This window comes from Spirillospora sp. NPDC000708 (genome assembly GCF_040299565.1).
Lineage (GTDB): Bacteria > Actinomycetota > Actinomycetes > Streptosporangiales > Streptosporangiaceae > Spirillospora.
Genome location: NZ_JBEPCJ010000008.1, coordinates 56,637 through 113,252 on the forward strand (window position 1 = coordinate 56,637; position 56,616 = coordinate 113,252).

47 protein-coding genes and 1 pseudogene (2 of these 48 running past the window's edge) are annotated in these 56,616 nt (G+C 73.8%); 21 read left to right on the forward strand and 27 right to left on the reverse strand.

Annotation, left to right across the window (positions count from 1 at the left end; all coding sequences use genetic code 11):
• Nucleotides 1-148, forward strand: partial view of a DUF6114 domain-containing protein gene (locus ABT299_RS08690; RefSeq protein WP_500250243.1) — the end only. The gene continues 1,103 nt to the left of window position 1, outside the view; only the last 148 of its 1,251 coding nucleotides appear in the window; its start codon lies beyond the left edge, outside the window; it ends in the stop codon at nt 146-148.
• A gap of 42 nt (nt 149-190) precedes the next feature.
• On the opposite strand, the gene ABT299_RS08695 is transcribed toward ABT299_RS08690, so the two are convergent.
• From ABT299_RS08695 to ABT299_RS08705, 3 genes are read right to left on the reverse strand one after another with little or no spacing between them, the layout of a single operon-like run.
• Nucleotides 191-1,564: a serine/threonine-protein kinase gene (locus tag ABT299_RS08695; protein WP_500250244.1), complete on the reverse strand. Its 1,374-nt coding sequence runs from the start codon at nt 1,562-1,564 to the stop codon at nt 191-193.
• A 22-nt stretch (nt 1,565-1,586) separates the two neighbouring features.
• Nucleotides 1,587-3,299 carry a serine/threonine-protein kinase gene (locus ABT299_RS08700; protein ID WP_500250245.1) on the reverse strand — a complete coding sequence of 571 codons (1,713 nt, stop codon included), beginning with the start codon at nt 3,297-3,299 and terminating at the stop codon, nt 1,587-1,589.
• Nucleotides 3,299-5,263 (reverse strand): serine/threonine-protein kinase, encoded by a 1,965-nt coding sequence (locus ABT299_RS08705; protein WP_500250246.1) that lies wholly within the window; start codon nt 5,261-5,263, stop codon nt 3,299-3,301. Before ABT299_RS08705 ends, ABT299_RS08700 begins: the two co-directional genes overlap by 1 nt.
• Nucleotides 5,264-5,460: 197 nt before the next feature.
• Here ABT299_RS08705 and lysX point away from each other — a divergent pair, with 197 nt between their 5' ends.
• Nucleotides 5,461-8,748, forward strand: a complete 3,288-nt coding sequence (gene lysX / locus ABT299_RS08710; RefSeq protein WP_500250247.1) for a bifunctional lysylphosphatidylglycerol synthetase/lysine--tRNA ligase LysX — start codon at nt 5,461-5,463, stop codon at nt 8,746-8,748.
• Nucleotides 8,749-8,784: 36 nt separating this feature from the next.
• Here the strand turns inward: lysX and ABT299_RS08715 are convergent, their stop codons facing one another.
• Nucleotides 8,785-9,333: a hypothetical protein gene (locus ABT299_RS08715; protein ID WP_500250248.1), complete on the reverse strand. Its 549-nt coding sequence runs from the start codon at nt 9,331-9,333 to the stop codon at nt 8,785-8,787.
• Between the two features lie 58 nt (nt 9,334-9,391).
• Nucleotides 9,392-9,955, reverse strand: coding sequence for a TetR/AcrR family transcriptional regulator (locus tag ABT299_RS08720; protein ID WP_241756337.1), 564 nt, complete (start codon nt 9,953-9,955; stop codon nt 9,392-9,394).
• Nucleotides 9,956-10,039: 84 nt separating this feature from the next.
• Between ABT299_RS08720 and ABT299_RS08725 the strand changes: the two genes are divergently transcribed.
• Nucleotides 10,040-11,011, forward strand: coding sequence for an NADP-dependent oxidoreductase (locus tag ABT299_RS08725; RefSeq protein WP_500250249.1), 972 nt, complete (start codon nt 10,040-10,042; stop codon nt 11,009-11,011).
• Between the two features lie 21 nt (nt 11,012-11,032).
• Nucleotides 11,033-11,356 (forward strand): cupin domain-containing protein, encoded by a 324-nt coding sequence (locus ABT299_RS08730; RefSeq protein WP_500250250.1) that lies wholly within the window; start codon nt 11,033-11,035, stop codon nt 11,354-11,356.
• 61 nt (nt 11,357-11,417) lie between these two features.
• Here the strand turns inward: ABT299_RS08730 and ABT299_RS08735 are convergent, their stop codons facing one another.
• The 4 genes from ABT299_RS08735 to ABT299_RS08750 form a co-directional block, all read right to left on the reverse strand.
• Nucleotides 11,418-15,101, reverse strand: a complete 3,684-nt coding sequence (locus ABT299_RS08735) for a hypothetical protein (RefSeq protein ID WP_500250251.1) — start codon at nt 15,099-15,101, stop codon at nt 11,418-11,420.
• A 132-nt stretch (nt 15,102-15,233) separates the two neighbouring features.
• Nucleotides 15,234-15,437, reverse strand: coding sequence for a PspC domain-containing protein (locus tag ABT299_RS08740; RefSeq protein ID WP_190865817.1), 204 nt, complete (start codon nt 15,435-15,437; stop codon nt 15,234-15,236).
• Between the two features lie 154 nt (nt 15,438-15,591).
• Nucleotides 15,592-16,272: an HAD family hydrolase gene (locus ABT299_RS08745; RefSeq protein ID WP_500250252.1), complete on the reverse strand. Its 681-nt coding sequence runs from the start codon at nt 16,270-16,272 to the stop codon at nt 15,592-15,594.
• On the reverse strand, nt 16,269-16,919 hold the full coding sequence (locus ABT299_RS08750) for an MBL fold metallo-hydrolase (protein WP_500250253.1): 651 nt from the start codon (nt 16,917-16,919) through the stop codon (nt 16,269-16,271). Before ABT299_RS08750 ends, ABT299_RS08745 begins: the two co-directional genes overlap by 4 nt.
• 185 nt (nt 16,920-17,104) lie before the next feature.
• Between ABT299_RS08750 and ABT299_RS08755 the strand changes: the two genes are divergently transcribed.
• From ABT299_RS08755 to ABT299_RS08765, 3 genes are read left to right on the forward strand one after another with little or no spacing between them, the layout of a single operon-like run.
• The gene (locus tag ABT299_RS08755) at nt 17,105-18,169 is read left to right on the forward strand and encodes a phosphotransferase family protein (RefSeq protein WP_500250254.1); all 1,065 of its coding nucleotides are present in this window, start codon (nt 17,105-17,107) and stop codon (nt 18,167-18,169) included.
• Nucleotides 18,166-19,275 (forward strand): Rv3169 family protein, encoded by a 1,110-nt coding sequence (locus tag ABT299_RS08760; protein ID WP_433240135.1) that lies wholly within the window; start codon nt 18,166-18,168, stop codon nt 19,273-19,275. Before ABT299_RS08755 ends, ABT299_RS08760 begins: the two co-directional genes overlap by 4 nt.
• Before the next feature lie 43 nt (nt 19,276-19,318).
• Nucleotides 19,319-19,522: a hypothetical protein gene (locus ABT299_RS08765; RefSeq protein ID WP_190865825.1), complete on the forward strand. Its 204-nt coding sequence runs from the start codon at nt 19,319-19,321 to the stop codon at nt 19,520-19,522.
• Between the two features lie 81 nt (nt 19,523-19,603).
• Here ABT299_RS08765 and ABT299_RS08770 read toward each other — a convergent pair whose 3' ends face one another.
• From ABT299_RS08770 to ABT299_RS08785, 4 genes are all read right to left on the reverse strand, one after another.
• Nucleotides 19,604-19,915, reverse strand: coding sequence for a Fe-S cluster assembly protein HesB (locus ABT299_RS08770; protein ID WP_194737570.1), 312 nt, complete (start codon nt 19,913-19,915; stop codon nt 19,604-19,606).
• Between the two features lie 127 nt (nt 19,916-20,042).
• Entirely contained in the window at nt 20,043-21,002 is a 960-nt protein-coding gene (locus tag ABT299_RS08775; protein ID WP_500250255.1) for an LLM class F420-dependent oxidoreductase, read from the reverse strand.
• Nucleotides 21,003-21,013: 11 nt separating this feature from the next.
• Entirely contained in the window at nt 21,014-21,781 is a 768-nt protein-coding gene (locus ABT299_RS08780) for an SDR family oxidoreductase (protein ID WP_190865829.1), read from the reverse strand.
• A 91-nt stretch (nt 21,782-21,872) separates the two neighbouring features.
• On the reverse strand, nt 21,873-22,772 hold the full coding sequence (locus ABT299_RS08785) for a LysR family transcriptional regulator (protein WP_387021149.1): 900 nt from the start codon (nt 22,770-22,772) through the stop codon (nt 21,873-21,875).
• Nucleotides 22,773-22,851: 79 nt separating this feature from the next.
• Here ABT299_RS08785 and ABT299_RS08790 point away from each other — a divergent pair, with 79 nt between their 5' ends.
• The 7 genes from ABT299_RS08790 to ABT299_RS08820 all read left to right on the forward strand — a co-directional run bounded on the left by ABT299_RS08790 (nt 22,852) and on the right by ABT299_RS08820 (nt 29,593).
• Nucleotides 22,852-24,066, forward strand: a complete 1,215-nt coding sequence (locus tag ABT299_RS08790) for an MFS transporter (protein WP_190865834.1) — start codon at nt 22,852-22,854, stop codon at nt 24,064-24,066.
• Between the two features lie 28 nt (nt 24,067-24,094).
• On the forward strand, nt 24,095-24,547 hold the full coding sequence (locus tag ABT299_RS08795) for an OB-fold domain-containing protein (protein WP_190865836.1): 453 nt from the start codon (nt 24,095-24,097) through the stop codon (nt 24,545-24,547).
• A gap of 35 nt (nt 24,548-24,582) precedes the next feature.
• On the forward strand, nt 24,583-25,740 hold the full coding sequence (locus tag ABT299_RS08800) for a lipid-transfer protein (protein WP_190865884.1): 1,158 nt from the start codon (nt 24,583-24,585) through the stop codon (nt 25,738-25,740).
• Nucleotides 25,741-25,874: 134 nt separating this feature from the next.
• Nucleotides 25,875-26,588: a TetR/AcrR family transcriptional regulator gene (locus ABT299_RS08805; RefSeq protein WP_190865838.1), complete on the forward strand. Its 714-nt coding sequence runs from the start codon at nt 25,875-25,877 to the stop codon at nt 26,586-26,588.
• Nucleotides 26,589-27,121: 533 nt separating this feature from the next.
• Complete coding sequence (locus tag ABT299_RS08810) at nt 27,122-27,805, forward strand: hypothetical protein (protein ID WP_190865840.1); 684 nt, start codon at nt 27,122-27,124, stop codon at nt 27,803-27,805.
• Nucleotides 27,806-27,886: 81 nt separating this feature from the next.
• Nucleotides 27,887-28,663, forward strand: coding sequence for a hypothetical protein (locus ABT299_RS08815; protein WP_387021157.1), 777 nt, complete (start codon nt 27,887-27,889; stop codon nt 28,661-28,663).
• A gap of 108 nt (nt 28,664-28,771) precedes the next feature.
• Nucleotides 28,772-29,593: a hypothetical protein gene (locus ABT299_RS08820; protein WP_190865844.1), complete on the forward strand. Its 822-nt coding sequence runs from the start codon at nt 28,772-28,774 to the stop codon at nt 29,591-29,593.
• Between the two features lie 72 nt (nt 29,594-29,665).
• On the opposite strand, the gene ABT299_RS08825 is transcribed toward ABT299_RS08820, so the two are convergent.
• Nucleotides 29,666-31,303 (reverse strand): serine/threonine protein kinase, encoded by a 1,638-nt coding sequence (locus ABT299_RS08825; RefSeq protein WP_500250256.1) that lies wholly within the window; start codon nt 31,301-31,303, stop codon nt 29,666-29,668.
• A gap of 176 nt (nt 31,304-31,479) precedes the next feature.
• Nucleotides 31,480-31,878, reverse strand: a complete 399-nt coding sequence (locus tag ABT299_RS08830) for a DoxX family protein (RefSeq protein ID WP_387021163.1) — start codon at nt 31,876-31,878, stop codon at nt 31,480-31,482.
• A 206-nt stretch (nt 31,879-32,084) separates the two neighbouring features.
• Between ABT299_RS08830 and ABT299_RS08835 the strand changes: the two genes are divergently transcribed.
• From ABT299_RS08835 to ABT299_RS08845, 3 genes are read left to right on the forward strand one after another with little or no spacing between them, the layout of a single operon-like run.
• Nucleotides 32,085-32,852, forward strand: coding sequence for an ABC transporter ATP-binding protein (locus ABT299_RS08835; RefSeq protein ID WP_500250257.1), 768 nt, complete (start codon nt 32,085-32,087; stop codon nt 32,850-32,852).
• Between the two features lie 34 nt (nt 32,853-32,886).
• Nucleotides 32,887-35,004, forward strand: a complete 2,118-nt coding sequence (locus tag ABT299_RS08840) for a YhgE/Pip family protein (protein WP_500250258.1) — start codon at nt 32,887-32,889, stop codon at nt 35,002-35,004.
• 11 nt (nt 35,005-35,015) lie between these two features.
• Nucleotides 35,016-35,609, forward strand: coding sequence for a TetR family transcriptional regulator (locus ABT299_RS08845; RefSeq protein WP_190865891.1), 594 nt, complete (start codon nt 35,016-35,018; stop codon nt 35,607-35,609).
• A 21-nt stretch (nt 35,610-35,630) separates the two neighbouring features.
• On the opposite strand, the gene ABT299_RS08850 is transcribed toward ABT299_RS08845, so the two are convergent.
• The 6 genes from ABT299_RS08850 to ABT299_RS08875 form a co-directional block, all read right to left on the reverse strand.
• Entirely contained in the window at nt 35,631-36,101 is a 471-nt protein-coding gene (locus tag ABT299_RS08850) for a MarR family winged helix-turn-helix transcriptional regulator (RefSeq protein WP_387021174.1), read from the reverse strand.
• A 355-nt stretch (nt 36,102-36,456) separates the two neighbouring features.
• Nucleotides 36,457-38,031 carry an acyl-CoA synthetase gene (locus ABT299_RS08855; RefSeq protein WP_500250259.1) on the reverse strand — a complete coding sequence of 525 codons (1,575 nt, stop codon included), beginning with the start codon at nt 38,029-38,031 and terminating at the stop codon, nt 36,457-36,459.
• A gap of 93 nt (nt 38,032-38,124) precedes the next feature.
• Nucleotides 38,125-39,282, reverse strand: coding sequence for a thiolase family protein (locus ABT299_RS08860; RefSeq protein WP_500250260.1), 1,158 nt, complete (start codon nt 39,280-39,282; stop codon nt 38,125-38,127).
• A complete protein-coding gene (locus tag ABT299_RS08865) occupies nt 39,275-40,327 on the reverse strand; it encodes a thiolase family protein (RefSeq protein ID WP_190865858.1) in 1,053 nt (350 codons plus the stop codon). The genes ABT299_RS08860 and ABT299_RS08865 overlap by 8 nt, the downstream gene beginning before the upstream one ends.
• Nucleotides 40,327-41,280 (reverse strand): Zn-ribbon domain-containing OB-fold protein, encoded by a 954-nt coding sequence (locus ABT299_RS08870; RefSeq protein WP_500250261.1) that lies wholly within the window; start codon nt 41,278-41,280, stop codon nt 40,327-40,329. The genes ABT299_RS08865 and ABT299_RS08870 overlap by 1 nt, the downstream gene beginning before the upstream one ends.
• Entirely contained in the window at nt 41,270-42,835 is a 1,566-nt protein-coding gene (locus tag ABT299_RS08875) for an acyl-CoA synthetase (protein ID WP_500250262.1), read from the reverse strand. Before ABT299_RS08875 ends, ABT299_RS08870 begins: the two co-directional genes overlap by 11 nt.
• 155 nt (nt 42,836-42,990) lie before the next feature.
• Between ABT299_RS08875 and ABT299_RS08880 the strand changes: the two genes are divergently transcribed.
• A complete protein-coding gene (locus ABT299_RS08880; protein ID WP_500250263.1) occupies nt 42,991-43,803 on the forward strand; it encodes a crotonase/enoyl-CoA hydratase family protein in 813 nt (270 codons plus the stop codon).
• Between the two features lie 80 nt (nt 43,804-43,883).
• Here ABT299_RS08880 and ABT299_RS08885 read toward each other — a convergent pair whose 3' ends face one another.
• Nucleotides 43,884-44,516: a flavin reductase family protein gene (locus tag ABT299_RS08885; protein ID WP_500250264.1), complete on the reverse strand. Its 633-nt coding sequence runs from the start codon at nt 44,514-44,516 to the stop codon at nt 43,884-43,886.
• Nucleotides 44,517-44,664: 148 nt separating this feature from the next.
• Here ABT299_RS08885 and ABT299_RS08890 point away from each other — a divergent pair, with 148 nt between their 5' ends.
• Nucleotides 44,665-45,108 carry a hypothetical protein gene (locus ABT299_RS08890; protein WP_190865866.1) on the forward strand — a complete coding sequence of 148 codons (444 nt, stop codon included), beginning with the start codon at nt 44,665-44,667 and terminating at the stop codon, nt 45,106-45,108.
• A gap of 176 nt (nt 45,109-45,284) precedes the next feature.
• Here ABT299_RS08890 and ABT299_RS08895 read toward each other — a convergent pair whose 3' ends face one another.
• Together ABT299_RS08895 and pgfA are read right to left on the reverse strand one after the other, a co-directional pair.
• Nucleotides 45,285-46,394 (reverse strand): NAD(P)H-dependent flavin oxidoreductase, encoded by a 1,110-nt coding sequence (locus tag ABT299_RS08895; protein ID WP_208268209.1) that lies wholly within the window; start codon nt 46,392-46,394, stop codon nt 45,285-45,287.
• Nucleotides 46,395-46,580: 186 nt separating this feature from the next.
• Nucleotides 46,581-47,819 (reverse strand): cell envelope lipid trafficking protein PgfA, encoded by a 1,239-nt coding sequence (gene pgfA / locus ABT299_RS08900; protein WP_500250265.1) that lies wholly within the window; start codon nt 47,817-47,819, stop codon nt 46,581-46,583.
• A 258-nt stretch (nt 47,820-48,077) separates the two neighbouring features.
• On the opposite strand from pgfA, the gene ABT299_RS08905 reads away from it, so the two are divergent.
• A complete protein-coding gene (locus ABT299_RS08905) occupies nt 48,078-48,860 on the forward strand; it encodes a class I SAM-dependent methyltransferase (protein WP_190865873.1) in 783 nt (260 codons plus the stop codon).
• Nucleotides 48,857-50,167 carry an acyltransferase family protein gene (locus tag ABT299_RS08910; protein ID WP_500250266.1) on the forward strand — a complete coding sequence of 437 codons (1,311 nt, stop codon included), beginning with the start codon at nt 48,857-48,859 and terminating at the stop codon, nt 50,165-50,167. The genes ABT299_RS08905 and ABT299_RS08910 overlap by 4 nt, the downstream gene beginning before the upstream one ends.
• Nucleotides 50,168-51,269: 1,102 nt before the next feature.
• Here ABT299_RS08910 and ABT299_RS08915 read toward each other — a convergent pair.
• From ABT299_RS08915 to ABT299_RS08925, 3 genes and pseudogenes are all read right to left on the reverse strand, one after another.
• A pseudogene (locus ABT299_RS08915) lies at nt 51,270-54,449 on the reverse strand (alpha-(1->3)-arabinofuranosyltransferase domain-containing protein); the annotation flags it as partial.
• A gap of 50 nt (nt 54,450-54,499) precedes the next feature.
• A complete protein-coding gene (locus ABT299_RS08920) occupies nt 54,500-55,834 on the reverse strand; it encodes a glycosyltransferase family 4 protein (protein WP_500250267.1) in 1,335 nt (444 codons plus the stop codon).
• Nucleotides 55,831-56,616: the 3' portion of a glycosyltransferase gene (locus ABT299_RS08925; protein WP_500250268.1), read on the reverse strand. Its footprint extends 39 nt past the window's final position; the window shows 786 of its 825 coding nt (coding positions 40-825); its start codon lies off the right edge, out of view; its stop codon occupies nt 55,831-55,833. The genes ABT299_RS08920 and ABT299_RS08925 overlap by 4 nt, the downstream gene beginning before the upstream one ends.

Genomic DNA, 56,616 nt, shown 5'->3' on the forward strand with positions numbered 1-56,616 from the left:
GAAGCTGCTCGGCATCCCGCTGACGTTCACCCCGGAGCAGCCGCCGCCGCTCACCCTGCCGTACATGGTCATGACGGACGTGGTGTCCGAGCAGCCCTCGGTCACGGCGAACGGCGCGCGGATCGGCGGCCTCGGCATCACGGCCTGACGCGGGCGGCCGCGCCGGCGCGGCCAGGGCCGAGGCCGGGCGTCAGGGCAGGACCAGGCTGATGACGGCCATGGTGGCCGTGTGGCCGGGACTCGCGAAGCCGATCGCGTCGACGTGCAGCTTGCGGCGCAGGATGAAGGCGCCGAGCAGCACCGCCGCCACGACCAGGACCACCGCGACCACGATGATCATGATCGTCTTGCGGCGCTCCGCCTGCCGGACGCCGTGCACGGACGGCGGCGGAGGGGGCTGCTGCCAGTTCGCGAAGTGCGACGGCTGCTCCCACGGCGGCGGCGTCCGCGGTACGCGCTGCGGAGAGTGCGAGGTCGGCGGGCGCTGCTGCGGCGGCGGCACCCACTCGGTCTCCAGGAGCGTCCGCTCTTCCGGCTCGGGACCCGGGCCGGGACCGGGACCGGGACCGGGACCGGGACCGCGCTGCGACGGATAGAGGTCGCGCCCGTTGCCCTGGCCGGGACCCGGATCGCGGCGGGTCACCGGGTCCAGCTCGTCCGGGTCGAGGACGGTCTCCGACGCGGCGTCGGCGCCGTAGTAGCGCGACGGCCCGTCCATCACCGTGTCGTCGGCGCTCGTGACCGGCGGCGGAGGCGCCGTCGCGACCTGCGTGAGCAGGGGTTGCGCCTGCGACGCCGTCATCCGGTTCATCGGCTCGCGCGCCAGCAGCCCGTCCAGGACGCGGGCGAGCGGCCCCGCGTTGCGCGCCGGAGGGACCGGCTCGGACAGCGCGGCCTCCAGCGACGCCATCGCGTCCGAGCGCTCGTACGGGGAGCGGCCCTCGACCGCCGCGTACATCGTCGCGCCCAGCGCCCACAGGTCGGACGCCGGGACCGCGCGCTCGCCCTGCGCGCGCTCGGGCGGGATGTACGCGGGCGACCCCATGACCAGGCCCGTCTGGGTCAGGGTCGCGTCGCCCTCGACCTGCGCGATGCCGAAGTCGGTGAGCACGACCCGCCCCGAGTCGGTGATCAGCACGTTGCTCGGCTTGACGTCGCGGTGCAGGATGCCCTTCTCGTGCGCGTGCCGCAGCGCGCCCAGCATCTGCAGCCCGATCTCGGCGACCCGGCGGTGCTCCAGCGGCCCGCGGTCCAGCAGGTCCTGCAGGGACGGGGCGAGGACCAGTTCCATCACGATCCACGGCCGGTCCGACTCCTCGACCACGTCGTGGACGGTCACCACGCCCGGATGGTTCAGCCGCGCCGACGCCCGCGCCTCGCGGAACGTCCGCTCGTACAGGACGGCGCGCTCGGCGTCGTTCAGCCCGGGCGGGAGGACGACCTCCTTGACCGCGACCTCGCGGTCGAGCATGACGTCGAAGGCGCGCCACACGGTGCCCATCCCGCCGCGGCCGACCACCGAGTCCAGCCGGTAGCGGTTGCCGAGCAGACGTGCCTGTGCCATCGGTTTACGGTCCCCCCAGTGTTCATCCCACCCCTGAGGGAGAGAACGTGCTGAGCACATTCTTCACGAGATGTGCCTTCTCGCTCCACTGGGACGAGGGTAGCGCCACCACGACCGCGTATGCCTGGCCGTTCACGATCACGCCCCGGTCGACGGCGCGGGTACCGCCGAGGCGCGACCAGGTGAACTCGATGTCGGCGGCCGGGACGCCGTTCACGCTGGACTGCTTGATCTCCCCGACCTGCTGGAAGTTCTTCAGGAAGCCGTCCTTGATCGCCTGGTCTTTCCAGGTGACCCAGTGCTGGAACGGGTCGCCGGTCCACGGGGTCTTGTCGACCTGGACGTAGGCCTTGGTGACGGGGTCGGACCACACGACGCCGCGGCTCGTCGTCGACCGCTGCCAGCCGGGCGGCACGCCGATCGAGTAGCCGGGGCCTTGCACCTTGTTGAGGCCCGCGGGCCAGGTGGGCGCGGACGACGTCGGCGGCTGCGACGCCGGCGACTGCGTGGCGGGATCGCTCGCGCCCCCCGCGACGGGCTGCCCCGACGTCGGGGTGGGATCGGGGTGGTCCCCGCCGCTGTGCGGCAAGAAGACCAGCACGGCCGCCGCGACCGCGGCCGCCAGGACGACCGACCCCGCGAGGATCGGCAGCACAGGCGACCTGCGCTTCGGCTGGACGCCCACCGTGCCGGGCCCGCCGTGCGTCGGCGTCCAGTGCTGCCCGTCCGTCCCGGGCGGGTAGTGCGCCGTCATGTCCGGCACCGGGACGTGCTGGTTCGGCACCGGAGGGGGAGGCGGCGCGGACTGCGTCGGCCCCGTCCCGAGGCCGGCGCCCCCGGCGCCCCCTGAGGCGGCTCCGGCGCCGTCGGCGACCGTGACGTGGCTCCAGGCGAGCTGCGCGGCGGCCTGGTCCAGGGCGTGCCCGGACGCGACCGCGGCGAGCGCCTCCTCGGCGCTCTCCGCGCTCATCCGCCGGACCGGGTCGCGCTCCAGCAGCCCGAGCAGCACCGGCGCCAGCGGCCCCGCGTTCTTCGGCGGCGGCACGTCCTGCGTCATCACCGCCGCCAGCACCGCCATCGCGTCGCTGCGGTGGTGCGGCGCCTTGCCCTCGCACGCGGCGTACAGCGTCGCGCCGAGCGCCCACAGGTCCGACGCCGGGATCGCCCGGTCGCCGTTGACCCGCTCCGGCGACATGTACGCCGGCGACCCCATGATCAGCCCGGTGCCGGTCAGCGTCGCGTCGCCCGCCATCTGCGCGATGCCGAAGTCGGTGAGCACCGCCCGGTCGTCGTCGGCGACCAGCACGTTCGCGGGCTTGACGTCGCGGTGCAGGATGCCGATCGCGTGCGCGGCGCGCAGCGCCCCGACGATCTGCCGGCCGACCGCCGCGACCCGTCCCGGCGGCAGCGGGCCGTCCTCGTCCACGACGTCCTGGAGCGAGCGCGCCTGGACCAGCTCCATGACGATCCAGGGCCGGTCGTCCTCGTCCACGACGTCGTGTACGGTCACGACGCCCGGATGGTTCAGCCGCGCCGAGGCGCGCGCCTCGCGCAGCGTCCGCTGGTGCCGGGTGTGGCGCTCCTCGTCGCTCAGCCCGGACGGCAGCAGCACCTCCTTGACCGCGACCTCCCGGTCCAGGGTCTCGTCGAGGGCCCGCCAGACCGTGCCCATGCCGCCGCGTCCCACCACCGACAGCAACCGGTAGCGCCCCGCGAGCAGGCGACCTTCCACCATCACCCCTCCGCCGGCTTGAAGAACTGGTACACCGGCTGCAACTCGGAGAACGTCCGGTCCCAAGCGTCCTGAGGAGCGCGCAGCAGGATCGCGTAGCCGTGCCCGTTCGTGACGAACCCCCGGTTCAGGACGTGGATCCGGCCGCCGTCGCCGTCGAAGGTGAACTCCCAGTCCGCCGACCGGTCGCCGTTCCCGGTGTCGGGGACGGGCGGGTGGTCGCCGGTCGGCGTGATCTTGATCTTCTGGTAGCCGGGGAAGCCGGTGCCGCTCCCCATCCGCCGCCAGTCGCCGATGGCGCTCTTGCCGGGGCTGTCGGTCTGGTCGATCTGCACGTAGGTCCGCCTGCCCGGGGCGTAGAAGAAGTCGCTGGTGCCCTTGTGCTCGGGTCCGGTCCAGCCGTCGGGGACCGCCACCGAGTAGCCCGAGCCGTCCTTGTGGGTGCGGAAGCCGGCCGGCGGCGCCGTGCTCGACGGGGTGGCGCTCGACGAGGCCGACGCGCTCGCCGACGTCGCCCGCGCGGACGGGTGCCCGCCCGCCGGCGGCGCCCCGGCGCCCTTCTTCGGCTTGTCGTCGCCGGAGCTCGCCCACGCGATCCCGGCGATCACCACGATCACCAGGAGCACGAGCCCCGCGATGATCAGCACGTTGCGGTTGGAGGCCAGCGCGGGCCGCCCCGAGGGGACCGCGGGGCCGCCGGGCGGCGGGCTCTCGACGGGCCGGGTCGCGGGCCCGGCGGACCACGCCGTGGCGCCGTCCAGTTCGGTGCGGTTCGGGTCGGCCCGGGTCAGGTCGGGCCGGTTCGGGTCGGCCCTGTTCAGGTCGGCGCGGCTCGGATCGGCCCTGTTCAGAGGGGCGCGGTTCGGGTCGGGACGGTTCGGGTCGGCGCGCGCGGTGGCGCCCGACGGGACGTCGAACCGGGTCAGCTGGTCGGGACGCGCCTCCGGGGACTCCGCGTGCGGCGCGGCCACGCCCTGGCCGCCCGCCCACGGCGCCGCCCGCGTCGCGCCCGCGGGCGGCTCGGGCTCCGGCTCCTCGTACGGGTCGGGCATCGTGCTGCCGGGGGCGCCGCCCGGCGCCTCCTCGAGCGGGTACTCGACGGCCATCGTCCGCTGGGTGTCGATGGTCTCCTGGCGGACGATGTCGTCCAGCAGCGCGCCGGCCTCGATGGCCTCCATCCGCTGGTCGGGGTTCTTGCGCAGCAGGCCCTCGATCACCGGGGTCAGCCGGCCGCCCTTCTCCGGCGGGTCCGGCTCGTCGGAGATCACCGCGACCAGCGCGGCCATCGGCTCGGAGCGCTCGAACGGCGACTTGCCGTGCAGCATCGCGTACAGGGTGACGCCCAGCGACCACAGGTCGGAGGCGGGGCCCGCGGTGCGGCCGCGGGCCCGTTCGGGAGCGATGTAGGCGGGCGAGCCCATGACCAGGCCCGTCTGGGTGAGGGTCGCGTCGCCGGACGCGGTGGCGATGCCGAAGTCGGTGAGCACGGCGCGCTCGCCCATCCGGCCGGTACCGGTGATCAGCACGTTGCTCGGCTTGACGTCGCGGTGCAGCACCCCGGCCTGGTGCGCGGCGTGCAGCGCGGCCAGCATCTGGCGGCCGATCTCCGCGGCGCGGTGCGGCTCCAGCGGCCCCTCCTGCTTGATCACCTGGTCCAGAGAGCGGGCCTTGATCAGCTCCATGATGATCCAGGGCCGGCCGTCCTCCTCCACGACGTCGTACACGGTGACGACGCCGGGATGGCCGAGCCGTGCCGCGGTGCGCGCCTCACGGAACGTACGCTTATGGTGGACAGCGCGTTCCTCATCGGTGAGACCATGCGGCAGGATGACCTCCTTCACCGCGACGTCTCTGCCGAGGACCTCATCGTGTGCCTGCCAGACCGTCCCCATGCCGCCTCGGCCGACCTGGGTCACCAGGCGGTAGCGGCGGGCGAGCAACCGCTCACCGGTGGTCTCATTTGGCATATCCGCGACCATATCGACTTTTGCTGACAACCTTGGATCGAGCTTGCAAGCGACATCCCCCCACCCGTACGACGTCCGGCGCCGCGCCGAGGTTCGCCACCGGGCGGGCGGGCCCGGACGGGAGCGTGGTGCGTGTGACACCCGGTATGAATAAGCCCGGTACGACCAACAGGGCCACGCACGGCGACGGGGGGACCATGGCGGAGAAGGGCCTACTGGGCGAATGGCGCCGCCTGCTCCAGGCCGCGCCGACCATCTTCTTCTGGTACACCCGTCTCTCCGGGATCCTCTCGCTCCTTGCCTGGGTCTCCTATGGTCTCATCCTCGAGATAGCCGATATCTGGGCCCTGCGGTGGATCGGCTACCTCGGCTGGTTCCCCAGCGTGCCGATCGGCCTGCTGTGGATCCTGCTCTCGATGGGCATCCGGCGGCGCAAGAAGGCCGCCTGGCGGATCCTCGTGCTGATCTTCTGCCTGCCCGCCGCGGTCGGCGTGAGCACGGTGCTGACGACCCTGTTCGACCCGTCCGAGCCCACCTCCATCGGCCAGCTCGTCACCGCCGGCGTGTACCTGGCGGTCCTCGGCCTGCTGGTCTCCGCCCGCGGCCAGTTCACCACGCTGCCCGACCGGGCGAACCGGCGGCTCGCCGCCACCGTCTTCACCAGCCTGCTGGTCGTGACCTGCGGGATCGGCACGTTCCTGGTCACCCTCACCGACAAGAACCCCAAGGGCGGCTTCTGGACGCACCCGTTCTACGCGGTCCTGCAGACCGTCCTCGGGCCGCGCGTCACCGGCAAGCCGATCGACGTGTCCGTCCCGTTCTGGGTCGACGCGATCCTGTGGGTGCTCGGCACCGGCCTGATGATCGCCACGTTCTGGGCGCTGTTCAAGCCGGGCCGCCGCGACCCCGTCCTCAGCCCGCCCGAGGAGCTCTCGGCGCGCCGCCTGCTCGCCGAGTACGGCGAGCAGGACTCCCTCGGCTACTTCGCGCTGCGCCGCGACAAGGACGTCATGGTCGCGCCGAACGGCAAGGCCGCCATCGCCTACCGGGTCGAAGGTTCTGTCTCCCTCGCCAGCGGCGACCCGCTCGGCGACCCCGAGTCGTGGGACCAGGCGATCGAGGCGTGGCTGGAGGAGTGCCGCGAGCACGCCTGGATCCCCGGCGCCGTCAGCGTCGGCGAGCGCGGTGCGCACGTCTACAAGCGGCACGGGTTCGACGCCCTGGAGCTCGGCGACGAGGCGATCGTCGACCTCACCGAGTTCAACCTGGACGGCCGGGAGATGCGGCAGGTCCGGCAGGCCGTCCGGCGGGTCGAGCGGGCCGGGTACACGATCCGGATCCGCCGCCACGCGCAGATCCCCGCCTGGGAGATGGCCAAGCTGATCCGCAGCGCCGACGCCTGGCGCGGCGAGGAGACCGAGCGCGGCTTCTCCATGGCGCTCGGCCGGCTCGGCGACCCGACCGACGGGCGCTGCGTGATGGTCGAGGCGTTCGACGCCAACGGGGAGCTGCGCGGCCTGCTCAGCTTCGTCCCGTGGGGCCGCAGCGGGCTGTCCCTCGACCTGATGCGCCGCGACCGGGCCGCCGAGAACGGCCTGAACGAGTACATGGTCGCCAAGCTCGCCGAGAAGGCCGCCGCGGTCGGCGCCCAGCAGCTGTCGCTGAACTTCGCGATGCTGCGCTCGGCGTTCGAGCGCGGCTCCCAGATCGGCGCCGGGCCCGTCTCCCGGCTCTACTACCGGTTCCTGTCGTTCGCGTCGAAGTTCTGGCAGCTGGAGTCGCTGTACCTGTCGAACGCCAAGTACCTGCCGCACTGGCGGCCCCGCTACATCTGCTACACGCAGGGCCGGCACATCATCCGGCTCGGGCTCGCCTACGCCCGCGCCGAAGGCTTCCTGCCGAACCTGAACCGCCCCAAACTGGACCGTGCCGCCGCCATGGTCCCCTCCCCCGACCTGGTCGAGGAGATCAAGCGGATCGAGGAGGCCGCGGACGCCGCCCGCGCCCCGCACCGGCGGCTGTCGGAGCAGGAGCGGGTCCGGCACGCCAAGCTCGACCAGATCCGCGCCGCCGGGATGGAGCCCTACCCGCTCGGGTTCGACCGCACCGACTTCGCCACCGGGATCCGCGAGCGGTTCGCCGGCCTCGCCCCCGACACGCGGACCGGCGAGCAGGTCGCGGTCGCCGGGCGCGTCGTGCTGGCCCGCGAGCACGGCCGGCTGATCTTCGTGACGCTGCGGGACGAGACCGCCGACCTGCAGGTCATGCTGACGCGGGACGCGCTCGGCGAGGAGTCGCTCGGGCGCTGGAAGTCGCTGGTCGACCTCGGCGACCAGGTCGGCGTGCGCGGCGAGGTCGCCACGTCCCGGCGCGGCGAGCTGTCGGTGCTCGCGTCCTGCTGGCAGCTGACCGCCAAGTGCCTGCGGCCGCTGCCGAACAAGCGGACCGGCCTGTCCGACCCGGAGGCCCGCGTCCGGCAGCGCTACGTCGACTTCATCGTCAACGACGAGGCGCGCCGGATGCTGCGGATGCGCGGCGACGCCATCGCCGCCGTCCGCGACCGGCTGCGCGCCGGCGGGTTCCTCGAGGTCGAGACGCCGATGCTGCAGCCCGTCCACGGCGGCGCGACCGCCCGGCCGTTCACCACCCGCATCAACGCCTACAACATGCAGCTCTACCTGCGGATCGCCCCCGAGCTGTACCTCAAGCGGCTGCTCGTCGGAGGCGTCGGCCGGGTCTTCGAGCTGAACCGCAACTTCCGCAACGAAGGCGTGTCGCAGAAGCACAACCCCGAGTTCACGATGCTGGAGGCGTACGAGCCGTACGGCGACTACGACACGATGGCCGAGCTGACCCGCTCCCTCGTCGTGGACGCGGCGAACGCGGCGCTCGGCACCACCGTCGTCGTCCGCGACGGCGTCGAGTACGACCTGGCCGAGCCGTGGCACGAGATCACCGTGTACGAGTCGCTGTCCAAGGCGCTCGGCGAGGAGGTCACCCCCGACACGCCGGTGTCCGCGGTGCAGGCGCACGCCGAGCGGGTCGGGCTGAACTTCGACCCGGCCTGGGGGCAGGGGAAGATCGTCCAGGAGCTGTTCGAGGAGCTGGTCGAGGAGCAGCTGACCGCGCCGACCTTCGTCCGCGACTACCCGGCCGAGACCTCGCCGCTGACCCGGCCGCACCGCGTCGACCCGCGGCTCGCGGAGAAGTGGGACCTGATCGTCTTCGGCATGGAGCTCGGCACCGCCTACTCCGAGCTGATCGACCCGATCCTGCAGCGGCAGCGGCTCACCGAGCAGTCCCTGCAGGCCGCCGGCGGCGACCCCGAGGCGATGGAGCTGGACGAGGACTTCCTGCGCGCCCTGGAGTACGCGATGCCCCCGGCGGGGGGCATGGGCATGGGCATCGACCGGCTGCTGATCACCCTCACCGGCCGCAGCATCCGCGAGACGATCCCGTTCCCGCTGGTCCGGCCCGGCTACTGAGCCTCTGGAGGACACGAGCCCTGGAGGGGGCGAGTCCTAGAGGGCGCGGGGGGTGGGCCGGAGGCCCTGGCCGGCGAGCCAGCGGCGGGCCCGGCCCCTGCGCTCCTCCTCCGGCGCGCCCGCCGGCGCCCCGGGCGGGATCGGCAGGTGGCGGCCGCCGCCGCCCGGCTCGTCACCGCAGGGCTCGTCGCGGTACGGCTCGTCGGGCGCGAGGACATCGCCGCGGTCCAGGTCGAGCAGCCAGAGGCCCTCGGCCGGGTCGGCCTCCAGCGCCTCGGCGACCGCGCCGAGGTCGACGGGGAGCGCTTCCAGGCCGGACGGCCTCCCGTCGAGCGCGGCGGCGAGCTCGGCCGCGAGTTCGGCGTCGCCGGGCAGGCCGCGGGCGTCCAGCTCCGCCCGGCACGCGCGGGCCGCCGCGTCCGCGCCGTCGAGGGCCGCGGTGACCGCCGCCGCCAGCACGTCCCCGGCGTACTGCAGCACCGGGCCGAGCGGGCGCCCGGCCAGCGCCGCCAGCCCCGCGCGGGCGTCGCCGCGCGCCACGGCCGCCCGCAGCCTCGCCAGCGCGCCCTCGTCCCACCCCGTCACAGGGACCTTTGTACAGACAACCCATGACCGAATACGGCGAGTGGCGGAAAATCCCACTTCAGCGCCGCGCGGCGAGCCCGTCCATCACCAGCCCCAGCAGGTGGTCGCGGCGCGCGGCGAGGGACGGCGCCGTGTCGGCGATCGACGCGACCGCGCCGAGCAGGGCGAACAGGTCGGTGCCGTCCACGTCCTCGCGGACGTCCCCGGACTCCTGCGCCCGCCTGAGCAGGTCGGCGCCCGCCGCCCGCATGCGCCCGCAGGACGCGTGCAGCGCCGTGGTGTCGTCCTCCAGCGTGGCGACCAGGGACGCGGCGAGCCCCCGGTAGGCGGCGACCCCCGACGCGAACTCCCGCAGCCACGCGGCCAGCGCCTCCCCGGGCGGGCGCGCGTCCCGCAGCGCCTCGGCGCGGTCCGCGAGCCGGTCGAACCGCCCGCCGAGCAGCGCCTCCAGCAGCTCCTCGCGCGTCGCGAAGTGCCGGTAGAGCGTGCCCATCCCGACCCCGGCGCGGCGCGCGATGTCGCGCAGCGACGCCTGGGTCCCCTGCTCCGCCACGACCGCGGTCGCCACGTCCAGGATGCGCTCCCGATTCCGCTGGGCGTCGGCCCGCAGCGCACGCGTCATGTTCCGCATCCTAGGGCGTTGACAATCGGAGCACTGCTCCGGTTACTATTCCGGAGCAGTGCTCCACTTCTCTGGAGGTTACCCATGAAAGCGATCCGCGCGCACGGCCCCGGCGACCCCGGCGTCCTCGTCCTGGACGAGGTGCCCGTCCCCGAGCCCGGCCCCGGCGACGTCCTGATCCGCGTCCGCGCCGCCTGCCTCAACCCGCCCGACTGGTACGCCCGCCGCGACTACGAGATGTTCCCCGACCACCTCTTCCCCGCCGGGGGCCGCCCGCACGTCCGCTTCCCCTGGACGCCCGGCTCCGACGCGTCCGGGGTCGTCGCCGCCGTCGGACCCGGCGTCACCGGGTTCGCCGTCGGCGACGCCGTCTTCGGCCTGATCCGCTTCCCCAGCCTGGACGACGGCGGCCGCGCCTACGCCGAGTACACGACCGCGCCCGCCGCGCACCTCGCCCGCAAGCCCGACTCCGTCGACCACGTCCAGGCCGCCGCCGTTCCCATGGCCGGCCTGACCGCCTACCAGTTCCTCTTCGACCACGTCCGGCTGCCCGAGGGGTGGACCGTCCTCGTCAACGGCGCCGCCGGCGGCGTCGGCCACTTCGCCGTCCAGCTCGCCAAGACCCGCGGCGCCCACGTCATCGCGGTCGCCTCGTCCCGGCACGAGGATTTCCTCCGCGGCCTCGGCGCCGACGAGTACATCGACTACACCGCGACCGCCGCCGAGGACGCCGTCCGCGACGTCGACCTCGTCGTCGACACCGTCGGCGGCCCGGACGCCCACCGCTTCCTCAAGACCGTCAGGGACGGCGGGACGATCAGCCCCGTGTTCCACGGCGACTACCACCGCGAGGAGGCCGCCCGCCGCGGCATCGAGTTCCGCGGCGGCCAGGTCCACTCCGACGGCGCCCAGATGGCCGAACTCGCCGCCCTCCTCGCCGACGGGTCACTCCGCGCGGGCATCGACTCCGTCTACGACCTCGCCGACGCGGCGAAGGCGCACGAGCGCGCCGAGGGCGGCCACATCCAGGGCAAGATCGTCCTGTCGGTGCCCTGACCGGCCGGTTACGCTCGCCCGATGGAGATCATCAAGGGCGCCGGCGCGTGGAGCCCGCCCGACGCGGGCGACTGGACCGAGCACCTGCGCACGCCGGACCTGTCCGTCGGGACGTACTGCGTCCCCGCCGGCGGCGTCGACGGCCAGAGCCCCCACACCGAGGACGAGATCTACGTGGTGACCGCCGGCCGCGCCAAGATCGTGACCCCGGACGCCACCGCCGACGTGGGGCCGGGCGCGGTCGTCTTCGTCCCGGCGGGCGAGGAGCACCGGTTCACCGACGTCACCGAGGACCTGGCGCTCCTCGTGGTGTTCGGCCCCGCGTACGGCTCCCGCGCCCGCTGACCGGGCGGCGGCGCTCGCTGACCGGGCGGCGGCGCTCGGTGACCGGGCGCCGGCGGGAGCCCTACCCGGCCGACCGCTCCCGGTAGACCTCCACCGCGTACCGCAGGCGCGCGCCGACGAGCAGCGCCTCGTCCTCCGGGCACGCCAGCAGGCGGCTCACCAGGTCGACGAGCTGGTCGTCGGTGAGGTCGGGCTCGTGCTCGGCGACGCGCGCGACGATCTCGATCAGCTCGGGCCGCCGGTACGTCGCGATCGACCGCCCGCGCCGGATCCGGGGTCCCTCCCCCTGCGGTCCCCCGGCGCCCGCGCGCTCGGCGGGGGGCTCGGGTGCGCTCTCCTGCGGCGACCGGCGCGGGACGTCCTTCCGGGGCGGAGCGCCCGTGTCCTGCTCCCGCGCATCAGGGCGTCGCGCGGGCGCGGGCGGCCCCGCCTGTGCGGGCGGCCGACCGCCGGGGCTGGGGTCCAGCGGCCAGCGCGGGGGGCCGCTGGGTCCCGGACCCGCTGCACCTTCTTGCCGGACGTCCGGACGCCGCGCCGGGGCGGGAGGTCCCGCCTGCCCCGGCGGGTGCCCGCTTGCCCCGCGCTGCTGCGGTATCCGCTGCGGAGCGTCGGGCGGGCGCGGCGGCGCCGTGCCCCCTTCACGGACGTCGGGCCGAGGAGCGGGCGGGTCGCTCTGAGGGCGGGCATGGCGGCCGGGAGGCGCGGGTTCGTCGGCGGCGCGAGGAGCGTCGGCCTTGGAGCGGGTGTGCCTGGGACGGCCCTGCTCCGGCTCGGGAGGAGGCGCGAGGAGGCTGAACAGGGACGCGGTCGGGGTGACGGCGTCGTGGAGCGAGGCGGGCAGCGGCGTCGCGGGCGGCGGGCCCTCGGGAGCCGGGAGGTCGGGTCCCGCGGGGCCGACGAGGATGGTGCGGGGCGCGAACCAGAGCAGGAAGAGCGCCTCGGCGCCCGCGTCCTGCTCGCCGTCCACGATGACGGCGTCGAAGGCGTCCGGGCTGGGCGGAAGGGTGTCGGGGATGCGCCACAGCGGGACGATCCACGCGGGGACGGTCTCGAGCGGCGAGGCGGGCGCCGGAGGAAGCGCCGCGCGGACGGCGGCCCAGGCGCGGGCGGAGGCGAGCGCGGCGCTGGAGGCGCGGAGGCGTTCCTCGGCGGCGTTCAGGGACGCCCGGAGGCGCTGCTCGGTCGGGGAGAGCGCGGTCTCGGCGAGGCGGCCGGAGGCGCGGGCCCACGCCCAGGCGTCGTCCCAGTGGCGGGTGCGGGTGTGCCATGCCTCGTCGCCGTCGGTGGCGAGCAGGAGGTTGGCGAGGTCGGCGTGGACGGCGCGGACGCGGTCGAGGAGCTCCTCGCAGCGCAGCTGGAGGGCGCGCTCGTGCCGGGCCTCGGCGAGGGCGCCGAGGCAGCGGCCGTAGGCGTCGGCGTCGCGGGCGTCGATGGCGGCGCGGGCGGCGGTGAGCTCGGGCGGCGCGCCGGGCCCGGCGGGGCCGATGGAGTCGCGGAGGGCGTCGAGGTCGGCGGCGGCGCGGTTGACGCCGAGCCCCTCCAGGGCGCTCTCCAGGGCGGCGACGTAGCCGTACCACTGGAGCGGATGGCTGAGCGGGACGGCGAGGCCGGCGCGGTCGAGGAGGCCCCGGGTCTCGTCGACGTACGGGACGGCCTGGTGGACGCGTTCGAGCCGGGCGTGGGCGCGCACGAACCGGGCGACCCGGTCGGCGGGCGGCAGGTCGGCGGGGAAGGAGATCCCGGCGGCCTCCCAGACGTACTGGAGCTCCTGGCAGGTCATCCGGATCATGAGATCGGTGAAGACCAGCTCCAGGGCCTCGGCGGTCGCGGGCGGCTCGCCGTCGACGGTGATGCCGGCGAGGGCCGCGTCGGCCTGCTTCTGCGCGGCGGACCGCAGCGGCCCGCGCTTGAGGCTGCCGCCCTCGGCGAGGTGGTTGCGCAGGTCCTGGGCGGCGGACGCGAGGCGGCGCAGGTGGAGCTCGCCGGGCGGGAGGCCGACGCGGTGGCCGCCCATGCGGCCGAGGGCGCGCTCGGCCCAGCCGGCGCGGGCGGCCATCTCGGCGACCCGGGCCCACACGAGCGGCCGGCGGCGGGCGAGGGCGTCGGCGAACGCGCGGACGGCGAGGTCGGCGGGGTTCCAGCCGCCGGGGTGGCCGTCGAGGCCGAGGTCGCGGAGGGCGGCGCCGACGTTGGACGCGGCGCCGTCGAGGCGGGCGAGGAGGGTGACGTCGTGGGCGCGCAGCCGCCGCGACAGGTCGGTCTCGGACCGCTGGACGCGGGCCGCGGCGACCGCCTCCGCCTCGATGAGGGTCCGGACGTAGGGCGCGCTGGGGAGGGTGCCGGGGTCGACGTCGCGCTGGGCGGTGCGGGCCTTGCGCTCGGGGGTCTCGTCGGCGAGGAGCACGACCAGCTCGGCGGCCTCGGCGGCGGAGATCGGCGGCGTCGGCGGCAGGTCGGGGGCGACGGGCATCCACGACAGGCCGGGCGCCTCGGCGCGGAGCCGCTCGGCGAGCTCGCCGCGCGCGCCCCGGTAGCCGGATCCGAGGTCGGCGACGGAGCCGCTGCGCAGGTGCTCGGTCAGCTCGGCGACGTCCTGCTCGGCCTGCGCCTGCCTCTCGGCGAGGTCGGTGATGTCGGGGACGGGCGCGGCGGCGCGCGCGCGGACGGCGTCGGCGGCCTGCGCCGCGGTGGCGGGGTCGGCGACGGTGAGGCCGGCGAGGTCGGCCGGGAGGGCGGCGCGGAGCGCGGCGGACGCGGACGCGCCGGACGTGGCGACGAGGACCCGGTGGCCGCGCACCAGCAGCCCCGTAAGCAGGTCGGGCACCGTCTGCGGGGTGCGTTCGGGCACGTGCATGACCTGGGGGCGGCGGCCGGGGGCGACGAAGCGGGCGAGCCCGTCGGGGACGCCGCGGGGCAGCAGGCCGATCAGCCGGTTGCAGTAGTCGGCGGCCGCCTCGCGGCCGGGCGGCCGCACGACGAGGGCGGGCGCGAGCCGGAGCCGCGGGACGGGCGTGGGACTGCCCTCGGCGGCCCAGTCCTCCCGGTAGTCGACGGTGCCGCTGATCGCGGTCGCGCACCATTTGCGCAGGACGTCGCCGACGGAGGCGGTGAGCCCGAACCCCTGCCCGGCCTGGACGGCGTCGGACAGCCAGTCGGCGGGCCGGAACCCGGGGGTGCCCGCGAGCAATTCGCGGTCGCGCAGCGCGGTGCGCCCGGCGAGGACGACGTCGATGCGCTCGGTGCGCTCGTCCAGCGCGATCCGGACGGGGGTGCCGAGCAGGTGGTCGTGGACGGGAGGTGCGCCGGGCGGACGCCAGGCGAACAGGCCGGCGGCGAGGACGACGTCGTGGTCGGCGAGGTCGCGCAGGATCCGGTACCAGTGCCGCAGGCCGAGCCAGCCGTCGAACTCCTCCAGCACGGCGGGCGGGCTCAGCGGGATGACGGGGACGCTGAACAGCACGTCGCCGGGGCCGGCGTCGGTCTCGACGTACACGTCCCCCGGCAGGTCGGCGAGCCAGTGGACCTGCTCGTGGTCGGCCAGGTCACGGGACGGCCGCCGCCGGGACCGCGCGAGGTCGCGCAGGTGGCCGAGCAGGCGCGCGGCGCGCTCGGCGGCCTGCGCCGCGTCGAGCGCGGATCCGGCGTCCGCCGCGTCCCCGGCCGCCGGGTCCCGCCGGACGCCCGCCGCCTCCGGGGCGGCGTGCTCCGCCGCCCGTCCCGGACCCGGGCCCTGCTCCGGCACCACGGCTCCCTCCTCGGGGCCGCGGAGCCGCCCGCTCGTGCGGTGCCGCCGCCCCTGTGATGCTGTGCACCGATCTAACACCCAAGGGCGGGCCCGGTCGAGCCATTCCGATGATCTTGATCAGTGCGCGCTGACTCAGTGGGCGCGCGCGACGTACCGGTCCTCGCTCGGCATCATGACCCAGAGCACCAGGTAGACGACGAACTGCGGGCCCGGCAGCAGGCAGGACAGCAGGGCGAGCAGCCGGACGGTCCACGGCGCCATGCCGAACCGCTGTGCCAGCCCGGCGCAGACGCCGGCGATGATCCGGCCGTGGCGCGGACGATAAAGGCCGTTCATGATTTCTTCTCTCCCCGATCCGTGAACGCGGGCCTCCCGGCCCGTGTGCCGCGTTTCTCGCGGCCACACCATTCACGCTACGAACCGGGCATCCGGCCCGACATCCCCCTTCCGAACCCTTTGCCCGTCCCTCTCGAGGGGTACGGGATCTTCCCTAGGGGGCGTTGTGCCGGGCGACGAGCGCAGGGAGGTCCTCCAGGTCGTCCAGGACGAACAGGCATTCGGCCAGCGTCTCGTCGTCCTGCTGGATGTGGCCCCAGGGGCCGCGCCGCAGGAACGCGGCCCGCATCCCGAACGCCACGGCGGGCCGCATGTCGTTGTCGATGCGGTCCCCCACGTACAGGACGCGGTCCGGCAGCACGTCGGCGATCTGCGCGCAGCGCTCGAAGAACTCCGTCGCCGGCTTCTGGACGCCCCACACGTCGGAGATGCCGATGACGTCGGCGTCCAGCCCGAGGGCCTCCATCTGCTCGGCCGCCTCCACCGGCTGGTTCCCGGCGATCCCGACGTAGAGCCCCTGCTCGCGCAGCGCCGCCAGGCAGGCCCGCGCGTCGGGGTACAGGTCGTCCGGGCCGAACCCGTTGGGCACGCCCGCCGTCGCGCGCCGCTTCTGCTCGGCCTCCAGGTCGAACCCGGGCCGGAAGTACTCGAACAGGTCCTGGTGGCTCCCGCCGGCGGCGAGGATCGCGCCCAGCTTGGTGAGGAACGTGTGCCGCGGGACGCCGAGCCAGTCGGCCCAGCGGCCGTAGATCTCGCCCTCGTTGATCAGCGTCTCGCCGATGTCGAAGAAGACCGCCTGGATGGACCGGGGGGCCGGGGGGTGCGGACGGTTCACGGGCGGGCCAGATCCACGGTGGTGCCGGGGGCGAGGCGGCGGAACTCCCGGCCGAGCTCCTCGCCCGCGCCGGTGAGAACGCGTTCCATCACCGACAGGCCGACCTCGTTGAGCAGGCCGTCGTGGATCGCGAAGGCGCGCTCCGGGCGGACGGCGCGGGTGTACTCGTACAGGTCGACGGCCCGCATCCAGGGCGCGTTGCCCGGCAGGCACAGGGTCGGGACGGGCTCGCCGGGGACGGTGAGTCCGTCGCCGGGGTGGAAGACCTCGCCGTCCACCAGGAAGCCGACGTTCGGGATCGGCGGCAGGTCGGGGTGCATGATCTCGTGGTCCTCGCCGTAGACGCGGACGTCGAAGCCCGCGACGGTGACGGCGTCCTCGTGGCCGACCCGGTGGACGCGCCCGCCGAGGTCGGCGAGGCTCTCGGCGACGGTCCGGGACGTCCAGACCTCGAGCGCGGGGTCGGCGGCCATGGCCTTGCGCAGGCCGTCGGCGTCGAAGTGGTCGAAGTGCTCGTGGGTGACGAGGACGGCCCGCGCCCCGGCGTAGGGGTCGGCGTCCCCGGTGAGGCCGCCGGGGTCGATGACGAGGGTGCGGTCGTCCTCGGTGAGCCGCACGCACGCGTGGCCGAGCTTGGTGAGACGCATTCCGCCAGTTTTCCACGCGGGTCCGGTGAACGGACCGGCACCTCCCGAGGGGGACGGCCCCGCGCCCCGGGCCCGCCTCCCCGTGAACGGACCATTGACCGGCCCTGTCGCCGCTGATACAACACGGTGAACGCCACTAGAACGCGTTCTAGTTCGGGCGTTGCACCGGACCGAGGAGGCGGCGAATGCCCGTTCCCGACCAACGCGATCCCGAGATCACCCGGACCGCCCTGGCGGACTGGCTCGGGGAGCGGCTGCCCGGGGCCGCGATCCCCCACCTGGAGACGCCGCAGACGAGCGGCTTCTCCAGCGAGACCCTGATGTTCGACGCCGAGTGGACCGAGGACGGCACCACGAGGCGCGAGCCCTACGTCGCCCGGGTCGCGCCCGCGAACTACCAGATCTTCCCCGAGCCGCGCTTCGAGGAGCAGTACCGGCTGATGCGGATCCTGGACGAGCGCACCGACATCCCGGTGCCGCCGATCCGCTGGTACGAGCCCTCCGACGGCGTGCTGGGCGCCCCGTTCTTCGTGATGGGCCGGATCGACGGCCGGGTCCCGACCGACATGCCGCCGTACCACATGGACGGCTGGGTGACCGAGGTCGCGCCGGAGGAGCGGGCCGCGATGTGGTGGTCCACGCTGGAGATCATCGCGCGGCTGCACCGGCTGGACGTCGGCGAGCTCGGCCTCGGCTTCCTCGACATGCCCGCGTGGGGCGCGCCTGGCCTGGAGCAGCGCCTCAATTACTACGAGCACTACCTCCACTGGGCGTACAAGGGCCCGCAGGAGACGGCGCTGAAGGCCCTGGAGTGGCTGAAGGCGAACCGGCCCGAGGAGCCGGACTCGCCGGTCGCGCTGTGGGGCGACGCCCGCATCGGCAACGTGATCTTTCGGTCGGGCGCGCCCGCCGCCGTCCTGGACTGGGAGACGGCGATGCTCGGCGCCCCCGAGGAGGACCTCGCCTGGTTCATGTTCCTGGACCGGCACCACTCCGAGGGCGTCGGCGCCGCCCGGCTGGACGGCTTCCCGTCCTACGCCGACACGATCGCCCGCTACGAGGAGCTGCTCGGGCGCCCGGTGCGGGACATGCCGTACTACGAGATCCTCTCCGGCTTCAAGTTCTCAGTGATCATGGCGCGGATCGGGCAGGCCATGGTGGACTTCGGCTGGATCGACGAGGACTCCGACTTCCCCTACAACAACAACTGCACGCAGCTTCTCGCGCGCATCCTCGGAGGCGACACGTGACCCTCTCGCCGCTCGACGACTACCCGATCCACCAGGCGCCCGAGGTGATGCGGCACGTCACGACGTCGGACCGCAACTTCTACGACCGCTACTACTTCAACGTCCACCCCTGCTCGGACGAGATGATGATGCTCATCGGGGTCGGGCAGTACCCGAACCTCGGGGTGATGGACGCGTTCGCGGTGATCCGGCGGGGGCCGCTGCACAAGGTCGTCCGGGCGTCGCGGGAGCTCGGGAACGACCGGATGGACACGTCGGTCGGGCCGTTCCGCGTCGAGGTGATCGAGGGGCTGAAGCGGCTGCGGGTCGTCCTCGACGAGACCGGACACGGCCTGTCGTTCGACCTGACCTGGGACGGGGCGATCCCGGCGACGCTGGAGCCGCCGCACTACCTGCGCTGGCAGGAGCGGGTGGTGTTCGACTCGCGGCGCCTCGCCCAGACGGGCCGCTGGACGGGCACGATCACCGTCGAGGGCGAGACGATCGACGTCACGCCGGACCACTGGTGGGGTTCGCGCGACCGCTCCTGGGGCATCCGGCCGGTCGGCGAACCGGAACCGCCCGGCATCCAGGTGAAGAACGCCGGGACGTTCTACTGGCTGTACGCGCCGATGCAGTTCGAGGACCACTCGATCCTCTGCATCCTCCAGGAGGACGAGAAGGGCCGCCGGCTGCTGGAGGAGGCGACGCGCGTCTGGCCGGACGGCCGCGAGCCCGAGTACCTGGGCCGTCCCGAGTACCGGCCGGAGTACGCGGAGGGGACGCGGGACGTGGTGGCGGCGACGCTACGGTTCGCTCCCCCGGGCGGTGAGCCGTTCAAGGTCCGCGCGACACCCATCCTGCCCGTCCACCTCATGGTCGGGACCGGGTACGGGCTGGAGCCCGACTGGAAGCACGGCATGTACCAGGGGCCCGATCTGAAGGTCCAGGGCGTCACCTACGACACCCGCAAACCGGACGATGCCGCCCGTATGTGGGGCATGGTCGACGCCGTCGGACGCTACGAGTACCTGGACGGCGCGGCCCCCGGGGACGCCGCAACGGGCCACGGGCTGTTCGAGTACTGGGCGCTCGGCCCCCACCCGTCGTTCCCCGAGAACGGCTGAGCCCGGGCCGCTCCGCGAGGCGGGTTCTGCCAGACTGGCGACCGTGACGACGCCGCCATCGCAGGACCCGGAGGACGAGAGGCGCCGGGCGCGGCGGAGGGAACTGGACCGGCAGGTGCGCGACCGCTACGGAACCTGGCGCGACCAGCCGCGCGGGCTGGCCTGCGCGGTGATCGCCGCCTTCCTCGTGCTGACGACCGCGGCGTTCGTCTTCGCCGTGGTCGCCGTGGTGGCGGCCGTCCGCTGACAGGACGAAACCGGGGCGCCGATCGCGCGGATCGGCACCCCGGCCCCTCGTCTCGGGCCCGCCCGGGGGCGGGCGGTCACGTCACATGGCCGTTCCCTCGGCGATGGTGAACGCCACGTCGCCCTGCGGGTCGACCTGGGCGTCCAGGGTCTTGTCGTCCAGCAGCTGGGCGACGCTCGGCTCCAGGTAGACCTTGGCGCCCTCTTCCTCGACGACCTGGTCTCCGGCCTCCGGGGCGGGTGCCACCGAGAGCCGCAGCGCGTCCGAGCCATCGACTCCGGACTCGATGCGGATGCCGGTCTCCGGCGGAAGCTCCGGGCTGGCGGTCACGGTATTGATGACCTGGACGGCACCGCTGGTCAGCGTGAGCACGATCAGCTCCTCACGTCTCATGGGGTTCGTTTCGGATGGGGGTCTGCCTCACCCTCCCCACTGCGAGGTGCGGCAAACCCTCACGGCGAGCGAACTTTCGGCCGCGAAGAGCGACGGACCCCCGGCCCGGCGGCGCCGGATCCGCGTCTCAGCCGGCGTTGGGGGCGAGGGCCCGCACGGCCTCCGCCGGCGACAGCCCGCCGCCCGGGACGATCGCCAGGACGGGGGTGGTGAGCCCGTTGTCGGCGTACTCGCGGATCCGCGCCCGGCACGCCTCCGGCGACCCGTGCACGATCAGGTCGTCGACGACCTCGTCCGGGATGACCTCCAGGGCCTTCTTGCGGTCCCCGGCGGCCCACGCCTCGTTCATCGGACGCAGCGCCTCGCCGCGGCCGAGCCACTCGTGGAACGCCCGGTAGACGGGCACGTTCATGTAGGCGGCGATCATCCAGCGGCCGATCCCGCGGGCCTCCTCGGCGTCGTCGGTCGGGCAGACGAACAGCCGCGCGACCAGCTCCGGGTCGTCGCCGAGGACGCCGCGGACCGTCCGGACGTCCCTGGGGGCGAGCCAGTTGGTGATGGCGCCGTCGGCCTCGCGGGCGGCGAGCCGCAGCATGCCGGGGCGCAGGGCGGCCAGCACGATCGGCGGCGGCGTCGCGGGCGCGTTCTCCAGCTTGAAGCCCTTGACCGAGAAGGTCTCGTAGTCCTCCTTGACCTTCTCGCCGGCGAGCGCCTTGCGCAGGAAGCGGAGGGTGTCGCGGGTGCGCTTGTACGGCTCGGTGAACGGGATGCCGTTCCAGCGCTCGACGATCGTGTCGGACGAGGTGCCGATGCCGAGGACGAACCGTCCGGGCGCGAGGTCGGCGAGGGTGGCGGCGTGCGAGGCCAGCAGCGCGGGGCCGCGGGTGTAGACCGGCACGATCGCGGGGCCGAGGCGCAGCGCCGGGTCCCACTGGGACGCCAGCGCGAGCGGGGTGAAGGCGTCGGTGCCGTTGGTCTCGGCGGACCAGGCGTCGGTGTAGCCCAGCTCGGACAGGCCCGCGACGATCTCGCGGTGCTCGGCGAGCGGGACGCCGGTCAGCGGAATGGTCAGTCCCCAGCGAGACATGTGCGCCCTCCTCAGGCGATCGATGGCCGGACGGTCGAACCGCCGTCGACGACGAGGGTCTGCCCGGTCATCCAGGACGAGGCGTCGCCGGCGAGGAACACCGCGGCGTTGGCGATGTCCTCGGGCTCCCCGATGCGGCCGAGCGGCATGTGCTTGCCGATCTGCTCCTCGTTGTTCTCCCACAGGGCGCGGGCGAGGTGGGTCTTGACCAGGCCGGGGGCGATGCAGTTGACGCGGACCTTCGGTGCCAGCTCGACCGCGAACTGGCGGCTGAGGTGGATCACCGCGGCCTTGGTGGCGTTGTAGTAGCCGATGCCGTGCTCGGTGACCATGCCGCCGACGGAGGCGATGTTGATGATCGCGCCGCCGCGCTCCTGGAGGGACGCGCGCCAGGCCAGCTGGGTCCACTGCACGATCGCGAACTGGTTGATCTCGACGGTCTTGGCGGCGGCGGCGGGCTCGATGTCGGCCATCGGGCCGAAGTAGGGGTTGGTGCCGGCGTTGTTGACCAGGACGTCGACGGCGCCGAACTCGGCGACGGCGGCGTCCACGCAGGCGGCGGCCTCGTCGGCGTGGCCGACGTGGGCGGCCTTGGGGAGCACGCCGACGCCGGGGCTTGCCGCGCGGATCTCCTCGGCGACCGCGTCCAGCGACTCCTGCTTGCGGGAGGAGATGACGACGTTGGCGCCCTCGGCGGCGAGGGCGACCGCGATCGCCTTCCCGATGCCCCGGGAGGCCCCGGTGATCAGGGCGGTCTTGCCCTGAAGTCCAGTCCGCATCCGCAACTTCCCTTCTCGGCGGGCCCCGCGCGGGGGCACGGGTCCGGCAACAGAATCAGGCTCGGTTCACTGTACCGAAGTGACTGACGAGTCAGTTAGCGGACCCGCGCAGCTCACCGCCCCGCTCCAGCACGAACGCCCGGAACCCCTCCACCACCGGCGGGCGCGTCCGCTCCGCCGCCCAGACCAGGCCGATCGTCCGGACGCCGCCGGGGTCGGCGAGCGCGAGGTGCCGGACGCCCGGGACGTCCTCGCCGGCCGGCGGCGGCGCCACGATCGCCACCCCGAGCCCCGCCGCGACCAGCCCCCGGACCGTCGAGTGCTCCTCCCCCTCGAACGCGACCCGCGGCCGCGCCCCGCACGCCTCGAACAGCTCCTCGGTCAGCGCCCGCAGCCCGGTGCCCTGCCGGAAGGCCACGAACGGCTCGTCCAGCACGTCCCGCACCCGGGCGCTGCTGCGCGCCGCCAGCCGGTGGTCGGCCGGGACGGCGAGCTCCAGCCGCTCGGTGACGAGCGGGTGCCAGGTCAGCGACGGGGCGGCCGGCGGCGGGCTGGTGATCGCGAGGTCGGCGCGGCCGTCCAGGACCATCGCGGCGAGCCGCTCGGAGTTGTCCTGGCTCAGCCGGAACGCCACGCCGGGACGGTCGCGCCGGTACCGGCGGATCAGGTCCGGGACGAACGACGGGCCCTGCGTGTGCAGGAACGCCAGCGACACCTCGCCGCGCTCCGGGTCGGCGGCCTGCGCGAGCGCGCGCCGCGCCGCCTCCTCCTCGGCGGCGAGCCGCCGCGCGTGCTCGGCGAACACCCGCCCGTACCGGCTCAGCGCGACGCCGCGGCCGACCCGGTCGAACAGCGGGACGCCGAGCTCGCGTTCGAGGCGGGCGATGGCGCGCGACAGCCCGGGCTGGGAGACGCGCAGCTCGGACGCGGCGTTCGTCACGTGCCCCTGCTCGGCGACCGCGAGGAACCACCGCACACTCTGCAGATCCATGCATCCATGATGGATCCGCATCGGTTTCCGCACAAATAGTCATTGGACGCATGAGAACTGGAAGCGGACGCTGGACTCCATGACCGTCGCACCGCCCCTGGAGCTCTCCGAACGGCACCGGCTCGGCTCGCCCGGCCTGCGCCGCGTCAACCTCGCCCTGTTCGCCGCCGGGCTCACCACGTTCATGTCCCTGTACTGCACGCAGGCGCTGCTGCCGGAGCTGTCGGCGAGCTTCGGCGTCTCCCCCGCCCGGTCGAGCCTGCTCGTCTCGCTCGCCACCGGCGCGGTCGCGATCGCGGTGATCCCGGTCAGCTCGCTGTCGGAGCGGTACGGCCGGACCCGCGTGATGATCGTGTCGTCGGTCGCGTCGGCGCTGGTCGGGCTGCTGATCCCGCTGTGCGGGTCGTTCGCCGCGCTCGCCGCCGTGCGGGCCGTCCAAGGGCTCGCGCTCGCCGGGGTCCCGGCGGTCGCGATGGCCTACCTCGCCGACGAGGTGCACGGCGAGCACCTCGGCGGCGCGATGGGCCGCTACGTCGCCGGGACCGGGATCGGCGGCGTGCTCGGCCGGCTCGTCCCCGGCCTGGTCACCGAGGTCGCGGGCTGGCGGTGGGCGCTCGCCGCCACCGGGTTCCTCGCGCTCGCGTTCACGATCGCGTTCTGGCTGCTGCTGCCGCCGTCGCGGTTCTTCCGGCCGTCCCGCGTCGACTACCGGCCGCTGCTCGCGCACCTGCGCGATCCCGGCCTGCGCCGCCTCTACCTGATCGCGCTGACCGCGATGGCCGGGTTCGTCACCGTCTACAACTTCCTGACGTACCGGCTGCTGGACGCCCCGTTCCACCTGCCGTACGCCGTGGTCAGCCTGATCGCGGTGATGAACGTCGCGGGGTCGGCGGCGTCCGCGCGGGCCGGGCTCCTCGCGGACCGGTCCGGGCGCCGGAAGGTGCTCGTCGGGTCGCTCGTGCTGGCGGCGTGCGGGCTGTGCCTGACGCTCCCGGCGGTCCTGCCGCTGGTCGGGGCCGGGCTGCTGGTGTTCACGGTCGGGTTCTTCGGGACGCACGCCGTGGCCAGCGGCTGGGTCGGGCGGCGCGCGACCACCGGCCGCGCGCAGGCGTCCGCCCTGTACCTGTTCGCCTACTACATGGGCAGCAGCGTCGGCGGCACCGCCGGGGGCGTCGCCTACGAGCACGGTCACTGGACGGGGACGGCCCTGTACGTCCTGGTCCTGCTCGGCGTCGGGCTGCTCGCCGCCGCCGGGATGGAATCCGTCCGCTGGGTGGGACGGCGCCGGTCGTGAGCGTGCGCTTGGTTGTTACCGTACGCGCGTGACGACCACCGCCAAGAAACGCCTTCCGGCCGTCGAGGGCTGGTTCACCACCGAGAGCGGGGACGTGCGGCTGCTCGGCACGCGCTGCTCGTCCTGCGGGACGCCCTACTTCCCGCGCAACGAGCTGGCCTGCCGCAACCCGCGCTGCACAGGCCCGAAGGACGGCTCGGAGCTGACCGAGCACGCGCTGTCCGGACGCGGGCGCATCTGGTCCTACGCGGACTCGCGCTACAAGCCCCCGCCCCCGTACGTCTCGCCCGACCCGTTCGTCCCCTACACCGTCGCGGCCGTCGAGCTGGAGGCCGAGAAGATGGTCGTGCTCGGGCAGGTCGCGCCGGGCCACACCGTCGACGACCTCGAGGTGGGCATGGAGGTCGAGCTGACGGAGGGCGTCCTCTACGAGGACGGCGAGGCCGAGTACACCGTCTGGATGTGGAGGCCCGTCAAGTGAGCGCGAACCGCGACATCGCCGTCCTCGGCGCGGGCATGCACCCGTGGGGCAAGTGGGGGCGCAACTTCGTCGAGTACGGTCTCGCCGCGGCCCGCGCCGCCCTGGCCGACGCCGGGCTGACCTGGCCGGACGTCCAGTACGTGGCGGGCGCCGACACCATCCGCAACGGCTACCCGGGGTTCGTCGCGGGCGCCACGTTCGCGCAGGCGCTCGGCTGGAACGGCGCGCGGGTGTCGAGTTGCTACGCGGCGTGCGCGTCCGGCGCGCAGGCCATCGCGTCCGCGCGCGCGCAGATCCTCGCGGGGCTGTGCGACGTGGCGCTGGTCGTCGGCGCGGACGCGGCGCCGAAGGGCTTCTTCAAGCCCGTCGGCGGCGACCGCCCGGACGACCCGGACTGGCTGCGGTTCCGCCTCCTCGGCGCCACCAACCCGATCTACTTCGCGCTGTACGCGCGCCGCCGGATGGCGATCCACGGCGCGACGCTGGACGACTTCGCCGCCGTGAAGGTCAAGAACGCCCGGCACGGGCTCGCCAACCCGAACGCCCGGTACCGCAAGGAGGTGACGCTGGAGGACGTCCGCGAGTCCGCCGTCGTCGCCGACCCGCTGCGGCTGCTGGACATCTGCGCGACCAGCGACGGCGGCGCCGCGCTGGTGCTGACGTCGATGGACTTCGCGCGGCGGAGCGGCATCGCCGACCCGGTGCGGCTGTCCGGCCTGTCGACGGTGACGCCGACGTTCCCCAAGACGGTCGTCGACCTGCCCGACTTCGCCACCGACTCCGCGCTCGCGGTGCCCGAGCCGGAGCGCCCCTTCCGCGCCGCGATCGCGCACGCCGCCTACGAGGAGGCCGGCATCGGCCCGGACGAGCTGTCCCTGGCCGAGGTGTACGACCTGTCCACGGCCCTGGAGCTGGACTGGTACGAGGACATCGGGCTGTGCGAGGTCGGCGGCGCCGAGGAGCTGCTGCGGTCCGGCGCGACGGCGCTGGGCGGCCGGATCCCGGTGAACCCGAGCGGCGGCCTCGCGAGCTTCGGCGAGGCGATCCCGGCGCAGGCGATCGCGCAGGTCTGCGAGCTGACCTGGCAGCTGCGCGGGCAGGCGGAGGGCCGCCAGGTCGAGGGCGCGCGCGCGGGCATCGCGGTGAACCAGGGCCTGTTCGGCCACGGCTCCGCCATGATCGCCGTCCGCTGACCCGTGGCGCGCCGCCCTCATGCCCGGCCGGGACGGGCGGCGCGCCGCGGCCCGACGGCGCCCCGGCCGCCCCTGGGCGGGCGGGCCGCGCCATGAGACGATCCGCCCGAGCGGTGACGTGAGCGGGGGTGGGCATGGAGAGGGACGGCGCCGGCGGCCGCGGGCGCGCGCCGGGGCGGCTTCCCTCCGGCCGGCACCGGCTGTCCCGGGACTACGTCGCCGGGCACCAGGTCGCCCGCATTCTCGCGGCCGTCGTGGAAATCGCCGGCACCGCCGGCTACCGCGGCCTGACCGTGGATTCCATCATCGCCAATGCGGGCGTTTCCCGTGCGACGTTCTACGTCCATTTCAAGAACAAGGACGATGCCTTTCTGCGGGCCAGTGACGTCATCGTCGAGCAGATGATGGACCGCGTCGTCGAGGCGTATCAGGGCGAGCCGGACGCCACCGGGCGCGTGCGCGCGAGCCTGGGCGCGCTGCTGGCCTATCTGTCCGAAAACCCGCGCGCGGCGCGGATGTGCATCGTGGAGTCGATGTCGGCGGGCCCGCTCGCGGTCGAGCGCCGGGACCGGGCGCTGGCCGCGTTCGCGCAGGTCGTGACCGACAACATGCACGAGCTCTTCCCGCACTACCCGAGCCCCGAGCTGATGGCGGAGACGATCGTCGGCGGCATCTACCAGGTCGCGTACTCGCGGATCGCGCGCGGCGAGACCGCCACGCTGCCGGAACTGCGCGACGGCCTGCTTCACACGTTCGCCGTGCCGGACCCGGAGCGCTGGGGGCCGGGCGCCGCGTCCCGCGAACCGGAATCCGCCGCGCCGGGGCCGCAGGGGGCGCGCGGCGAGTAGAGGGGCGTCCGCGGCGTATTAGGGCGGGCCGCCGGAGTTGGCGGCGGGCGCGCAAATTCGAGAAACGTGGCCGTTTTTCATTAGCGCCCGATGCGCCCGCCCCGGCCCGCGGACACGGCCCCCCGCGCCGGCGCCGGAGCGCATTGGACCAGTTGAAGCCCGCGATTCCGGCGGCGTCCCGGACCGCCGCCCGAACCGGTGGCCGGATACGGCCAGCTTGACCGGGAACCGGAATGACCGACCAGTCAGATCGGGGCGGCGTCCCCCGCCGCCGCGCACCCTGCGCGTTCGCCGCCGGCCTCCACGCAGCGTGACCGCTATCACAGCGCAGCGTCGGTCATATTCGGACATCGACCGGCGCCATAACCCGAAAGCTGAAACCCGGTCGAGGGTCCCGCCGGAATGGCCCCCCTCTTGATGAACGCCGTCATTCATGATTCTGTCCGGTTGCCGCGGCGTCCACCGACGCGGCCTAGGGCCCAGGCCGTGCGGACGCCCGTGTCGACCGCGTCTCCCACCCTGAAAGAGACAGCATGAGAAAGCTCGGCAAAATCGCCATTCCGCTCGTCGGCTCGACCGCGCTGCTCATCGGCATGACCGGCTCCGCGCTCGCGTCCGGCACCATCACCTCCGGCGGCTCCCCCTACACCGGCAACGTGCTCGCCACCAACCTCGGCAACGTGACGCTGTCCGGGCTCAGCAGCCTCGGATCGATCATCAACACCTGCACCAGCGCGTCCCTCGGCGCCTACACCAAGTCCGACGGCACCGGCGGGCAGCTCAACAGCGTGTCGCTGACCGGCTGCACCAACAACCGCGGCGGCACCACCACGGTCACCGCGCTCAACCTGCCCTACACCGGCGGCCACGTCGACTACGACTCCACGCACGCGAGCAACCGCGACGGCACGATCACCATCAACGCGCCGAACCCCTCGGTGGACGTCAAGGCCGTCCTCACCCTGCCCGCCTGGGGCATCTCCAGCATGGAGTGCCACTACGGCCTGACCACCTCCACGCCGCTGACCATCAACGTCTACAACCCGACCAACGCCAACAAGCCCGTCCCGTCCAACTCGCACGGGCAGGGCAAGCTGGCGGGCCAGGCGCTGCAGTTCATCTCCGGCGACAGCAGGTGCCCGGCCTCGGCCTCGGCCAACGGAAACTTCCAGATCGTCACCGACCCGGGCGGCGCCGACCTGACGCTCGGCCCGTGACCCCGTCCCCCTGACCCCACCCCACCCCGCGGGACGGGCCGTGCCCCCACGGCCCGTCCCGCCCCTTCGCCCGGAGCACCCATGCGCCTCTCCCTCCGCCGCCGCCTCCAGGCCGGCGCCGCCGCCCTCACCGTCACCGGCGGCCTGCTCGGCGGGCTCGCCACCGCCCCCGCCGCGTCCGCCGACACCCTGCCGTCCTTCGACTTCTCCGCCTGCCCGGCCCTGCCCTCCGGCGCCGACCCGGCCTACGCGCAGTGCAACGTCGCCGTGACCACCGGCGGGACGATGCAGCTCGGGTCCATCAAGGAGACGATCTCCTCGCCGATCACGCTCACCTACACCACCGGCTTCGACCCCGTGACGCTGGAGGAGTACACGATCTTCGGCTCGTTCAAGGCGAGCCGGTTCCAGGTGCAGCCGGGGCTGTTCGGCGACCCGTTCGTCACGGCGGTCTACGCCCAGCCGCAGTACGCGGGCGGCCTCAACACCGACGGCGGCACGCTGAACCTGAACCTCAAGGTCAACGTGCAGAACCCGCTGCTCGGCGGCAAGTGCTACATCGGGTCCAACACGAAGCCGATCGCGCTGCACCTCACGCCCGGCACGACGAGCCCCCCGCCGCCGAACACCCCGATCTCCGGTACGCCGCCGGAGGTCGTCGGCACCAACCCGACCGTCCTCAAGACCACCGTGGTCGACAACGCCTTCGCCGTGCCGAAGGCCGACGGCTGCGGACTGGATCTCGGCGTCGAGAACTGGGCCGTCAACCTGTACGCCGGGCTGCCCTCGGCCGCCGGGCACAACACGGCGATCTTCAACCAGTACGTGGCCTACAAGACCTACACCGACCTGCCCTAGCGCAGCGCCCTAGCGCGGCGCCCGACCGCGGCGCCGCGCCCGGCCCGCGCCCGCCCCTCCCCGCCGCGGGGGCGCGGGCCTTCCACCCCCCTCCATGGAGTTGAGACGATGAGAGCACCCTTCAGGCGGTTCACCGCCGCGGCGCTCGGCGCCGGGCTCGCCGCCCTGGCGCTCACCGGCCTGACCCGGCCGGCGAGCGCCGACGACGTCCCGCCCGGCCTGGACTTCAACGACTGCCCGACCCCCGACCAGCTGCCGGCGGGATACGACCCGGCCTTCGCGCTGTGCACCGTCACGGTGATCGGCGGCGGGGAGCTGAAGATCGGGTCGATCGACCAGACGATCACCCAGCCGATCAAGATGACCTGGGCGAACGGCTACGACCCGGTCACCCTGGAGCAGTGGGCCGTGTTCGGCCCGATGCGGGCCGAACCGCAGCGCGTGAAGGGCGGCGTCCTCGGCATCGACGGGTCCGACTTCATCCCGCTGCTGCAGATCAGCGCGCAGCCGCAGCTGGCCGCCGACCCGGAGCTGTCCCCGGAGGGCGAGGTCGCGCTCCGCCTCAAGCTCAAGATCAAGACGATCAACCCGCTGCTCGGCGACACCTGCTTCATCGGAAGCGACGCGGACCCGATCGTGCTGAACCTCACCTACGCCACGACGGACCCGCCGCCGCCGAACAAGCCGATCACCGGCACGGGGCCGCACGTGCTCGACAACGGGGTCCTCGCCTCCACCCCGGTCGACAACGCGTTCGCCGTGCCGAAGTCGTCGGGCTGCGGATGGAACGGCATCCTCAACGGGATCGCCGACTTCCGGGCGGGCCTGCCGTCCCCGGCGGGCACGAACACCGCGATCTTCGAGTCGTACTCGAAGTACCAGAACTACCCTTCGCTGGCCAAGACGTCCGCGAAGTACAGAGCGAAGTAGCCGGGGCTCCTCGGCCGGTCCGCTCCGTCCGGGGCGGACCGGCCCGCCCGCTTCACGGCCGGCCGGGCGGGTTCACTTCACCGTGAAGCCGTCGCAGCCCAGGTAGTAGGCGTCGCCGTTGGAGCGGACGTGCATCCAGATGACCGTCCAGTCGCCCTTGGTGAGGTCGAACGCCTCGCTTCCGGCGCCGCTCCACTTGAAGTCCGCGGGGTAGTGCACGTAGAGCCACCCGCTCTCGCCCGGATAGAGACGCGGCTTGCTGTTGACGATGCCGGTGACCGCGTTCCCGCCCATCCCCGTCGGCGGGCGGACCTGGACCGCCAGGTAGTAGCGCGACGGCGACTTGTACTTGAAGCGGGCGCCCAGCTCGACGGTCTTGCCTCCGTAGGGCGTGCGCGGTGCGGAGGTCTGCAGGTCGCTCGCGAGGGCGTCGTCCTCCGGGCGGACGGCGGGCAGGCAGTTGAAGTTCGCCTTCGTCCAGGCCAGCTGACCGAAGTCGTTGGTGGGCTGCTTCACGAGGATCTTGTCGGGCGGGACGCCGTTCCCGCCGGTCGTGCCCGAGGCCGGGGAGCGCGTCGCGCCGGCACCGGTCTGCGGACCGTCCGCGGCCGTCCCGCTCGTCCTCGTGCCGGGGCTCTCGCCCGAGCCGGCGGACGGCCCGCCCGCGTCCCGGTGCCCGCCGTCGTCCTTGCCGTCGAAGCCGAGGCGGGCGGCGAGCGCGACCGCCAGCACGACGGCGACGACCCCGGCGCCCGCCGCGATGACGGCGGCGCGGCGGCGTCCGCCGGTCAGGCCCGGGGTCCGCGTGCGGTCGGGCGGGACGAGCCCGACCGCGGCGGCCTGCGCGACGGTCACGGGCAGCATCGGAGGAGCACCGACAAGCCGCCGGTACACGGGGTCCTGCGCGAGGGCGCCGGCGCCCGCCGCCACCCCGGCGAGCCGTTCCAGCGGGATGCGGTCGCCCGGCTCCTTCCGCGCGCACTCCCGGACGAGGTCCGCGACGCGCGGGTCGACGCCGGCGACGTCGATCTCGCCGCTCAGCGTCCGGTGGATGATCGCCTCGATCCGCCCGCCGCCGAACGGCGGCCGTCCCGTCGCGGCGTAGGCGATCGTCCCGGCGAGGGAGAACACGTCGGAGGCCGGGAGCGGCAGCTGCTCGCGCACCACCTCGGGCGCGACGTAGCCGGGCGTGCCGTTCCACGCTCCGGTCTGGGTGATCTGCGTCTGCCCCTCGCCGCGCGCGATGCCGAAGTCGATCAGCCGGGGGCCGTCCGGCGCGAGGATCACGTTGCCGGGCTTGAGGTCGCGGTGCTGCACGCCCTGGCGGTGGATCTCGAGCAGGCCCTCCGCCAGCGCCGCGAGGAGCCGCAGGCAGGTGTCCGGCGGCAGCGGCCCGTACTGCGCGACGGCCTGCCGGAGGGTCGGGCCCGGGACGTACTCGGTCGCCAGCCAGTACGGCGGCGCGTCCAGCCCGGCGCCCACCATCGCGGCGGCGAACCGGCTGCGGACCCGCTCGACGGTCGCGACCTCGCGGCGGAACCGGGCGAGCGCCTGCGGGTTCTCGAAGTCGTCCCGGATCACCTTGAGCGCGACGTGCCGTCCGCCGCCGGTGGCGCCGAGGTAGACCTGGCCCATGCCGCCCGCGCCGATGCGCGCGAGCACGGGGTACCCGCCGATCTCCGCGGGATCCTCGGGACGCACTGGTTCCACGGTCCGCCCTCCCGGGCCGTTGTGTCGGGGACGGCGGAAATCATGTCATCCCCGACCGCGTCGGGCCAACGCGGTGGGGCACGCGGCCCCCGCCTACCCGCGGTCGCTTCCGGTCAGCGGGTGCGCTCGGTCGGCAGGATGCGCGCAGTCGGCAGGGGGGCAGCCGGCAGGGGCAGTCAGCAGGGTCGGTCGGCGGGGTGCGCCGAGCCGGCTTTGCGGGCGACGTGGAGGGCCCAGCCGATGAGGGGCGCCTGGAAGGGGAGGCGGCCGTAGGCGGCGGCGCGGAGCGGCAGCGGCTTGTCGCGCCAGTCGTAGGCCATCTTGATGTTGGCCGGGAAGACCGCGGCCATGAGCCCGGCGGTGGCGAGGGCGCCGGTGCGGCGGGTGCGGGGGAAGGCGACCGCCGCGGCGCACGCGAGTTCGGCGACGCCGCTGGCGTAGGTCCAGGTCCGGGGGCTGCCGGGCAGCCGCCTCGGGACGAGCGCGTCGAACGGCCTCGGAGCGATCAGGTGGGCGGCGCCCATCCCCGCCATGAGGGCGGCGAGCCGGCGGGTGGCGCGCGACGAGTCGGTCATGCCCGAAGTCTGGCAGATCAGACTGCGCGTCTAATAGTGCCGCGCGCCGGCGACCGATGTGACCGAGGTCACCCCTGTTGACCTGTGTGGCGGGCGGCGGAGCGGTCACGTGTCTGATGTCACCGATTCGTCGGATGTGTTCGGTTTTCCGGCAGAGCTATCTTTGTACTGACCGGTCAGTGCAAAAACGCTTCGCGGAGGTACCGATGGCATCCGAGACTCCAGGGGCGGTCGCCGCGGCCGGGGGGACCGCCGCGGCCGTCTCTGGACCCTCCCGCGGCTCCGGGACTGGCGGGGGCCGTCCCGGAGCCGGACGCGGCGCCGCCGGGAGCCGCGCGGCGGCGGCCGTCCGCACCCGCGGGCTGTCGCTGCGCGGCGCCCGCGGACCGGTGTTCCACGACGTCGACCTCGACGTCCCCGCCGGCGGCCTCGCCGCGGTGAGCGGCATCGCCGGGTCCGGGCGCACCGCGCTCCTGCTCGCCCTCGGCGGGCGGATGAAGCCGACCGGCGGCACCGGCAGCGTCGGCGGGATCGCGCTGGACGACCTGCGGGCCGTCCAGCGGATCGCGGCGCTCGGGATCGTCCCCGGGGTGACCGGGCTCGATCCGGCGCTGACCGTCCGCGAGCACGTGCGGGAGGCGCTCGCGCTCCACGAGGGGATCCTCGGCCGCTTCCGCGGGCGGGACGCCCGGATGCGCGCCGCCCTCGACCGCGTGGGCCTTAACGCCGATCCCCGCACCCTCGCCGAAGACCTCGACCCCGACGAGGCCCAACTCCTGGGCGCCGCGCTCGCGCTCGTCGGCGAACCCCGCCTCCTGCTGCTCGACGACGTCGACGAGGGCCTTCCCCCCGACCGGCAGCGCGCGCTCTGGCGCCGTCTCCGCGCCATCGCCGACTCCGGCGTGACCGTCATCGCCGCCTGCCACGACCCGGCCCCGGCCGAGGGCGTCGCCCAGACCGTCCGGCTGCCCTGAACCATCGTGAAATAAGACCTAGGGAGATCCCCCCATGAGGCTTCCCGCACTGACGCCGGGCGGTCTGGAACTGCGCCGGTTCGCACGGAACCGGCTGACGCGCATCGCGCTGGCCGGGCTGGTGCTGCTGCCGCTGCTGTACGCCGGCCTGTACCTGTGGTCGTTCTGGGACCCGTACGCCCGGCTCCGGCACGTGCCGGTGGCCCTCGTCGTCGAGGACCGGCCCGCCAAGGCCGGCGGCAAGACCGTGCACGCGGGCGCCGACCTCGCGGACGAGCTGAAGAAGCGGCAGGTCTTCGACTGGAAGACGGTCTCGGCGGAGAAGGCCGCGAAGGGCGTCCGGTCCGGGAAGTACTACATGTCGCTGACGATCCCGGCGGACTTCAGCGCGCGCATCGCCTCGCCGTCCGGGAACGGGACGCCGACGGCGGCGGGGCTCCGGCTCCAGATGAACGACGCGAACAACTACGTCGTCGGGACGCTCGCGCAGGCCGCGTTCAAGGAGATCAGCGCCGCCGCGGGCGGGAACGCGGTGCGCGGCTACCTGGACCAGATCTTCCTGTCGTTCGACAAGCTCCACACCAGGCTCGGCAAGGCCGCCGAAGGCGCCGGCGAGCTGGCGGACGGCTCCGGGCAGGCGCACGACGGCGCAGGGAAGCTCGCGAAGGGCGCGGGCGACGCGAAGTCCGGCGCGGGCAAGCTCAAGGGCGGTATCGACGAGGCCCGCTCCGGCAGCGGGCGGCTCACGTCCGGGCTGGACGACCTGCGCACCGGAACCGGGCAGGTCGCGGCCGGCATGCAGCGGCTGACCACCACCGTCGACAAGGCCGGCGACACCCTCGTCCCGCTGCTGCGCGACCGCGCGCCGGAGATCCGGCAGGCCGCGCTGCTGGTCGCGCGGGGCGCGGACGTCCTCGCCGACGGCGCCGGACGGCTTCCCGAGCAGACCGGCGCCGCCGTGAAGCAGGCCGAGAGGGCGCAGGCCGAGCTGGAGACCTACCTCGCCACGCACCCGGAGGTCCCGGCGAACGTCCGGCAGGACCTGACCCGGGCCGCCGCGCGGGTCGTCACCGTCGCGCGGCAGGTGGACGGCTACGTCCGCGACCACACCGGCGACCTGCGCAAGGTCGCCGCCGACGCCCGGACCGTCGGGACGGCCGCCCGCAAACTCGCCGAGGACGCCCCGACCCTCGCCGCGAAGGTCGAGAAGGCGCGCCGCGACGTCGACCGCCTCAACGCCGGGACAAAGCAGGTGAACGCGGGCGCCGGGCAGCTGCTGTCCGGGTCGTCGCAGCTCACGAACGGTCTCGGCACGCTGTCGGGCGGTGCGGGGCAGCTGGAGGACGGGCTCGGCCGGCTCTCCGGCGGCGCGGTCACGCTGGAGACCGCGCTCGCGCAGATCGCCGACGGCAACCAGCGGCTCGCCCGCGGCCTGGACGAGGGCGCCGCGCAGGTCCCGTCCTACGGCGACGGCGAGCGGAACGCGCGCGACGACATGATGAGCAACCCGGTCCGGCTGGCGTCCTCGACGAAGAACAAGGCGCCGAACTACGGCACCGGATTCGCGCCGTTCTTCGTGCCGCTGTCGCTCTGGGTCGGCGGAATGATCATCTACATGCTGCTGCGGCCGCTGAACCCGCGCGCGCTCGCGGGCACCGCGCCGGGCCGCCGCGTCGCCCTCGCCGGCTGGCTGCCCGCCGCCGCGGTCGGCGCCGCCCAGGCCTGCGTCGTGCTGGCCGTCCTGCACTTCGCGCTCGGGCTGCGCGCCGAGCACTGGGCCGGGCTCGCCGGCTTCCTGGTGCTGGCGTCCGCCGCGTTCCTCGCCGTGATCCAGTGGGTGAACGCCCGGTTCGGGCCGATCGGCCGGATCATCGCGCTGGCGCTGCTGATGCTCCAGCTCACCTCCGCCGCCGGCACCTACCCGATCGAGACCAGCCCCGGCTTCTTCCAGGCGATCCGGCCGTGGCTGCCGATGCCGTGGGTCGTCGACGCCGTCCGGCACCTGATCAGTGGCGGCGACCTGACCTCGGTATGGCAGGGTTGTGCGGTGCTGGCGGCGTTCCTGGCGGGCGGGCTCGCGCTCACCGCCCTGGCCGTCCGGCACAACCGGGTCTGGACGATGAAACGCCTGCACCCGGCGCTGGAGCTCTAGAAGGCCCGACCGTGGGAGGCAGGGACGTGGCGCGCAGCGCGACCCGGGAGAAGCTGTTCACCGCGGCGATCGAGCTGATCGCGGAGAGCGGGCTCGCCGCCACCACCGTCGACCAGATCGCCGACCGCGCCGGGGTCGCCAAGGGCACCGTCTACTACAACTTCGGCAGCAAGGCGGCGCTGTTCGCGGCGCTGCTGGAGTACGGGGTGGAGCGGCTCGCCGCCGCGCTGCGGGACGCCGCGTCCGGCCGCCCGCCGCTGGACGCGCTGGAGGCGGTGGTGAGCGCCGAGCTGGCGTTCATCGGGGAGCACGAGTCGTTCGCGCGGCTGCTGATCGCCGAGACGTGGCGGTCGGGCGGCGACTGGCAGCACACCGCCCGGCTCATCCGGGAGCGCGCCATCGGCGTGGTCGCGGACGTGCTGCGCGCCGCGGTCGAGGCGGGCGACCTGCGCGCCGACCTCGACACCGGCACCGCCGCGTCCGCCGTGTTCGGCATGGTGCTCACCGTCGCGCTCGACTGGCGCGCCCTCGACCCCGACCGCTCCTTCGCCGACGTCCACGCCACCCTGATGGACCTGCTGCGCGGCCGCCTCACGGCCCGGTGAGCCCTGGAGCCGACGCAGAGGTCAGGGCAGGTCGCGGACCTGCTCGATCACGCCGGGCATCGCGGCGTTGTTGGCGCTGATCCAGTCGAGGAGGACGGCGATCTGCTCGTCGGAGTAGGACGCGAGGCGCTCGCGGAAGACGCGGGCGATCGGCTCGAAGTACTCGCCGAACCGGGCGACGTTCTCCGGGACGAGTTCGACGATCACGCGGCGGCGGTCGTCGGGGTCGCGGGTCCGCTTGACGTAGCCGGCCTTCTCCAGCCGGTCGATCACGGCGGTGATGGCGCCGCCGGTCGTGATGCCCATCAGCTCGGCGAGCCGGCCGGGGGTCTGCGGGCCGTCCAGGGTGAGCGCGTTGACGCACTGCGCGTCGGTGACGTTCATCCCCGCCTTGCTCGCGGTCGCGTGATGCAGCAGCACGGTGAACATCGTCGAGCGCTGCATCCCCGCCTGCAGTTCCGCCATCATCCGCTCGCGGTCCGGGATCGCCACGCCCCACCTCTCGTTCTTTTCTCTGAAATAGAGAGGATCAGTCTAGTGCGCCGGGGACGGAACGGACCAGCCGGGGGACGGTCCCCGGCTGTGTCGAACCAGACACCGCGGAGGAACCGGGCAGGAACGGAGCGCTACTAAACTGGCTTTTGTTAGGACCACTAAACAGGCGGTCCGCTCCTGGCCCCGGATCCCACGAAGGTTCGGGGCCGCCCCCTATCCGGCCCCTCTCACCCGCCGGCCCTGCTCAGCACCGGCGCCCGCTCACCTGCCGGCGCCCGCTCACCTGCCGGCGCCCGCTCACCTGCCGGCGCCCGCTCACCTGCCGGCGCCCGCTCACCTGCCGGCGCAATGGTCACCCGCCGTCCGCCTCGCCGGCGACCTGCTTCGCCCACCGGTAGTCCGCCTTCCCGGCCGGCGACCGCTTCATCTCCGGGACGAACGCGTACACGCGCGGGACCTTGTAGCCCGACAGCTCCTTGCGGCAGTGCGCGTCCAGGTCCTCGGCCGACGGCCGCTCGCCCGACGGCTGGATCACCGCCGCGACCCGGTTGCCCCAGCGCTCGTCCGGAACGCTCGTCACCACCGCGTCGTACACGCCCGGATGCCCCTTGAGGACGGCCTCGACCTCCTCCGGGAACACCTTCTCGCCGCCGGTGTTGATGGCCTGCGACCCCCGCCCGTAGACGGCGATCGTCCCGTCCTCCTCCACCGTCGCGATGTCGCCGGTGAGCAGCCACCGCTTCCCGTCGACGACCGGGAACGTCCGGGCCGTCTTCTCCGGGTCGTTGTAGTAGCCGTGCGCGATGTAGCCCGTGCGCGCGACCTGCCCGATCACCCCGGACCCCGGCTTCACCGGCTGGAGCGCGTCGTCCAGGACCGTCACGTTCTCCACGTCCGGCGCGAACTTCAGGCCCTTCTCCGGCGTGGAGCCCGCCGTCGCCTCCGCCGTCGAGCCCGACTCCGTCGACCCGAACCGGTCCAGGATCATCGTGTTCGGCAGCAGCGCCTGGATCCGGTCGCGGACCGTCCCGGTCAGGATCGCGCCCGTCGACACGAACGCCAGCAGCGACGACGTGTCGTACCCGCCGCGCGCCAGCTCCTCCGCCATCGGGATCGCCATCGCGTCCCCGGTGATCGTCAGCGAGTTGACCTTCTCCCGCTCGATCGTCCGCCAGATCTCCGCCGCGTCGAACTTGCGCGCGTAGACCAGCGTGGCGCCCATGAACCAGGCGATCCACGTGGCCATCTGCGCGGCGCCGTGCATCAGCGGCGCGATCGGCATCATGATCATCGGACCGCCGTTGCGGGCCAGGTCGACGACGTCCTCCGGCCTGGTCGGCCGCGGGAACGTCGGGTTCCAGAACGCCAGCAGCATCTGCTCGGTCGACCACATGACGCCCTTCGGCATCCCGGTCGTCCCGCCCGTGTAGATGATGTAGGTGTCGTCGGCCGAGCGGGCCGGGAACCCGCGCGTCCCCGGCTGCGCCGCCAGCGCCTCGTCGTAGCGGACGGCGCCGTCGATCGACGGCTCGCCGCCCACGGCGATCAGGTGCCGCAGCTCCGGCGCCTCCGGGACCGTCGCGGCGACCCGCTCCTCGAACTCCACGTCGTACAGCAGCGCGACGCTGTCGGAGTCCTGGTAGATGTAGAGCAGCTCCGTCTCGACGTACCGGTAGTTCACGTTGATCGGCACGGCCCGGATCTTCATCGCCGCCAGCAGCGCCGCCGCGTACTCGACGCCGTTGTACAGCTGCATCGCCACGTGCTGCCCGGGCCGCACGCCCGCCGACTCCAGGTGGTGCGCGAGCCGGTTGGCGTGCTCGTCCAGCTCGGCGTAGGTGAGCCGCCGGTCGCCGCAGACCACCGCGACGCGGTCGCCGATCGCGTCCGCGACTCCTTCGAACAGATCAGCGTGGTTGTACTCCATCGGACGTCCTCCGGAGGGGGTATTCGCGCCTACGGGGCCTGGGGTCGCCCCCAGGGGAACACGGGACAGGGAAAGGACGGGAGCCGGGACGGATCAGGGCTTGCCGCCGCCGACGATCCACATCGCGAAGAACTGGGCGCCGCCGCCGTAGGCGTGGCCGAGGGCGCGCCGCGCCCCGTCCACCTGGTGCTCGCCGGCCTGCCCGCGGACCTGCAGCGCCGCCTCCGCGAACCGGATCATGCCGGACGCGCCGATCGGGTTGGACGACAGCACGCCGCCGGAGGGGTTCCACGGGATGTCCCCGTCGAACGCCGTCGCGCCGGCCTCGGTGAGCTTCCAGCCCTCGTTGTCGCCGCAGAACCCGAGGTTCTCCAGCCACATCGGCTCGTACCAGGAGAACGGCACGTACACCTCGGCGCAGTCCAGCTCGCGGCGCGGGTCGGTGATGCCGGCCTGCTTGTACACGTCCGCCGCCGCGTCCTTGCCGCCCTGCGGGCTGACGCTGTCGCGGCCCGCGAACTGCATCGGCTCCGACCGCATCGACGTGCCGTGCACCCAGGCGGGCTTGCCCGGCGCCTTCTTCGCCGCGTCCTCCGACGCCAGCACCATCGCGCAGGCGCCGTCGGACGACGGGCAGGTCTCCAGGTAGCGGATCGGCTCCCACAGCATCGGCGTCGACTCGACCATCTCGCGGGAGATGCCGGGGATCTTCAGGTGCGCGTACGGGTTCCGCAGCGCGTTCTGCCGGTCCTTCACCGCGACGAGCGTGCCGATGTGGTCGGGCGCGCCGGACCGGGCCATGTAGGCGCGGATGTGCGGGGCGAAGTACCCGCCCGCCCCGACGACGAGGGACGTCGTGAACGGCCCGTTCACCGTCAGCGCCCACGTCGCGTTCGACTCCGACTGCTTCTCCCACGCGATCGTGAGGACCCGGTCGTGCACGCCGGACTGGATCAGGTTCGCCGCGACGATCGCCGTGGACCCGCCCACCGAGCCGGCCGTGTGCACCCGCATCAGCGGCTTGCCGGTCGCGCCGAGCGCGTCCGCCAGGAACAGCTCCGGCATCACGACGCCCTCGAACAGGTCGGGCGCCTTGCCGACCACGATCGCGTCGATGTCCTTCCAGGTCAGCCCGGCGTCGTCGAGGGCGCGGCGGGCCGCCTCGCGCAGCAGGCCCGCCATCGACACGTCCAGCCGCTTGGTCTTGTACTGGGTCTGCCCGACGCCGATGACCGCACAGGGGTTAGCCATTGTTCTTCTCTCCCGACATCACGCAGACGAGGTTCTGCTGCAGGCAGGGGCCGGACGCGGCGTGCCCGAGCGTCCGGGACGCCGTCCCGTCGTGGATGCGGGACGCGGCCTCGCCGATGCGGATGAGGCCCGCCGCCATCACCGGGTTCGCCGACAGCGCCCCGCCGGACGGGTTGACCGCCACGCCGTCGCCCAGGCCGAGCGCCTCGCGCAGGATCAGCTCCTCATGGCTGAACTGCGCGTGCAGCTCCGCGATCTCGACCCCGGCCGCGCCGGCCCTCTCCCCCGCGATGCGGGCGGCCTCGGACCGGGTCAGGTCGCGGACGCCGAGCGCGTGCGGCTCGGTGCGGTGGTCGATCCCGGTGATCCACGCGGGCCGCTCGCACAGCTCCCGCGCCTTGTCCCCCGCGGCGAGGACGATCGCCGCCGCGCCGTCGGTGATGGGCGCGACGTCATAGGGGTGCAGCGGCGCCACGTCGTAGTCCTGCTCATCGGCGGACCCTTCGGGGTCCGGCAGGTGCAGCGCGAACGGGTTCTCGCGGCCGGCCGCCCGGGACCGCGCCGCGACGGCGCGCAGGTCGTCCTCCTTCACGCCCGCCTTGTCCATGTACGCGCGGGCCTGCATGGCGGCCATCGACACCTGGTCGACGCCGAGCGGGGCCAGCGTGTACGGGTCGAGCTGCTGGTTCATGATCGCGCGCAGGTCGCCCTGGGACGACTTGCCGAACCCGTACACCAGCGCGGTGTCGATCGCGCCGATCTGGAGCTTCACCCACGCCTCGTACAGCGCCCACGCGCCGTCCATCTCGACGTGGCTCTCGGAGATCGGCGGCCACGCGCCCAGCGTGTCGAGCGCGGACACGAACGCGAACGGCGCGCCCTGCAGGTAGTCGCACGAGCCCGAGCAGGTGAACCCGAAGCGGGACAGGCCCGTCCGCTCCTTGATCTCGGTGATCACCGGCAGGACGATCTCGGTCTCCGCGAGCCCCTGGTCCTCGGCGGTGTGGTGGCTCTGCACGAACGCGACGACTGCGACATCACGCATTACATGAAGTCCTTGATCTCTTCGAAGGGGACGTCGGGCTCGTCGATCGGCTCGAACCACTTGATGTTGGCCATCGACCGGTCCCACTCCTCGCGGGGCCGCCACGCCGCCTTCACCCGCATGCCCATCCGCACCTGGTCGGCCGGGACGCCGGCGATGAGCGTCAGCATCGTCAGGCCCGCGCCGTCCAGCAGGACGTAGCCGGACACGAACGGCACCTCGGGGGCGCGCGGGTCGGGGATGTTGTTGACCGCGAAGGTGGTGACGGTGCCGGTGTCGGGCAGCTCCACCTCTTCGGTCGTGGGCACGCCGTCGCGCGTGCAGAACCCCTTCATCGGGACGATGACCTTCTCGCACACCGGGCAGCGCTGCCCGATGATGCGGCCCTCGGCGATGCCGTCGAGGAACCGGCCGAGCGCCTTGCCGCCCTTCAGCCGGAACTCCAGGCTCGCCTGCGGGTTGATCATGGTGACCTCGGGCTGGAAGCACTCGATGTCGCCGATCGTCCCGGTGCGCTCCGCGCGGTACCTCGGCCGCACCCGCATCCCCGTCTTGAGGGTCTTCGGGGGCTTCGCACCCGCCTCGAAGACGCCGAGGTCCAAGGCGTGGAGCAGCGCCGTGTCGGCGCCGTCCGGGCGGATCAGCGCCCACGCGAACGGCCGGTCGAACGGGTGCCCCTTCGCCGGGTTCGGCACCCACGACCAGGTCGTCACGGTCCCGGACGGGCCGACCTCGACGAACTCGCCGGTGACGTCCTCGCCGGTCTCCGGGTCGTACTCCGACGGCGGGACGAGCACCCGCCCGCCGGCCGTGCGGACGCCGACCATCCGGCCGTCGCGCAGCTCGCTCAGGAAGCGCCCGATCACCGGTCCGACCGAGCGGGTGTAGCCGCCGGGGAACTCGACGACGTGGTTGACCGCCGTCTCGGACGCCTGCGTGGTCTCAGATGGCACTGTCGCGGTCCTTCCAGTACGGGTCCCGCAGCTTGCGCTTGAGCAGCTTGCCGTTGGGCTCGCGCGGCATGGTCTCGATGAAGTCGATGGTCTTCGGCCACTTCATCTTCGCCAGCCGGCCCTCCAGGGACGCCAGGATCTCCTCGGCGAGCGCGGGCCCGGGCTCGGCGCCCTCGGCGGGCTCGACCACGGCCTTGATCTGCTCGCCCCACTCGTCGTCGGGGATGCCGAACACGGCGACGTCCGCGACCTTGGGGTGCAGGGTGATCTCGTTCTCGATCTCGGCGGGGTAGATGTTCGCCCCGCCCGAGATGATCATGTCGGCCTTCCGGTCGGACAGGAACAGGAACCCGTCCTCGGTCAGGTAGCCGATGTCGCCGACCGTGAAGAAGTCGCGGAGCCGGTTCTTCTCCGTCTTCTCCTTGTCGCCCTTGTACTCGAACTGGACGCCGGCCATCTTCATGTAGATGGTGCCGTGCTGCCCGGTCGGGACCTCGTTGCCGTCGTCGTCGACGATGAGCAGCTCGCTGATCGCCCACGCGTTGCCGACCGTGCCGGGGTGGGCGCGCCAGTCCTGCGGGCTGGCGATCGTGCCGCCGCCCTCGGTGGCCGCGTAGTACTCCCAGATGCAGTCGCCCCACCAGTCGAGCATCTGCTGCTTGATCGGGACGGGGCAGGGCGCCGCCGCGTGGATCGCCCACTTCATCGACGACACGTCGTACTTGCCCCGCACCTCCTCCGGCAGCGCCAGCAGCCGCTTGAAGTGCGTCGGGACCATGTGGGTGTTGCTGATCCGGTGCTCCTGGATCAGCTTCAGCGTCTCCTCGGCCTCCCACTTGTCCATGTAGACGAGGGTGTGGCCCATCTGCAGCGCCGTCCCGCCGAACTGGGTGACGGCGGTGTGGTAGTTCGGCGACGTGATCAGGTGCGCCTGGTGCTCGCCGCCCGCCGGCCGTCCCGGCGTCATCCCGAACAGGCCGAGCAGGAACGTCATCAGCTCGGCGCTGTCGTCGGGGTCGAGCCCGGTCAGCGCGCGCTTGACGCCCTTCGGCCGTCCTGTCGTGCCCGACGTGTAGTGCATCGTCGCGCCGGCGCTGCGGTTCTCCGGCAGCGTGTCCGGCCGCCCGTCCACCAGCTCGGCGTAGGGCCGGAAGCCCTCGACCTTCCCGAACCCGAACCGGCGGTGCGCGTCGAGCCCCGCCTCGTCGGCGGCGCGCACGCCTTCGGCGGCGTACCGCTCGTGCACGAAGAACGCCTTGGCCTCGCTGTCGGCGACGATGTAGCCGATCTCCGGCCCGGTCAGATGCCAGTTGATCGGCGTGTAGTACCAGCCGGCCTGCAGCGCCGCCAGGTAGAGGACGAGCCCCTCGACGCCGTTCGGGACGAGCCCGCAGATGCCGTCGCCGTCCTTGAGACCGAGCTCGCGGAGCCCGTGGACGAGCCGGTTCGAGCGGGCCAGCAGGTCGCCCGCGGAGTACTGCGCACCGTCCGGATCGACGGCGGCGACCCACTCGGGATCGGCTTGCGCCAACCGCCAAAAGCCCAACGACCCCATCGGATCTCCCTTGCGTGATCACGGTGAGCACCGCCTGCCGGCGGCGCCCGGCGACCAAAGTAGATCACGTTCTCGTTTTACAGGGCAACCCCTACCGGTAGCGCATCGCCTTAACTAGAATCTGTTCTTGTTTTGCCCATCGCAGGAGGACTTCCATGGCCGAGCTGCTGCCGATCAGCACCGAGCACTGCACCGTCGAGCGGGACGGCCACGTCGTCATCGTCACGATGAACCGCCCGGAGGCGCGCAACGCGCTCAGCACGGCCATGCTGGTCGGCCTCGCCGACGCCTGGGCCTACATGTCCGACACCCCCGAGGTCCGCGTCGGCATCCTCACCGGGGCCGACGGCACCTTCTGCGCCGGCGCCGACCTCAAGGCCATGTCGCAGCCGCCGTCCGACCCCCGCGTCGCCGAGCGCGCCGCGCAGATCCCCGACTACCACTGGAAGGGCCTGCTCCGCGACGGCCGCCCGACCAAGCCGCTCATCTGCGCCATCGAGGGCTACGCCGTCGCCGGCGGCACCGAGCTGCTCGCCGGCACTGACCTGCGCGTCGTCGCCGAGGGCGCCACCCTCGGCCTCTTCGAGGCCAAGCGCGGCCTGTTCCCGATGGGCGGGTCCGCCGTCCGCCTCCCCCGCCAGATCGGCTACGCCGCCGCCCTCGACATCCTGCTCACCGCCCGCGAGGTGACCCCGCGGGAGGCCCTCGCCATGGGCCTGATCAACCAGGTGGTGCCGGACGGGCAAGCCCTCGCCGCCGCCCGCGAGATGGCCGACCGGATCGCCGCGTGCGCGCCGCTGGCCGTCCAGGCCATCCTGCGCGCCGTCCGCGAGACCGAGCACCTCCCCGAGGAGGAGGCCCTCAAGGTCTCCGACGAGATCGGCTGGCCCGTCTTCGCCACCGAGGACGCCAAGGAGGGCTCGAAGGCCTTCAAGGAGAAGCGCGCCCCCATCTACCACGGCAAGTAGCGCCCGCGGTCCGGGGCGCGGAGCCCGTCGCCCGGGGCGCGGAGCCCGTCAGGGAGCGCCCCGGTCGCGCGAGAGGCGGGTCACGGGGTCCGCGGGGTCTCGCTGCGGAAGGTGTGGCCGAGCTCGGGGCCGAGGCCGAAGTAGTGCCGGAAGTTGTAGATGAGCGGGCTCCACTCGGCCGGGTCCACGTGGTGGGTGCCCGGCACGACGATGCGCGGGTCGGCGTGCACCCGCAGCACCTCGGCCTCGGCGATGACGAACCCCCCGGACGCTCCGGGGCGCACCCGTTCGGCGCGGGCCTCCAGTTGCAGCGGGCATTCGGCGACCCGTGACGGCCCGACGGTCTCGGACGGCTGGGGCCGCAGCCCGGCGGCGGCGAACTTGTCGCGCTCGAACCGGAAGACGCCCGCCTTCGCCGCGGGCACCGGGTCGCGTCCCGTGAGCGGCGCCAGCCGCTCCACGGCCCGCCACTGCTCCGGGCCCGGAACGTTGATCACCAGTTCGGGACGCTCCTGGAGGTTGCGAGCGGTCTGCCCCTCGGCGCCGAGCCCGAGCACGACCGTCCGGCCGAGCGCCCACGCCGACGACATCGGCGCGAGGTTGTCCGAGCCGTCCTCGTTCGCACTGGTCAGGAGGACGACCGGGGTTCCGAAGTACAGGACGCTCGGCTCGATGGCGACGTGCTCCGGCAAGGCGGTGACCGCGGGTTCCATGATCGGAAGCGTAGGGCGGGGTCGTTTCGACGCCGGCTGAAATGTGATCGCGGGCGGGTATCGGCCGTCCGTAAAAGGGGCGGCGTTTGCGCGCCCCCTTCCGTGGCAGGGCTGGACGCGAGCCGGTCATGGAAGGAATGAGCGAGCGATGGCCCTCCAGATGGGACGGTACCTGGGACGGGGACGGACGGCGACCGAGGAACCGCCGGCGGAGCCACGGAGACGCTGGGCATGGCCCCGGCGGACGGCCGCGGCGGCGCCCTCCGACGAGAGCGCCGGAAAGACCGTCGTGGTGCGGAGACCGCGGCGGTGGCGGCGCGGCCGGCACAACCCCGTCAGCGCGATGATCCTGGCGGCGGGCTGGGCGGCGGCGTTCATCCTCGCCCTCGGGATGCTGCTGACCTGGGGCGGCGCGAATCCGGGCAACGACCTGGTGCACGCGACGCTCAACACGGGCCGCTGGCTCGCGACGCCGTTCCACGACGCGTTCACGCGGTCGGACCCGAAGGAGCAGCTCTACATCAACTGGGCGATCGCGGGCGTCGTCTACTACGTCGTCGCGCGGGCCCTGTCGTGGATGACCCGCTTCTGACGGCCGGGAACGCGGCGGCGGGGGGGGGGGGGGGGCGCGCCCGCCCGCGGGCGCCCGGGGCCTTCTTAAACTACGCCGGCGCGGGGGCCCTGTCTTTTATCACCCTCTACTCCGGGCGGGGACGGGGGGGGGGGCGGGGGGGTGCCCCCCCGCCCCCCGTCCCTGCCCTTGCGGGGTCAGCCTTCGGTGATCGCGTTGAGCCGCTCGATCGACTCGACGTACTCCTCGATCAGGTCGTAGACGACCTGGGCGGCGGGCTTCACCTGGTTCATGGAGCCGACGATCTGGCCGACCGGGAAGGTGACCAGCTCGCCGTCGCCGGACCGGGCGATGCGCGGCAGCGCGTCGGCGATCAGCATGAACTGCATGGGCATCGGCAGGTAGCCCGGGGACTTCTCGCTCTCCCACGCCTCGGTCCACGCGGTCTTGAGGAACCGGGCGGGCTTGCCGGTCCAGGCGCGGGACCGGACGGTGTCGCGGGAGGTGGCCGCGAGCAGCTTCGGCAGCGCCCGCTCGGGGGTGTCGGCCTCGTCCACGGTCAGCCAGATGGAGCCCGTCCAGACGCCGTCGGCGCCGAGCGCGAGGCCGGCGGCCATCTGCCGGCCACGGCCGATGCCGCCCGCCGCGAGGACGATCGTGTCCTCGCCGACCGCGTCCACGACCTCGGGGATCAGCACCATCGTGGACACGTCGCCGGTGTGGCCGCCGGCCTCGGTGCCCTGCGCGATGATGATGTCCACGCCGGCCTCGACCTGCTTGCGGGCGTGCCGCGCGTTGGAGGCCAGGCCGCCGACCTTGACGCCGTGCTGGTGGGCCAGCTCGGCGACGTCGGCCGGGGGCGGGCCGAGGGCGCTCGCCAGCAGGGCGATCGGGTGCTTGAGCGCGATCTCGACCTGCGGGCGGGCCGTCTGGTCGGTCCAGCCGAGCAGCACCTTGCTCGCGCTCTCGGTGGACGGCTCGACGCCGTGCTCCTGGAGCAGGTCCTCCAGGAACTTGCGGTGCTCGGCCGGGATCATGCCCTGGAGCTTGCCGACCAGTTCCTCGGCGTCGCCGAGGTCGGCGCCCTCGTACTTGGCGGGCATCACCACGTCCACGCCGTACGGCTTGCCGCCGACGTGCTCGTCGATCCACTTGAGCTCGAGCTCGAGCTCCTCGGGGGTGAAGTACAGGGCGCCGAGGACGCCCATGCCGCCGGCGCGGCTCACCGCCGCGACGACGTCGCGGCAGTGACTGAACGCAAAGATCGGGTACTCGATGCCGAATTGTTCGGTGACTCGTGTCCGCACAGCCTCGACCCTAGGCGGCTCCCCGCAAAACTGCAACAGGTTCTAGTTGAGGAAATCACTGAGGCACGCAGAACAGCCCGGCCAGGGCGTCCGGTCGGCTCTAGAACACGTATCAGCGTGAGCGGGGACACACGAAGGCCCCGCGGCCCGGAGGGGCCTGCGGGGCCTGGCGGACGGGGAGCGGGCTCAGCGGCGCCGCGACGGCAGCCGACGCTGGCGGCCGTCGGACGGCACCCGCCGCGCCTGCGGCCTGCCGGCGCCCTTGTCGCCCTGGACGCCCTTGTCGCCCTGGGCGCCCGGTGCGTCCGGGGCGGCGGCGCGGGCCGCGAACGAACCGGGCGGAGCGGCCGCCGATGCCGGCGCGGCCGCGGCGGACGCAGCGGGAGCCGCTGCGGCGCCGGGTGCGCCCGGGGCGCCGGGGGGCTTGGGCGGGCCCGCGTCGCCGAACTTGCCGTCGGGGCGCCGGGGCGCCTCGATCTTCGGCGGCGTCCGGTCGCGCATCAGCCCGAGGAGGCCGCCGGCCAGCAGCAGCACCAGGCCGACGAACACCGCGCCCGCCGGGATGTAGCTGCGCACCAGGTCGATCTGCAGCGCGGTCTTGTCCGCCATCGAGACGAGGCCCCGCTGGTCCTTGTCGAGCGTGATCAGGTCGGCCTGGGCGACGATCATCTTGCCCTTGCCGTCCGGCGTCTGCACCCAGCTGCGGATGTTCTCCCGCTGCTTGACCGGGATGCCGGTGCGCGGGTCGACCCACATCGTGTTGTAGGCCTCGGTGTAGCGGTCGGCCTTCTGGTTGCCCTTGTCGGCCGGCAGCCCCAGCATGCTCGCCGGCATCTTGGTGTCGAGCGCGGCCGTCTTGGTCAGCGGGATGTGCTGGGTGAACCGGTAGGTCGCGAGGCCGTGCACCCGCTCGACCCCGCCGTACTGCATCGGCGCCTGCTGCTTGGTGGTCATGTCGAAGAACGGGTAGTCGCGCTTCTGCACGTTCCCGATCGGGAACAGCAGCCCGTACCCCGACATGCGGACGGTGCTGTCGCCCTCGACGTTGGCGCCGCAGCAGTTGACGAGGACGCCCGTCCGCCGGTCGAACGCGATCCGGAACTTCTGGATCTGCACCGGGGTGTCGGGCTTGGCCTGGTCGTAGATGTCGGTGGTGGAGTCCCAGACGGCGATCTTGTTGTTGCCGCCGTTGGCCCGCACGTCGCCGCGGATGGTGTTGTTGGCGCGCAGCGTGACGCCGTTCTTCAGCTTCAGGTCGGACTGGTCGAAGTAGGTGCTGTTCGGCGACTCCAGCCGGGTGACCTGGTAGCGGTTCAGGGGCGCCTGCACCACCTGGTCGGCCACGTAGAACCGGACCATGGGCGCGAGCGCGAGAAAGAAGGCGCCCAGGCCGATCAGGATCAGGCCGACCACCGGTCGCCGCATGAACACCTCCGGGACTGCGGTCCGTTCCCCGGGCCGTGAGGCCGGATTCCGGCGTGCGCGGTCAGGCTACAGGACTTGCCAAACCGCCCGTCCAATAGCACGGCCACTCAACGTGCAAATCCGAAGAATCCTCCCATATTGGCCATGGCCCGGGGGCGCGGTCGGCGCATCCCCGGGGGCGGGCCGGCGACCGCTCCCGGCGACCGCGTACCGGCCGGTAAGCTCCGCCTGTACTCCCCGTGATCCGTGAGGTTGCCCATGGACTGGCCGGCAGCTGCCTCGGCGCCCGAGCAGGACGGTCGCGCCGCGCCGGGCCACCGCGCCACGCTCGGCCGGTGCCTCCGGCTCTTCAGCGCGTTCCGCCGCGAGGGCACCGATCCGGAGTACTTCTACGGGCTGATGGCGCAGGACACCGTCGCGCAGCTCGGCACGTACACCCGCCTGGACGGCGCCACCGTCATCGACGTCGGGACCGGACTCGGCCAATTCGCGCGCGCGCTCGAAAAGGCCGGTGCACGATGCACCGGCATCGACCACGACATCAAGGAGCTGACCGCGCTCGGGCCTCCTGCGCCGAACACGCTCGTCGCCAGCGCGCTGGCCCTCCCGTACCGGACGGGCTCGGCCGACGTGTGCTTCTCGTCCAACGTCCTGGAGCACGTGCCCGACCCGTGGCGGATGGCCGGGGAGATGGTCCGCGTGACACGTCCCGGCGGGCTGGTGTTCCTGTCCTTCACCAACTGGCTGTCCCCGTGGGGCGGCCACGAGACGTCGCCCTGGCACTACCTCGGCGGCGACCGGGCCGCCCGCCGCTACGAGCGCCGCACGGGACGGCCGCCGAGGAACCGGTACGGCACGAGCCTGCACCCGGTGTCGGTGTCGGCGGCGCTCGCCTGGGCGCGGGGCAACCGCGACGTCGAGGTCGTGGCCGCGGTGCCCCGCTACCTGCCGCGCTGGGCGTCGGTGATCGTCCGCGTCCCGGCCCTGCGGGAGGTCGCGACCTGGAACCTGCTGCTCGTGCTGCGGAAGACCGGCCCGTGAGGCCCGCGCCGCCGCAGGCCGGGCCGGCCCCGCCGCCGATCTCCGGGCACCAGGACGCGCTGGACGGCGTCCGGGCGCTCGCCGCGCTGGCCGTCCTCGCGTTCCACGTGGCGAGCGCGTCCGGGGCGATGACCCGGGAGGGCGGCTCCGGCTGGCTGTTCAACGGCGGCCAGGTCGGCGTGCCGATCTTCTTCACGCTCTCCGGCCTGCTGCTCTACCGCCCGTGGGCGGCGGCGGCGCTGGACGGCCGGGCCGCGCCGCGCACCGGCGAGTACCTGCTCAAGCGCGCCCTGCGGATCATGCCCGCGTACTGGACGCTGATCGTCGTCTTCATGGCCACGTCCGCGCGCGGGCACCTCGGCGACCCGCTGACCTGGGGCTCGCTGCTGACGCTGACGCAGACGTACCTGCCGGACCCGTGGTGGGGCGGCGGCCTCGGCCCGGCCCGCATCGGGCAGACGTGGAGCCTGGTGGTCGAGGCCGCCTGGTACGCGCTGCTGCCGCTGACCGCGCCGCTGCTGACCTGGTACGCCAGGCGCGTCCCGACGCGCGACCCGGGCGTGCGGGCGAAGCGGCTGCTGCGCGCGATCGGCGTGTACGGGGCGCTCTCCTTCGTGTACGTGGTCTTCATGTTCGTGCCGGACCGGCACACGCAGATGGGCCTGTGGCTGCCGCACTTCTTCGTGTGGTTCGCGATCGGCATGGCGATGGCCGTGGTGACGGTGTGGGCGCGGCTCGACCAGCGGCGCCCGGTCGCGGCGATGTGCCGGGCCGTCGCCGACTCGTGGGGCGCCTGCTGGGCGGCGGCGGCGATGCTGTACGTGGTGGCCGCGACGCCCGCGACCGGCCCGTACACCCTGCAGACACCGGACGCGCTGTGGACGTCCGTCCTGCACCTGGTGGTGTTCGGGCTCGTCGCGGTCGCCCTGGTCGCGCCGATCGCGTTCGCGCCGGCCGGGCATCCGGTGATCGAGGGGGTGCTCGGCAACCGGGTGATGCGCTTCCTCGGCCGGATCTCCTACGGCGTCTTCCTCTGGCAGATGATCATTCTTCTGGCCTGGTACGACGCGGCGGACCGGATGTACCGGGGGCACGTCCTGACGGATCTGCCCCTGCTGGCGGCGGCGTCCATCGCAGCGGCGACGGCGAGCTATTACCTGGTGGAGAAGCCGGTGATGGCGCTGCTGCGCCGGCGCCGCCCGCGCGCCGGCCGCGGCGGCGGCGACGATCCCGGCCGGACGGTTCCGGACCCGGTGGCGCCGCGGGCGCGGTCCCGGCGGGCTCCTGCCCGGGGGCGGCCCAGCTGAGCTCGATCCGGCCGCCGGACGCGCCGTCCGGCCCGCCGCGCGGCCGGGGCCGCCACAGCTCCACCGCGACCCGTCCGACGATCACCAGCCCGAGCAGCTGCGGCACGGTGTCGCCGAGCAGGCCGTCCGGCTTGGAGGGGTTGTCGAGCAGCCCGAACCGGTTCCCGGCGGCGAGGCAACCGGCCCCGGCGACCATCGCGAGCACGACCGCCCAGGAGGACGAGAGCGCGCGCAGCGGCCAGGCCCGCCCGGTCCTCGCCCAGCCGCAGACGACCGCCACGACGGCGGTGACGGCGAGGCCGGGGATGCCGGCGATCCAGCCGCCGAGCGCGGCGGCGAGGCCGACCGCGGCCCAGGCGGGCCAGCTGGTCCCGGCGACCAGGGCGCGGCCGCCCGGCGGTCCCGCTTCGCGCCGCTCCCGCGCCGGCCAGACGGCGACCAGCAGCAGCACGAGCAACAGGTTGAGGCCCGCGACCACGGCGATCCGCTGCGACCGGTCCGGCGTGTAGGTGAGCTGGACCGTGCCCTTCGTCCCGGCGGGGACGAGCCAGCCCTGCTTCCAGCCGTCGAGCCGGACGGCGCGCAGCGCGGTGCCGCCCACGGTGGCGCGCCAGCCGGTGTTGAAGTTCTCGTTCACGGTGAGGAACGAGCCCTTCGCGGCGTCGATCTCCAGCTTGCGGGAGCCGGACGCCCAGCTCAGCACCTTGACCGGCTGCGGCGCGCCCGCGTCCGTGCCGCTCGTGCCGGTGCCGCCCGTGCCGGTGCCGCCCGTGCCGGTGCCGCCCGTGCCCGTGCCGCTCGCGATCGCCTGCGGTCCGACGGTGACCGTGTCGATGCGGTACGCGTCGAGCGGCACCGAGGTCAGGTGGTTGAGGCCCGCCTTCAGCGGCGCCTGGCGGCAGGCGGCGAACCGCAGCGGCCGCCCCGCGAGCAGGTCGCCGAAGGTGCCGGTGGCCTTGGTCTGCACGGTCGTCCCGTCCACCCGGACCTTCGGCCCGTACCCGCAGGCCAGCGTCAGCGGGTAGTCCGCCACGTCCGGCAGCGGCCGGACGCCGGGGACGATGAGGTCGGTCAGCTGCACCGGCCCGGTCTGGTCGTCCTTGAGGAAGGTGACGGTCAGCCGGTCGGTGGTCATCGGGGCGAACGACAGCCGGCCCAGCCCGTCGGACAGTCCCTCGCGGTACTCGCCGTTCTGCCCCTCGACCCGCACCCGGACCGGGCCGGACGCGCCGGGCGGCCGGCTCAGCGTGAGCTTCGACAGCCGCTTGCGGCCCTTCCACCGCACGGAGATCGCGGCCGCCTTGTCCTTGTCCGCGGCGATCCAGGTGGTGGACGGGTCCCCGTCGAACGCCGACCGCGCCTGGTCGGCGGGATGGTCGGACTGGACGGACGTGGCGGTGACGAGCGGCTGCCCCGCCACGGCGGTGTACTGGGCGATCAGCCGCTCGTCGGTGAGGACGGCGGTGCCGGTGAGCGGCGCCTTCCCGGACACGGCGGAGGTGTAGGCGCGGTCGAGGCCGTCGCCCTCCTCGTCGTCGTTCGCGAGGGCGGACGAGCACACCCAGCGGGCGCTGCCCTGCATGCACGCGGACGTGCCGCCGGGCGCCCGGCCCATCACGTAGGTGGCCCGGCCCTTTACCCCTGACGGCGCGGGCAGCGTGTACGTGCGGGTCGGGTGGACACCGCCGATGCTCAGCTCGGACACCCCGGCGCGCGCGAACGCGGGCACCGCCGGCCTGGTCGCGAGGCCGGTGATGCGCAGCTTCAGCCAGCGGCTGGCCCCTTCCGGGGCGCGCAGCGGCTGGGGGGACGAGGTCCGCTGGACGTCCTGCTCCACGGTGCCGGTCTCGGTCTGCACCGCGACCCGCGCGACGGCCGGGCCGAGCGTGGAGTCCTGGTCGAACACGGCGGTCAGGTCGCGGACGTCGCGCGGCTTGTCGAAGTCGACCCGCAGCCACTGCCCGACCGGCCCCTTCCACCCGCCGGTCTGCCACGCGGTGAACGGGTCGCCGTCCAGCGCCGCGTACGGCTCCGCGCCCGGCTTGCGGGACTGCGGGATGGCGTCGTCGCTCGCCGCCGACGACGACGCCGTGACGTCGCGGACGCCGCCGCCGTAGGTGACGTGCGTGGTGTACCGGTTCCAGCCCTTGTCGAGGACGTCGGTGGCCTGCCCCCGGTGCGCCCGCGTCAGCGTCGGCGAGGTCTGGTGGAGCTCGCCGTAGTTGCGTTTCAGCAGGCGGGGCGAGTCGGTCACGACGGGTTCGCCGCCGAGGTCGGGGGCGTCGTCGTCGAGCAGGACGGGCCCGGCCGGCAGCGCCCGGTCGTCGGCCATCGCGAGCAGCGACTCCGGCCCGCCGTACACGCGGAGGGCGCCGGACGCGTCCGACAGGTTCGCGACGTCGTCGGCGCCGGAGACCTCGTAGACCTCCAACGCCGGGTACCTCTGGTCGGTGGCGGAGACGGCGTCGTCCACGAGGTCGCCGCCGACGGGCGCGCCGAAGGAGGCGGCCCGGCGGATGCCGGGCGAGTCGGCGAGCGCCTGGTGCAGCCGGGCGGGCCAGGCGCCGCGCAGCGTCTCGCGGCTCAGGTCGTTGCGGACGAGCAGGTACCGCACGCCCATCCGGCCGAGGAACGCGGCGAGGCCCGGCGAGCCCTGGCCGGAGCGGACCTGGAGGTCGATCGCGTCCAGCGCCCGCGTGTACCCGGGCGACCCGGCCGGGACGAGCTGCCGGACGCCCCAGCGGGCCGTGAGCAGCGGCTGGACGATGTCGTCCATCGGCCGGCCCCACAGGTACTCGCCGAACGGCGCGCCGGGCAGCGCCAGCACGCCCTGCTGGCCGGCCCGCGCGTTGATCCACGACGCCGCGTCCCGCCAGTACTTCGGCACCTGGGGGAAGGAGCCGGGGCCGGTGAGCCCGTTCGACACGGCGGTCGCGCCGATCCCGGCCAGCGCGACCAGCGCGACGGCGGGCACGCTCAGCACGGCCCGCAGCGCGCCGGCGCCGGGCCGGGGCTCTCCGGCCAGGACCCGCGCCTGCGCGCGCCCCGGCCTGCGGACGGCCACGACGAGCAGGTGCGCCAGCCCGAGCGCGAGCGGCATCCGGACCACCGCGTCGAACTTGTGCAGGTTGCGCAGCGGCGCGAGCGGGCCGTCCAGCAGGTCGCGGGCCTGCGCGGCGAACGGGCCGGGGATGTCGCTGAGGTGGCCCGTCGCGATGACCGCGACCCCGGCCAGCAGCGTGAGGAGCAGGAACGTCCGCTCCGGCAGCAGCCGGCCGAGCAGCCCGGCGAGGCCGAGCGCGGCGATCAGTCCGGTGCAGACGACCGGCAGCGCGCCCACCGACAGGCTGTGCCCCACCGGCCACCAGATCCGCCCGTCGACGATCAGGTAGTTCACCCAGCGCTCGGCGCCCCGGAAGATGTTGATCAGACCGGTCGGCGCGGTCGTCGTCGCGGCCTTCTCGGTGTAGGTCAGCCAGGAGAAGCCATAGGTCCCGGTGAGCATCAGCGGGACGAGCCACCACGCCATCGCCGCGCCGGTGGCCGCCGACCACCACGCCAGCAGCCGGATCCGGTGCGACCCGCGCGGCCGCGTGATCACGTACACCAGCGGGACGACCAGCACCGCGACGGTGGCGGTCGCGTTGATGCCGCCGCAGCAGGCGACCGCGAGCCCCGACCGGGCCGCCGCGCGGACCCGCCCGCCCTCGCCGGACGCGGCGGTGACCAGCGGCAGCACGATCCACGGCAGCATCGCGGCCGGCAGGTACTCGGAGGAGATCTGGCCGAGGGTCGCCAGGGCGTTCGGCGCCAGCGCGTACGCCATCGCGGCGATCAGCCGGCTCCCGGGCCCGCCGATCCCGAGCCGGTTCGCGAGCCTCCACGTCCCGGCGAACGCCAGGCAGAGCAGCAGCGACGTCCAGAGCCGCTGGGTGATCCACGGCGGCATCCCGACCAGGTGCCCGAGCGCGTGGAACGGGCCCATCGGGAACAGGTAGCCGACCGCCTGGTTCTGCAGCTGGCCGAACTGCTCGGCGTCCCACAGGTGCAGCGCGCGGCCGAGGAACCCGAGCGGGTTCACCGCCATGTCGATCTTGGTGTCGGCGAGGATGAGGCCGGGCCGGGTGCCGAACGCCAGCGCGGTCAGCGCCAGGCAGCACGCCGCGACGCGCAGCCGCTCGCGCAGCCGGGCGGCGGCGTCCGGGCCGTCCGGCGGGCGCGGGCCGGGGGCGGGCGGGCGCGGCGCGCCGGCGCGCGGCGGGCTCGCCTCTCCCACTGCCATGCTCGCCCCTTCTCCTCCGCCCTTCGCCGCTCGGCCCCGCCCGGCCGGCCCTACTCCAGGTCGCCGCGGGCGGCCTCGCCGGTGGAGCGCGGCCGGCCGAGCAGCCGCTCGACGGCGGTCGCCTCGCGGACCTCGCGGACCTCGCCGGATCCGGCGAGCAGCTCGTCGCGCACCGGGCCCTCCACCACGCGCAGGTGCACGTCACCGTACCGGTGCACGACCTGTGCCCGGTCATCGGCGGTGGACGACGTTCCGGCCCGCACGGCCGCCTCGACCAGCTCGCGCATCCGGTCGGCGGTCCGCGCCCAGTCGAACTCGGCCGCCCAGGCCCGGCAGCGCGCGGCGACCTCGTCGCGGCGGCCCGGCTCGGCGAGCTCCTTGAGCGCCCGTTCCACCACCTCGGCGGGCACGTCGTCCGGTCCGATGAGCCAGCCGGTGACGCGGTCGCGGACGGCGTCGCGCAGCCCGTCCACGTCGAAGGCGACGGACGGGACGCCGAGCGCGGCGGCCTCGATGACGCTGAGCCCCCAGCCCTCGCCCTGCGAGGTGCTCAGGTGCAGGTCGGCGGTGGCGACGAGAGCGGCCTTGACGTGCTCGGTCACGTAGCCGTGGGCGACCGCGACGCACTGCAGGCCGCGCTCGGCGATCCCGGCGGCGAGCGCGTCCGCCTCCGGACCCGTCCCGATGATGTGCAGGCGGAGCCCAGGGTGCCGGTCGGCGAGGCCGCGGGCCAGGTCGAGGAGCAGGCCGAGCCGCTTGTGCGGGACGAGCCGCGTCACGCACGCCAGCTGCGGATGCCCGGTGGCCACGGCGCCGTGGACGTCCGGCGGCGCGTCGCAGCCGTTCGGCACCACGTACACCGGGCCCGTCCAGGCCAGGCGCTCCCGCACCGCGCGCAGCGTGGAGGGCGACACGACCACGTACGCGTGCCTCCGGTACGCCCAGCGGCTCACGGGCCCTTCGAGCATCCGCCCGATCCACGCCATCCACGGCGGGAAGTGGACGCCGAACTGGGCGTCGTGCACGTGGTGGATCACGCAGAACACCGGGACGCGGCGCGGCAGCGCCCACGGCGTGAAGAACGGGATGCCGTTCTGGCAGTCGATCACGGCGTCGAAGCGGCCGCCGCGCCTGAACCGCCGCCGCAGCAGCCACAGCAGGACGAGCGGGTACACGGTGAACCGGCCGCCGAGCCGGACGAAGTCGACGCCGTCGACCCGGTCGCGGCGCGGCTGCCCCGGTGCCCGGGACGTCACGTAGTGGACGCGGGCGCCGCGCTCCGCCGTCCGGCGGGCGATCTCCCAGGCGTACCGCTCGGCGCCGCCGGCGGCCGGGTGCCAGGGATCGCGCCAGTTGACGACCGCCAGCCGCAAGGGTCCGTTCATCCTTGTCCGGCGCTCGACGCCGACGGCAGGCCCCGGTCCGGCAGGGCGGGCAGCGGGCCGAGGACGGCCTCGGGCGCCGCCGCCGGGGCGGGGATCAGCGGGCCCGCGACGCGCGCGCGGATCCGGGCGAGGTCGATGAGGCACTGCAGCGAATGCCGGCGCACCGAGAACGTCGAGCCGGGGCGGTCGCGCCAGACGACCGGGATGGCGGTGACCGGCGCGCCGCGCCGCACGCAGTGCGCGAGCAGCTCGACGTCGAACGAGAACCCGGTGGTGCGCAGGTCGCGCGCCGCGGCGCGGCCGAGCGGCCCGGCGAAGAACTTGAACCCGCACTGGGTGTCCTGGATGCCGCCGACCAGGTCGCGGACGATCCGGTTGAAGGTGATCGCGCCGAGCCGGCGGACCGGCAGCGCGTACCCCTCGACGACGGACGCCGCGTGCCGCCGCGACCCGACCACGACGGTGCGGCCCTCGCGCAGCAGGGCGAGCGCGTCGTCCAGCGCGGCGAGGTCGGTGGCCATGTCGGCGTCCATGAACCCGATGTAGGGGGCGCGGGTGGCGAGCAGGCCGGTGCGGACCGCGGCGCCCTTGCCGGGCCGGTCGCAGGTCAGCAGCCGCACGGGGACGGGCCCGCGCCAGGATCGGACGATCTCCGCCGTCCCGTCCGTGCTGGCGTTGTCGACCACGATCACCTCGGCGCGCGCCGGCAGCGCGGCGAGCCTGTCGCTCAGCAGGTCCAGCCCGGCGGGGAGCCGGCCGGCCTCGTTGCGGGCCGGCACGAC

What these genes read in the sequence shown, in the direction of transcription:
- ABT299_RS08695 (WP_500250244.1), bottom strand. Translation starts at nt 1,564, where the DNA reads ATGGCACAGGCACGTCTGCTCGGCAACCGCTACCGGCTGGACTCGGTG.
- ABT299_RS08700 (WP_500250245.1), bottom strand. Translation starts at nt 3,299, where the DNA reads ATGGTGGAAGGTCGCCTGCTCGCGGGGCGCTACCGGTTGCTGTCGGTG.
- ABT299_RS08705 (WP_500250246.1), bottom strand. Translation starts at nt 5,263, where the DNA reads ATGCCAAATGAGACCACCGGTGAGCGGTTGCTCGCCCGCCGCTACCGC.
- lysX (WP_500250247.1), top strand. Translation starts at nt 5,461, where the DNA reads ATGGCGGAGAAGGGCCTACTGGGCGAATGGCGCCGCCTGCTCCAGGCC.
- ABT299_RS08720 (WP_241756337.1), bottom strand. Translation starts at nt 9,955, where the DNA reads ATGACGCGTGCGCTGCGGGCCGACGCCCAGCGGAATCGGGAGCGCATC.
- ABT299_RS08725 (WP_500250249.1), top strand. Translation starts at nt 10,040, where the DNA reads ATGAAAGCGATCCGCGCGCACGGCCCCGGCGACCCCGGCGTCCTCGTC.
- ABT299_RS08730 (WP_500250250.1), top strand. Translation starts at nt 11,033, where the DNA reads ATGGAGATCATCAAGGGCGCCGGCGCGTGGAGCCCGCCCGACGCGGGC.
- ABT299_RS08740 (WP_190865817.1), bottom strand. Translation starts at nt 15,437, where the DNA reads ATGAACGGCCTTTATCGTCCGCGCCACGGCCGGATCATCGCCGGCGTC.
- ABT299_RS08750 (WP_500250253.1), bottom strand. Translation starts at nt 16,919, where the DNA reads ATGCGTCTCACCAAGCTCGGCCACGCGTGCGTGCGGCTCACCGAGGAC.
- ABT299_RS08755 (WP_500250254.1), top strand. Translation starts at nt 17,105, where the DNA reads ATGCCCGTTCCCGACCAACGCGATCCCGAGATCACCCGGACCGCCCTG.
- ABT299_RS08770 (WP_194737570.1), bottom strand. Translation starts at nt 19,915, where the DNA reads ATGAGACGTGAGGAGCTGATCGTGCTCACGCTGACCAGCGGTGCCGTC.
- ABT299_RS08775 (WP_500250255.1), bottom strand. Translation starts at nt 21,002, where the DNA reads ATGTCTCGCTGGGGACTGACCATTCCGCTGACCGGCGTCCCGCTCGCC.
- ABT299_RS08780 (WP_190865829.1), bottom strand. Translation starts at nt 21,781, where the DNA reads ATGCGGACTGGACTTCAGGGCAAGACCGCCCTGATCACCGGGGCCTCC.
- ABT299_RS08785 (WP_387021149.1), bottom strand. Translation starts at nt 22,772, where the DNA reads ATGGATCTGCAGAGTGTGCGGTGGTTCCTCGCGGTCGCCGAGCAGGGG.
- ABT299_RS08790 (WP_190865834.1), top strand. Translation starts at nt 22,852, where the DNA reads ATGACCGTCGCACCGCCCCTGGAGCTCTCCGAACGGCACCGGCTCGGC.
- ABT299_RS08800 (WP_190865884.1), top strand. Translation starts at nt 24,583, where the DNA reads ATGCACCCGTGGGGCAAGTGGGGGCGCAACTTCGTCGAGTACGGTCTC.
- ABT299_RS08805 (WP_190865838.1), top strand. Translation starts at nt 25,875, where the DNA reads ATGGAGAGGGACGGCGCCGGCGGCCGCGGGCGCGCGCCGGGGCGGCTT.
- ABT299_RS08810 (WP_190865840.1), top strand. Translation starts at nt 27,122, where the DNA reads ATGAGAAAGCTCGGCAAAATCGCCATTCCGCTCGTCGGCTCGACCGCG.
- ABT299_RS08815 (WP_387021157.1), top strand. Translation starts at nt 27,887, where the DNA reads ATGCGCCTCTCCCTCCGCCGCCGCCTCCAGGCCGGCGCCGCCGCCCTC.
- ABT299_RS08820 (WP_190865844.1), top strand. Translation starts at nt 28,772, where the DNA reads ATGAGAGCACCCTTCAGGCGGTTCACCGCCGCGGCGCTCGGCGCCGGG.
- ABT299_RS08830 (WP_387021163.1), bottom strand. Translation starts at nt 31,878, where the DNA reads ATGACCGACTCGTCGCGCGCCACCCGCCGGCTCGCCGCCCTCATGGCG.
- ABT299_RS08835 (WP_500250257.1), top strand. Translation starts at nt 32,085, where the DNA reads ATGGCATCCGAGACTCCAGGGGCGGTCGCCGCGGCCGGGGGGACCGCC.
- ABT299_RS08840 (WP_500250258.1), top strand. Translation starts at nt 32,887, where the DNA reads ATGAGGCTTCCCGCACTGACGCCGGGCGGTCTGGAACTGCGCCGGTTC.
- ABT299_RS08855 (WP_500250259.1), bottom strand. Translation starts at nt 38,031, where the DNA reads ATGGAGTACAACCACGCTGATCTGTTCGAAGGAGTCGCGGACGCGATC.
- ABT299_RS08860 (WP_500250260.1), bottom strand. Translation starts at nt 39,282, where the DNA reads ATGGCTAACCCCTGTGCGGTCATCGGCGTCGGGCAGACCCAGTACAAG.
- ABT299_RS08865 (WP_190865858.1), bottom strand. Translation starts at nt 40,327, where the DNA reads ATGCGTGATGTCGCAGTCGTCGCGTTCGTGCAGAGCCACCACACCGCC.
- ABT299_RS08875 (WP_500250262.1), bottom strand. Translation starts at nt 42,835, where the DNA reads ATGGGGTCGTTGGGCTTTTGGCGGTTGGCGCAAGCCGATCCCGAGTGG.
- ABT299_RS08880 (WP_500250263.1), top strand. Translation starts at nt 42,991, where the DNA reads ATGGCCGAGCTGCTGCCGATCAGCACCGAGCACTGCACCGTCGAGCGG.
- ABT299_RS08885 (WP_500250264.1), bottom strand. Translation starts at nt 44,516, where the DNA reads ATGGAACCCGCGGTCACCGCCTTGCCGGAGCACGTCGCCATCGAGCCG.
- ABT299_RS08890 (WP_190865866.1), top strand. Translation starts at nt 44,665, where the DNA reads ATGGCCCTCCAGATGGGACGGTACCTGGGACGGGGACGGACGGCGACC.
- pgfA (WP_500250265.1), bottom strand. Translation starts at nt 47,819, where the DNA reads ATGCGGCGACCGGTGGTCGGCCTGATCCTGATCGGCCTGGGCGCCTTC.
- ABT299_RS08905 (WP_190865873.1), top strand. Translation starts at nt 48,078, where the DNA reads ATGGACTGGCCGGCAGCTGCCTCGGCGCCCGAGCAGGACGGTCGCGCC.
- ABT299_RS08920 (WP_500250267.1), bottom strand. Translation starts at nt 55,834, where the DNA reads ATGAACGGACCCTTGCGGCTGGCGGTCGTCAACTGGCGCGATCCCTGG.